We start from the raw sequence: 56,812 nt of genomic DNA on the forward strand, positions 1-56,812 counted from the left end.
CCTCGAGGACGGCGTACGGTTCTACCTGGACCCGGCCTCGGGACAGGTGATCCGCCGGATCGACGGGGCGCGGCGGGGCTATCGCTGGCTGTTCGAGGCGCCCCACCGCCTGGACTTCATCCGCGGGTTCGACCGTGGACCGGCCTGGGCGACGGCCATGGTGGTCCTGTTGATCGGCGCGGCGGCCGGCGTAGCCACCGGCGTCTGGCTGGGCTGGCGCCGGCTCCAGGCGGACGTGGGACGAACGCTGCGACGGTGAGGCGAAGTGCGGCCCCCGGTCCTCCGATCGCCCAAACCGAAGCTCAGATAGACAAAACCCCCGGCGCGGGACGCGCCGGGGGTTCGTTCAGGAAGGATCCAGGCCTTACTTCGGCGCCGGCGGCGTCGCCGGGGCGTCCTTGGCCGCGTCGCGGATGGCGTCGGCCTTGGTGTCCGCGGCGTCCTTGACGGCGTCGGCCTGCTTGTCGAGGGCGTCGGCCGTGGCCGGCATGCCGGCCTGATTGGCGGCGTCAGCCTGGTTTTCCAGCTGGGTGGCCGTCACGTCGGCCTGCGCCTCGACGGCGTCGGCCTTGGCGTCGGCGGTCTTTTCGGCAGGCGAACCGCACGCGGCCAGGCTGAGGGCGCCGAGGGCGGCCGTAGCCGCGATGATCATACGCATGTCCGTCTCTCCAGAATGAGGTGGCTGGACGAAAACACACGAACCCGTGATCGGTTCACGCGAGCCCGCGGATTTTTCCGCCGGCTCCGCCGCCTCACGTCTTCACGAACGGCTGGCTCAGCGTGGGCTGGCCCGTGATCGCCAGGAGCGCGTTGGCCACGGCAGGCCCGATGACCGGCGTTCCAGGTTCGCCTACGCCCGACGGCGGATTGGCCGACGGCAGAATATAGGTCTCCACCGTCGGCGCTTCGGAATGACGCAGCACGCGGTAGGCATCGAAATTACCCTGGTCCACCACCCCATCGGTCAGCGTGATCTCACCGAACAGCGCGCCCGAGAGGCCATAGCAGGTCCCGCCCTCCATCTGGGCCGCCACCTGATCGGGGGCGATGGCGACACCGCAGTCGATGGCCGTGACGACGCGACCGACCTTGGGAACGCCGCCCTCGAGCTTCACCTCGGCCACCTGCGCCACCACCGATCCGAAACACTCGTGGACCGCCACGCCACGGGTCCAGCCGGCCGGCGCCGGCGTGGTCCAGCCGGCCTTCTCGGCGGCGAGATCCAGCACGGCCAGATGCCGGTTGGCCCCAGCCTTCCGATAGAGGGCGCGGCGGTAGTCGATCGGGTCCCGGCCTGCCCGCCGGGCGAGCTGGTCGATGGTGTGCTCCATCACATAGGCGGTGTGGGTGGCGCCCACCGAGCGCCACCAAAGCACGGGCACGCCGACGTCGGGGGTGAGAAGCTGGGCGTCCACCACGGGCGTGGCCTTGAGGTACGGGGAATCGACGACACCTTCGACGGCCGTCATGTCCACGTCGCCGCCCACCGGCGCGCCCGGCGGCGCGTCCTTCAGGATCGACTGGGTGACGATGCGGTGACGCCAGGTGGCCGGGAAGCCCTCGGCGTCGACGGTCACGCGAACCGTATGATGCACGAGCGGCCGGAAATAGCCGGCGCGCATGTCGTCCTCGCGGGTCCAGACCAGCTTCACCGGACGCCGCTTCATCTTCTTGGCGATCTGGACGCACTCGACCACATAGTCCGACCCGAAGGTCGTGCGTCGGCCGAACGAGCCGCCGGCGAACAGCGTCTCGATCTCGATGGATCCCGGCAGGGCGGGCGTCACCATGGCTACGTTGATCTGATCCAGCGTCGGCGCCTGGGAGCCGAAGACCAGACGCGTGGGCCCGTCGCCCACCGTGGCCACGCAGTTCATCGGCTCCATGGCGGCGTGCGCCAGGTAGGGGAAATCGTAGGCCAGTTCGAGCGCGGCCGTCCCGCCGCCGGCCTGGGATATCTGGGAGGCCTGGCCGGCCTCCCCGCGTGTGACGAACGGCGCCCACTTCGCCTTGTCGGGCGCGGCGCGCTTGCCCAAAGCGTAGTCGTGGAACTCGCTCAGGATCCGGTCCGAACCGCGCGTCTCGGCCTTGGTGTCGTCCCACTCCACCTCGAGCGCGTCGCGGCCCAGTCTCGCCGCCCAGGTGTTTTCGGCCACCACGGCGACGCCGCTCGGGATCTGGTGGACCGCCACTACGCCGGGGATCTTCTTCGCCCCGGTGGCGTCGAACCTCTTCACCTTCGCGCCGAACTTCGGCGGGTGGGCGACCATCGCCGTCAGCATCTCGGGCAGGCGGACATCCTGGGTGTAGCGGGCCGTGCCGTCGCTCTTGGCGCGGCTGTCCTTGCGGCGCACCCGGTCGCTGCCGATCAGGGTGAAGGTCTTCGCATCCTTCAGGACGGGTTGCGCCGGCGGCGTGACCTTGGCTGCGGCCTCCAGAAGTTCGCCGAAACCGGCCTGCTTGCCCGACGGGTGCGACAGTACGCCGTCCTTCACCACCACCTCGGCGGCGGGGACGCCCCAGGCAGAAGCCGCCGCCTGGACGAACATGGCCCGCGCCGCCGCGCCCGCCGCGCGCATCTTCGGCCAGGAATCCGAGATGGCCGACGATCCGCCCGTGCCCTGGGTTCCGCCCATCAGGGCGTTGCCATACAGCTTGGCGTTGGCGGGCGCCTGTTCGACCTTCACCTTCGTCCAGTCGGCGTCCAGCTCCTCGGCGACGATGGCCGCGAGGCCCGCGTGATTGCCCTGGCCGAACTCGATGTGCTTCGACACCACCGTGACCACGCCGTCGGGGGCGATCTTGATGAACGCTCCGAAAGCGCCGGGCTCGACCTTGGAGCCGGCCGACAGCATGTCGGGCAGCGAGCAGCCCACCAGAAGGGATCCCCCGGCCAGCGTGGCGCCGACGACCAGCACCTCGCGTCGCGAAGGAGGCGGACGCACCATCCGGTTCATGCCGCGTCTCCTCCGATCGCCGTTCTGGGAATCGCCGTCGCCGGGGCCGTCGCGGCCGCCTTGATCGCGGCATGAATGCGCTGGTAGGCGCCGCAGCGGCAGATATGGCCGTCCATGGCCGCGGAGATCGCCGCATCGTCGGGCCGCGGGTCGTTGTTGAGCAGGCCCAGCGCGCCCATGATCTGGCCAGACTGGCAGTAGCCGCACTGGGGTACGTCCAGGTCCACCCAGGCCTGCTGCAGCGGATGATTTCCGCCGAGCCCCTCGATGGTGGTGATCTTCGCCCCGTTCAGCGCCGAGACCGGCGTGAGGCAGGACCGGATGGGCTGGCCGTCGGCCAGGACCGTACAGGCGCCGCATTGCGCGACACCGCAGCCATATTTCGTACCAGTCAGCCCCAGTTCATCTCGGAGCACCCACAGGAGGGGTGTGTCCGGTGGCGAGTTGACGTTCACCTGCCGTCCGTTCACATCGACCGTCGTCGCCATGAGGCCAAGTCCCTGTTTGCTCGCGCCGATCCTAACGCTGTTCAGACCGCCGCGTAAATCCAGCCTTGGCCGCCCTTGACGCCGCGAGCGTATTGCGTACCGGATTTAGGAAAACAGGAGTTGTCATGCTTCGCGCCGTCGCCGCCGCCCTTGCCCTGGCGGCCACGCCCGCCGTCGCCCAGGACGGCGCTCAGCTCTTCAACATGCAATGCCGCATGTGCCACAACGGCTCGCCGATGGGGCCCTCCCTGGCCGGCGTGGCGGGCGGAGACATCGCGGCGAAGAGCTTCGCCTATTCGCCCGGGCTGAAAGCCAAGGACGGCGTCTGGACCGACGAGAATCTCGACGCCTATCTGAAGGCTCCGACGACCTTCGCGCCCGGGACGAAGATGCTCGTGTCTGTGCCCAACGCCACGCAGCGGGCGGCCATCGTGGCTTATCTGAAGACCCTGAAATAGGCCGATGGACGTATTCCCCGCCTTTTTCCCGCTGGCCGGCCGCAGGGTGGTCGTCGCGGGCGAGGGCGAGGCGGCCGAGGCCAAGGCCCGCCTGTTCGAGGGCTCTCCCGCCGAGGTGTCGCGGCTGAACGGACCCGACGCGCTGGACCCGCGCGCCTACATCGGCGCGACCCTGGCCTTCGTGGCGGCCCGCGACGACAACTGGGCGCTGGCAGCCGCCGACGCGGCGCGCGCGGCCAACGTGCCGGTGAACGTCGTGGACCGTCCCACCCTCTGCGACTTCACGACACCCGCCGTGATCGACCGGGGCGAGGTGGTGGCGGCCATCGGTACGGGCGGCGCCTCGCCCATGCTGGCGACGATGCTGCGCCACGACATCGAGGCGCGTCTGCCCGAGGGGACGGGCCAGGTGGCCGCGCTGTTTCGCAGCCTGCAGGCCGAAATCCGCGACGCGCTGCCCGAGGCCGCCGCCCGTCGTCGCTTCCTGCGCGCCGCCCTCAACGGGCCGCCCGCCGACGCGGCGCGAAACGGCGACATGGAAGCGGCCAAGACACAGCTCCGCGCCGCCCTGTCCGAGGGCGCGGCCACGCAGGGACAGGTTCGCTATCTGGACGCTCGCGGGCCGGCCGATCTCCTGAGTCTTCGCGCCGTCCGCGCCCTGGCGGCGGCCGACGTGCTGGTGGCGGATGCGGACACCCATCCCGATGTGATGGCCCTGGCCCGACGCGACGCCGAGCGACGATCGTCGTGCAGCGCCGCCGAACTGGCCGAGCTCGTCGCCGAGGGACTCTCCGTCGTGCGGCTGGTGACGACGCCGGCGTGGCGCGCCGAACAGACCGCCCTGGACGCCGCCGGCGTGAGCGTCGATGTGCTTCCGGTCGCGTCCCAAAGCCCCACGGCTTGACTTCGGCCGACAGGGCGGATCGCATTCCGTCAGGGTCTCAAGGGAGTTCCGGATGCGCGCGATTTTGGCCGTCGGCGTGACGCTCTCCATCCTGGGAGGCGCCGCAGCCCAGGCGCAGACCCAGACCCAACCCCAGGCGATCGATCCAAAGATCGCCGCGCGGGTCGATCGGGTGCTGGCCAGAACGCCACTGATCGACGGCCACAACGACGTGCCGTGGACCTTGCGGCAGCATGTGGGCGTCCACCCCGAACGGCTCGACTTCGGATCCGACACCTCCGCGATCCGCTCGCCGGGCGGGCCCGGCATGATGACGGACATCCCGCGCCTGCGCGCGGGCAAGGTGGGCGGGCAGTTCTGGTCGGTCTACATCCCCTCCAGCATCGACGGGCCGGCGGCGGTGCAGACCACGCTGGAGCAGATCGACATCGTGAAGGGCCTTTCCGCCCGATATCCCGACGTCTTCGAGATGGCGTATTCCGCCGACGACGTGGTGCGCATCCACAAGTCCGGGAAGATCGCCTCGCTGGTCGGGATCGAAGGCGGCCACCAGATCAACGACAGCCTGCCGGTGCTGCGCCAGATGTACGACGCCGGCGCGCGCTACATGACCCTCACGCACGCGCTCAACACCCGCTGGGCCGACAGCGCCACCGCCAATCCCCAGCACGGCGGACTGACCGCGTTCGGCCGCGCGGTGATCGCCGAGATGAACCGGCTGGGCATGCTGGTCGACCTCAGCCATGTGTCGGAAGACACGATGAAGGATACGCTGGAGATCGCGAAGGCGCCCGTGATCTTCTCGCACTCGGGCGCATCGGCGGTGGCCGAACACGCCCGCAACGTGCCGGACGAGGTGCTGGCGCTGGCGAAGCGGAACCGCGGCGTGGTGATGGTCAACTTCATGCCCACCTATGTCTCGCGCGAGCGGACGGTCTGGGCGGCGAACCGCTCGGCCGAGCTGGCGCGCTACAATTCCCCGCCCTTCGGCGGCCTCTACATCGGCTATCCGGACAAGGCCCGCGCCGCCCTGGCGGAATGGGAGAAGGCCAATCCCCGGCCCCCGGTGACGCTGGCGATGGTGGCCGACCATGTGGAGCACCTGGCCCGGGTGTGCGGCGTCGACTGCGTGGGAATCGGCTCGGATTTCGACGGCATCGGCGACACGCCCGAGGGCCTCGAGGGCGTCGACAAATTCCCCGCCCTGCTCGCCGAGATGGCCCGCCGCGGCTGGAATGACGCCGACCTGGCGAAGCTGGCGGGCGGCAACGTGCTGCGAGCGATGCGTGAGGCCGACGCCGTCGCGAAGCGGCTCCAGGCCGAAACGCCGGCCTCGTACGCGACGATCGCCGAGACCGACGAACCGAAGAAGTAGGCGCCTTCAGGCCGTCTTCCGTGGCCGGCCGCGACCGGCCTTTCGCACGGGTTTCGCCGCCGCCTTGGGCGCGGTCGCCGGGGCCCGACGTCGCCGGGCGCCGCGCTGGCCTTCGAGCGCCTCCAACCGTTGGATGACGATGTCGCGCATCGGCTGCGCCCCGGCGAAATAGTGGGTGATCAGGTCGTGCAGCCGTTCGCCGTCACGCGCGATCAGGGCGTCGACGATCTCGCGGTGCTCGGCGTGGTGGTCGCGCTCGCGGTCGGTCTCGAAGTCGGCGTAGAGGTTGAGGTAGCGTTCGGCCCGGTCGCCCAGGTTGGCGAAGATGCGCTCCAGAACCGGCGAGCCCGAGCCCGACAACAACTCGCGGTGCAAGGCCTTGTAGGCGCGCTGCCACAACTCGCGGGCCAGCGGATCCCCGTCGGGCAGCACCTTGCGCACCTTCATCGTGCGGTGGAGCATCACGACGACCCGCTCCTCCCAGGCCTGGTCGCCCCGCTCGACGCTCTTGAACAGCACGAGCTGGTAGACGGCCTTGTAGGCGTCGACCACGTCGATGTAGTCGGCCACCGAAACGGGCGCGACGCGATAGCCCTTCTGATGTTCGTGCACCACGAGGCCGGTGGACGACAGCAGCAGGATCGCCTCGCGGATCGGGCTGTGGCCCACCTTGTAGAATTTGGTGAGCTGCTCGACCTTGAGCCGTTCGTCCGGCTGGAAGACGCCGCGGACGATGTCGCGCTGCAACCAGAACGCGGCCTTGTCGGTGGGGCCCGGAAGCTCGGGCGTGAGCGCCTCCAGCTCGGGGCTGGTGAAGGCGGCGACAGAAGGTTGCGAGGTCGGCATTCGATTCCCGGTGGCGGCGATTCTCAGATCCGCGTGCCGGAACCCTAGAGTCTATCGGCTCTGCTTGAAAGCAGACGCGATATGCAGGCATGCGCCAGCTTCATCCGAAGCGGCGCCGCCGGACAGAATCGATCCATTCCGACGACGATCCCCTCTCGAAGCCCGTCCGGCACGTCACGTCAGCCGCAGCGTTCCCTTCACCCGGATGTCGCCCGCCGAGCGCCCCACAAGGATGTCGTACGGACCAGGGTCGATGGGCCAGGCCCCCGTCTCCGGGTCGTACGGCGCGAAGGCTCGGGGTTCGAGCGTCAGCATCACCCGCTGCGCTTCGCCCGGTTCGAGGCGGACCTTGGCGAAAGCCTTCAGTTCCTTCGGCGGTCGCGGCAGGCGCGGTTCGAGCTGGGACACATAGACCTGCACCACCTCGGCCCCGGCGCGGTCGCCGGTGTTCTCCACCAGGACCGACAGGGTCACGGGCGCGCCGGCCGCCGCCGTCCCGGCCATGTCGAGGTCGCGGATCTTGAATCTGGTGTAGGCGAGGCCGTGGCCGAACGGGAACAGCGGTCTGACGCCCGCCCGATCGAACCCCCGATAGCCCATCGCCAGGCCCTCGGCGTAATCGCAGACGGCGGGGTCCGGGCCGGGCGCGTGCGCCGGATGGTCGCCGAAGGCCCGCGGCCATGTGATCGGCAGCCTGCCGCCGGGGTCGCGGTCGCCGAACAGCACGGCGGCGAGGGCGTCCGGTCCGGTCTCGCCGGGCAACCACATCTGGAGCACCGCGCGCGCCTCGTCGATCCAGGGCGCCTCGAAGGGCGAGCCCGCGTTGAGGACGATCACGGTGTTCGGGTTGATGTCCAGGATGCGGCGGGCGAGGTCGTCCTGGCCGCCGGGCAGGCGCATGTCGGGCCGATCGTAGCCCTCGGCCTCTGTCACGATCCCCGATCCCAACACCAGCACCACCGCGTCCGCGTCGCGGGCGGCCTCCAGGGCGCGCTCGACCGGCTCGGGCGGCGGGCGAACGCCCAGCCCGAAGTATTCGTAGCCCGCGGCCTTCGGGACGTAGTCGATCTCGACGCGATAGCCGCGTCCGGCCGTCAACTCGGCGATGGCGAGACGACGCGGCACGGTCTGGCCGATGACGTCGAAATGATCCTCGGCCGCCGCCGTTTCGGGCGTCACGAGCGGACGGCCGTCCAGCGCGACGCGGGCGACGCCGGTCGCGCGAACCCCGAACTCGTAGGTCCCGGTCTCGTTCGGCCAGAACCAGCCGCTCCAGCGATAGGAGCCCACAGGCGCGCGGGTGGCGGCGGCCATGTTGGGGCTGGACCAGCGGACGAAGTTGCGTTCCAGCGTCGTCCGCGCCGGCGCGCCCGAGAAGTCGACGGAGTCGAAGTATTCGGCGTGCAGGCCCTCGGCGTCGCGGGCCTCGGTCGGGCTGAACGCCCAGGGATCGGGGTTGACGGGGAACGGGTCGTTGTCGACGCCCCGCGCCTCCAGCACGGCGACCCCCTGGCCCAGGAAATCCCGCAGCCCCTCCGCCGGGGTCTTCACACGGTCGGTCACCACCCGCGAACTGCCGCCGCCCTGGAGCAGGCAGCGCGCGGCGTTGGGACCGATCAGGGCGACCGACTTCAGTTCGCGCGACAGCGGCAGCAGGCCGTCGTTCTTCAGCAGCGTCATGGCCTCGCAGGCCGCGTCGAGGGCGATGGCCTTGTGGCGGGCCGTGCGCAGCTCTCCCTTCGGCCGTTCCGCGCCGTCCAGCAATCCGCAGCGGAGGATCAGGCGGACCACGCGGGCGGCGTTGTCGTCGATCTGGGCCTCGGGAACGTCTCCCGCCCTGACCGCGGCCAGCAGCTTGTCGCCGAACCACTTCGGCGGCCCGGGCATCTCGAGGTCGAGGCCGGCGTTGGCCGCGGCGGCGGTGGAATGGGTGGCGGCCCAGTCCGAGACCACCATGCCCCTATAGCCCCACTCTTCCTTGAGGATGTCGGTCAGCAGGCGGCGGTGTTCGGAGGCGTAGGTTCCGTTGAGCTTGTTGTAGGAGGCCATGACCGTCCAGGGGTCGGCCTCCGCCACGACCCGCTCGAAGGCGGCGAGATAGAGTTCCCGCAGGGTCCGCTCGTCGACGCGGGCGTCGACGACGAAACGCTCCAGCTCCTGATTGTTGGCGGCGTAGTGCTTGAGCGACGCGCCGATCCCCTCGCCCTGGAGCCCCTGCACATAGGCCGCGCCCATGACGCCGGCCAGGTAAGGGTCCTCGGAATAGGTCTCGAAGTTCCGGCCCCAGGTGGGGATGCGCATCATGTTGATCGTGGGCGCCAGCACCACATGATCGCCCAGCGCATGAGCCTCACGGGCGATGGCCGCGGCGACGGCGCGGGCCGTCTCCGGGTTCCAGGTCGCGGCGACGGCGACACCCACGGGAAAGACCGTCGCGGGGACGCCGCGGATCGATCGTACGCCGGTGGGCCCGTCGGTCATCTGGAGCGACGGCACGCCCAGGCGCTCGACAGGATAGAGATTGAAAGCGCTGGCGCCCGCCAGCAGCGTGACCTTCTCCTCCAGGGTGAGACGGGCCATCAAGTCGTCGACGCGGTCGTCGAGGGTGGCCGCGGGATCGAGGTAGATCTCTGTCATGGAGACTCCACTAGGCCGTGACGCCGGCATGTAAAAGGCCCGGCGCCCCTCGTGGGAAAGACGCCGGGCCGTTGGGCGGCTGAGGAGGGAGCGCCGCCGAACGTCAGTATTTCAGGTCCAGGGACACGCCGACGATCCGGCGGGCCTCGTAGGGATGATAGTCGGAATAGGCGCCGACGCCGGCCACGGTCGGTGTCGAGAACTTGCGGGTGTAGTAGTACTTGTCGGTCAGGTTCCGGCCGAAGACCGAGAGCTTCCAGGCCCCGTCCGTGGGGCCGATCCCGACCGCGCCGTTCACCAGCGCGAAGCCCGGGTGCTGGGTCGCCGGATCGTTCGGCGTGTTCGAAGGATAGTCGGTCCGGTAGTTCACGTTACCGTCGAGGAACAGCGTGTATCCTTCGGCGACTTCGGTCCGGTAGTTGGCGTCGAGGTTGAAGCTCCACTTGGGCGCATAGGGAAGCTGGGCCCCCGAGAGGTCCTGCACCGCGCCGACGCAGCCCTGCGCCACGGTCTGCCCGCGATAGCAGGGCGCCCGCAGGAAGCTCTTGTACTTGCCGTCGGTGTAGGCGGCCGAGCCCGACAGCGTCAGATCGATGTCAGACATCGGGCGCCAGTAGACCTCGGCCTCCACGCCCTTCGACAACGCTTCGGCCGCGTTCAGCAGCAGGAAGAGACCGATGTCGCCCGGCTCGCGCGCCGTGACCTGGAGATCCTCCACCTCGAGCCGGAAGGCGGTGACGTTCAGCAGCAGCCGCTGATCGGGGAACGACGCGCGCAGGCCGATCTCGTAATTGGTGGGCTTCTCGGGCCGCACGTCGAGCAGCGCGGTGGTGCCGATGCCCACGTCGTAGCCCCCGCCCTTGTATCCCCGGGTCAGGGTGGCGAAGACGTTGGAGTTGTCGCTGAGATCGTACTGGAGGCCGAGGCGCCACAGGAACGCATGATCGGTCTTGCCGGCCTGACGGCTTTCGGTCGCGTTGTTGACGGGGTCGAAGCGGACCTTCTCGGCCTCGGCCAATTCCTGCAGGTAGCGCCCTCCGACGATGGCGCGGAAATCGTCGGTGAAGTTGAGGTTGGCTTGGCCGAAGACGGCCATGTTCTCGCCGTTGGTGTAGTTGTCGACGATCCGGTTCGTAAACCGGGTCGGCGCCGCCAGCGGCTGAAGCTGGGTCGATTCCGAATGGACGTCGGAGTTGAAGTAGAAGAGCCCCACCACATAATCGAGGAACGGCCCCTTGGGCGAGGTCAGGCGCAACTCCTGGGTGAACTGCTTCTGGGTGAATTCGGCGAAGTTCACGTTGAACCGGTTGATCGGGGAACTGTCGGTGTCGAGGCCGTCGATCGTCTCCCAGTAGCGGTACGAGGTGATCGACGTCAGGGTGTGGCCGCCGGCGAAGTCGTAGTCCGCCTGGGCCGAGAGGCCCCACGACTTCACGTCCGAGAAGACGTCGCCATCGATGTTCTGGGTGTCGTTACCGGGGCGCAGCGCCACGCCCCGGTCGAGGAACGCCTGCTCGGTGACGCTCAGCGGCGTCCCGGGCGACACCAGGGTCCAGATGCAGCAATCGGCGTTGCGCCGCCACCAGTCGCCGATGATCCCGAGCCGGAAGTTGTCGGACGGGTCCACCTGGAGCCGGCCGCGGACGCCGTACTCGTTGCGGTCGTTCAGCCTGCGGCCGTCGAACAGGTTCTTCACGAAGCCGTCACGCTTGGCCAGACGCGCCGAAAGCAGGAAGCCGACGTCCTCCGAGATCGGGCCGGAGACATAGGCCTGAGCCTTGCGGTCGTCATGCGGCCATGCCCAGCTCAGCTTGCCCGCCGCCTCGAATTCCTTGGACGGGGCCTTGGTGACCACGCTGATGACGCCGGCCGAAGCGTTCTTGCCGAACAACGTGCCCTGTGGACCGCGCAGGACCTCGATCCGTTCCACGTCCGGAAGGTCGGTGAGCGAGGCGCCCGCCTGGCCCATAACCACCCCGTCGACCACGAAGGCCGAGCTGCTTTCGATCGATTCCGACGCGAACGAGGTGGTGCCGATCCCGCGGATGAAGAACCCGAAGCTGCGGGGACCGGCGCTGTTGGAGACGCCGAGGTTCGGAACCCGGTAGGCCAGATCCACCGCCTCGTTGGAGCCAAAGGCCTCCAGCGTCTCGGCGCGAACGACCGCGACCGAGACGGGGACGTCCAGCAGGCGCTCCTCGCGCTTCTGGGCCGTGACGACGAGTTCGCCGATCTCGCTGGCGGTCTGGGCGCCGGCGACGCCCGGCGAAAGGATCGCCGTCAGGACGACGCATGTGGTGAGGCAGCTCGAAAGGCTGAGCCGCGACTTCAAGCCGGACATCGGTTTCCCCCTGTTGCGTTCTTGTCGGCCCCGGGCGGGCTCTCTGCGTTGGGCAAACCCTGATCTAGGTTGATATTAGTGTCAATATTTCATCGAAAATTGTTTCGGAGACATTTTTGTGTGTAGAAATGCCGGTGCAGGCGCGAATCCGTGGCCACGACCGTCCGCACGCGCGGTCGCGCCGTCCTCGTAGGGGCAAGAGACGCCTCAGCGGCCGGGAATGACGCCCGATGCGCGGTTGCGCAGGAACCGCTCGTCCTGGCTCTCGGGCCACGGCTCAGGCTCTGGGATCCGGCCATCGACCAGCGGCCAGACCACCGGCGTCGCGCCGCCGGCGATCCTCGCGCCCTGGGGAATGCGGTCGCGGTCCACCGAGGGATGGGCCCGCTCGCCCCCGCGGGTGCAGCCGTCCTTGAAGTAGATGGCCGTGTAGACGCGCCGCATGTGGTCGGAATGGTTGGCCTTGGCCATGTGGACCGTACGCCCGGCGTGGAACAACACGTCGCCCGGCTGGGCCGGACAGAACACCGGCTCGGCCGCCTGGCGGGCCAGCAGCGCCTCGCCCTGGCCTTCGGCCCGGAAGATGTCGACGAATTCAAGATCGGCTTCGTGGGAACCGGGGACGTAGCCCATGCATCCGGTCACCTCGTCGACCGGGATCAGCGGAATCCAGGCCGTGATGGTGTCGGGCTCGGCGATGGGCCAGTAGGCGTGATCCTGATGGGCTTCGGTCTCGCGACCGCCCGATTCCTTGTAGAGCGCCTGGTCGTGCCAGAGGCGGACCTTCTCGGCGCCGAGCAACGCGCCCAGGGCTTCGCCCAGTCGCGGATGGAACGTCAGGCCCCGGACATCGGGGAAGTCTTCCCAGATGTACTGGCACTGGATGAACGACTGCTCGTAGGGAGTCTTCTCGTCGAGGCCGCGGGTGTCGTGCCCCTTGCGCCGCGCCACGGCCATGTCGACCGCCGGCGCAAGGGCGGCAATGTCCTCGTGTGGGATCAGGCCCCTGGCGTGGACGAAGCCGTCGCGGCGATAGCGTTCGGCGAGGTCCTTCAGCTCCTGCGGCGTCATCGGCGAAACCTCCCTAGCGGCCGCCCTCGAGGATCCTGAACTGCCGGACGGGGTCATTCTGCTCGATGACCTGACCGTCGGGCAGGGTCGTCTTCGCCCCATCGGGCGCATACTGGAGGATATAGGCCTTTCGCACCGTGTCCGGCTTCAGGTTCGGACCCGTCCGGTGCGGCGCCAGGGACGAGAAGACCACGATGTCCCCGGCTCTGGCCGGCGCGGCCACGGCCTCGTCGGCCTCGGTGAGGCACACCTTGCCGATCTCGGTGATCCAGTGCTCGAAGGTTCCCATCCTGTGCAGCTTGGGGGCGATCCACGCACAGCCGTTCTCCTCGTCCACGTCCACCAGCGGGATCCAGAGCGTCAGATATTGCTGCGGCTCGATGTACGTGTAGCCGTTGTCCTGGTGCCAAGGAAATTCCTGAACCTTTTCCGTCTTCTTGTAGACGGATTGATCCCAGTAGAGCCGCACGTCGGGGCCGATCAGGTCGTGGCAGATGTCCTTGATCGCCGGATGGGCGGCGAAGGCCTGGAGCACCGGCGACTTGCCGACGATGTGGGCGGTGAAGGTGATGGCCCCCACATCGGTCAGGCGGAAACGGCCGCCCATGTTCTCGCGCACGCCCTGCTCGTGCGCCTTCTCCAGCGGATCGATCGCGGCGGTGACGGCGGCGATCTCCTCGGGCGTGAAGGCGTTCCGGAAGACGAAGAAGCCGTCCTGGTTGAACTGATCCACCTGCTCGGGCGTCAGGGCGCGCATCCCTGTGCGCGGCGCGTCCTGCCAGGTGAAGTCCCGATTGAGGGGATGAAGGCGTGGGGCGGCGTTCATGGCGTACCTACTCGTCGATCCTGACCGGACCATAAATTGATCGAAAACATCAAGTCAATCGTATTTAAATATAATACATGAATTAGATCGAATTTGTCGCCCCGAAACTCGAACGCGCGGCGGCAGATGCACGGCACGGGATGAGGTCACTCGGGACAGACAAGCCCCCCCCGCCGCTGGCAAAGCCCCCAGGGAACGCTGACACACGCTGGATCCGGGTGGCCCGGGCGCTACGCGGCCCTGCGAATGGGGATCCAGCGGTTGACCCGAGCGAGCGAGACGGCGCTCTCGGGGTTCAGCGCCTTCGTCCCGGCGCGGCCGTAGTGATAGACCATCGCCGAACGACGATAGTCGGCCACGTTGTCGGTCGACATGTGCATCAGGTAGCTGTGGAAGAAGAGCACGTCGCCCGGCTCCATCACCGCCGAGGTGCGGCTCGCCGTGTCCTGCGAGACGATCTCGAGATAGCCGCGATTGGCCGCCGGCCGCAGGTCGGGGACATGCTCGTAGATCTCCTGCGCGGCGTGACTTCCCGGCACGACCCAAAGGCAGCCGTTCTCGATTGTCGCGCGGGTGAGCGCCACCCAGACGCCCACCTGCGGCTGCTTGTCGAACTTGAAGTAGTAGCTGTCCTGGTGCCACGGCTGGCCGATGACGCCGGGGTTCTTGAAGATGAACTGGCTCTGGAAGCAATCCACGTCGGGCCCCAGAAGACCCGCCACGCGATCGGCGATCTGGGGCGATTCCGACATTCGCCGGGTCGCGCCTTCGGCGTGGCAGTTGAAGACCTTGGAGACCAGGTCCTCGGGGTTCGCCGCACCGGGCGACGGGCCGGTCTCGGGATAGATGAGATAATTCTCACCCGACATGTAGGCGACCTCTCCGACGTGACTCGCGGGCGGGTCCGCACGGATGCGGGCGACCACCTCGGCCTCGACCTCGGCCGCGAGCCTGGGATCGATCGCGCCGCGTGCGAAGAAATAGCCGTCTCGATCCCAGGCGGTGCGTTCGGCATCGGTGATCATGGCGTGGCTCCTCCCTGACTCCTCGGGATTTTGTTTTGAAGATCATATTCTGATCAATTGCGATATAATCAATCTAAAATAGGTAATTTCTGCATTTATATCGTTATTTTTGCCATCTCTCGCGTTTTCCGATTGAGAGGCCGGGAAGGGGCCGCCATAGTCGCCCCAGCCGCGCGGAGACGCGGCAGGCCGGGGGAGACGATGTTCAAGGCCAAGGCGGGATTCCAGTTGAGCTTCGCCCGCAAGGCCGGGTTCTCGCTGGGCGACTACGCCTGCAATCTGTACTGGCAGAGCGTCAGCCTGTTCCTGATGTTCTACTACACGGACGCGCTCGGGCTGCCGGGTGCGACGGCCGGGCTGATCTACATGGTCGCCTCGATCTTCGACGGCATCACCGACCCGTTGATGGGCGCCATCGCGGACCGCACCCGCACCCGATGGGGGCGCTTCCGGCCCTACATCCTGATCGGCGCGATCCCGGTCGGCCTGTCGTTCTGCTTCCTCTACTGGGCGCCCGCGGCCACGGGTCTCGGCCTGACCGCCGTGGTCCTGGCGTCGCACCTCGTGTTCCGGACGGCCTACACCTTCGTGTCGGTGCCCTACAGTTCGCTCACCGCCCGGATGACGCGCAACTCGACCGAACGGTCGTCGCTGGCCGGCTTCCGCATGGTGGCGGCCACCCTGGCCGGGATGACGGTGTCGTTCCTCACCAAGCCGATGGTGGACCAGTTCGGCGGCGGCGACCTCGCCACGGGCTTCTTCTACGCGGCGGTCGTCCTTGCCCTCGTCGCCACGGCGATCTTCCCGATCGTCTTCCTGGTCACACGAGAGCCCCCCGAGCCGCCGGGCGAGCCCGTGCGGCTCCGCCTCGCCGACTACTGGCGCGCCACGGCGAGGAACAAGGCGTTCTGGATCGTGATGATCGCCATCAGCCTGGGCGCCATGTCGTCGACGGCGCTGTCCAAGTCGCTGCTCTACTACATGAAGTACATCGCCGAGGACGAGGAGGCCGCCCGCTACGCGCTCTCCATCAAGGCCGCCCTGGGCGTGGCGATCATTCCGGCCTGGGTGTTCGCGACCCGCTTCATCGGCAAGCAGGTCGCCTGGCTGACGGCCGCGGGCTGGGGCCTCGCCTGCGCGGCGGCGCTGCTGGTCTTCGACGTGCAGACGGCGCTCGCGGTCACGGTCTTCTACATGGCGATCCACGTCGCCTCGCTGGGCGTCTCCACCACCTACTGGTCGATGGTGCCCGACACGGTCGAGTACGGCGAGTGGGCGTCCGGGGCGCGGACCGAGTCCTTCGTCTTCGGCCTGGCGATGTTCTTCCAGAAGGTGGCGCTGGGCCTGGCGGCCGCCTTCTTCGGGTGGGCGCTGGATCTCGTGGGCTACGTCCCCAACGTGCAGCAGGCTCCCGAGACCCTGGAGGGGCTGAAGCTGATCGTCGTGGTCTTCCCGGTGATCGGCCTGGGCGGCTCGGCGATCGCGATGCTGTTCTATCCGCTGCGGCGCGGCGTCCACGAGAAGATCGTCGACGAACTGGCCCAGCGGAATCCCACACCCGCGTCCTGAGGAGGTCAGTATGGCCCGCTTGCTCGTCTACCAGGCCATCTGGGGCATGGAGAACCTGCCCGGCGTCGACATGGAGGCCGACATGCCGGGCGTCCTGGCCAGGATCTTCGCCGCCGGCTTCGACGGGGTGGGCGTCAGCCTCATGCGCGCCGATCGCGCCGAGGCGGTGGCCCGCGGCGTCCACGATCACGGCAAGAGCTTCGAGGCTATCGGCTTCGTCTTCACCGCCGCCGACGTGGCCCGCTACGTCGACCGGGCTCAGGCGCTGGGCGCCCATCACCTGAACGTCCAGATCATGGCCCGGCCCGACAAGGTGGACGACGCCGTCGCCCTTCTGACCGAATTCGAAGCCGAGGCGGCGAAAGCCTCGATCCCGGTGAACTACGAGACCCACCGCGGTCGGCTGACCAACGACGCCCTGTTCACCTGCCGCATCCTCGACCGGATGCCGAACCTGCGGCTCACCGGCGACCTGTCGCACTATCCGCTGGTGCACGAGATGCCGCTGCCCGTGCCCGACGCCGACATGGCGCGGATGAAGAAGGTGCTGAAGCACTGCTGGGCGTTCCACGGCCGCGTCCCCGGTTCGCACCAGATCCAGGTCTCGATCAAGGCGCCGCAGCACCATGGCTGGGTCGATCAGATGAGCGCGTGGTGGCGCGAGGGTTTCGCCGACTGGCTGACCCGCGCCGGTCCCGGCGGGGAACTGACCTTCATGCCCGAGTTGGGCCCGCCCAACTACGCCATCACCGGCCTCGACGGCCGCGAACTGAGCGACCGGTGGGAAGAGGCCCTGATGCTCAAGGACATGGCCCGCGCGCTGTGGACCCAGGTCGCCGAGCCCGTCGCCGCCTAGCCTGAAATCCGGTCCGGCCGGGTGAACACCTCGAACCCGTCGTCGCGGGCGACGGCGACCAGGGTGATCCCGGCGGCGTCGGCCGTGCGGACGGCCAGCGCGGTGGGGGCCGAGACGGCGACGACGATCTGGGCGCCCAGGGCTGCGGCCTTCTGCACCATTTCCACCGACACTCGGCTCGTCAGCGCCAGCAGGCCGTCGTCCATCGACGTTCGCATCCTGGCCTCGCTGCGGGCGAGGGCGCCGACCAGCTTGTCGAGCGCGTTGTGGCGGCCCACGTCCTCCCGGGCGGCGACCAGGCCCAGGTCCCGCGTCCACCATCCCGCCGCGTGCGCCGCGCGCGTGGCGCGCCCCAGCTCCTGAGCCGGCGCCAGGGCGGCCAGGGCCGCGTGGATGTCGCGGGCCGCAGCGACGGCGCCCTCGCCGACACGGCGCGGCGGCCGGACGGCCTCGGCCAGGCTATCCACCCCGCACAGCCCACAGCCCGTCGGCCCGGCCAGCCGTCGCCGGCGTGTGGCGAGCGCGGCCGACGCCGGCTGCCTCAGCCACATGCGGACCTCGATCCCCACGAGATCGGCCCCCAGATCGCCCGTAGACACCTCCAGCGCGGCGATTTCGTCCGGGACCGCGATCAGGCCTTCGGTGAGGCTGAAGCCCACGCCGAAGTCCTCCAGGTCGGCGGGCGTCGCCATCATCACCGCCGTCGTCGTCGCGTCGTGGACCAGCGCGACGGGCGTCTCCTCGGGCAGGTCGCGCGATCCCGCCTCCGGCCCGGCGGCGGTCCAGCGCGTGCGGGGGAAGGCGGCGCGGGTCATCGCGCGGGCGCATCCTTCAGGCGCCCCACGGCCTCCAGCGCCACGGGACTGAGGCCCTCGCCGCCGCTCGTTCCCCAGGCCCGGATCTCGGTGCGCATCCCCGGGTCCCAGAAGCTCCTGATGTGGGCGGCGACGCCCTCGGCGGCGTCGCCCGGCTGGGCGGCGAAGAAGCTCGCGATCTGGTTGGCCATGTAGATCAGCCGGTCCGGCCGGGTCATTCCGCCGGCTCCGCCTGGGCTTCGGACGAAGCGATCCGGCGGCTGCGTTCGCTCATGGCCTCGTAGCGCGCCTGCCAGTCGCTGGGGCCGTTGGACGGCGCGACCTGCACCGCCGTCACCTTGTACTCGGGGCAGTTCGTGGCCCAGTCGCTGTAGTCGGTGGTGACGACGTTCGCCTGTGTCCCGGGGTGGTGGAAGGTGGTGTAGACCACCCCTGGCGCGACCCGGTCGGTGATCCTGGCCCGCAGCGTCGTGTCGCCGGCCCGGCTGACGAGCCGCACCCAGTCGCCGTCGCGCAATCCCCGATCCTCTGCGTCCTGCGGATGGACCTCCAGCACGTCCTCCTCGTGCCAGAGGACGTTGTCGGTCCGCCGGGTCTGCGCGCCCACATTGTACTGGGACAGGATCCGGCCGGTGGTGAGGAGCAGGGGAAAACGCGGCCCCACCTTCTCGTCGGTGGGGACGTAGTCGGTCAGCACGAACTTGCCAGCCCCGCGGACGAACCGCTCCAGGTGCATGACCGGCGTGCCCGTCGACGCGGCGTCGTTGCAGGGCCACTGGACCGAGCCCTCGCGCTCCAGCAGATCGTACGACACGCCGGCGAACGTGGGGGTCAGACGCGCGATCTCGTCCATGATCTGCGAGGGGTGATCGTAGGCCATCGGATAGCCCAGGGCGTTCGAGAGCTTCTGGGTGATCTCCCAGTCCTCCAGCCCGTTGCGAGGGCTCATCACCTTGCGCACCCGCTGGATGCGCCGCTCGGCGTTGGTGAAGGTGCCGTTCTTCTCCAGGAAGGTGGAACCCGGCAGGAACACGTGGGCGTAGTTGGCGGTCTCGTTCAGGAAAAGGTCGTGGACGATCACGCACTCCATGGCCGCCAGCCCGGCGGCCACGTGGCGGGTGTTGGGATCGGACTGCAGGATGTCCTCGCCCTGGACGTAGAGCCCTTTGAACCGGCCGGCGACGGCGGCGTCCAGCATGTTGGGGATGCGCAGTCCCGGCTCGGGATCGAGGGGGGCGCCCCAGGCGGCCTCGAACAGGGCGCGGGTCGCGTCGTCCGACACGTGGCGGTAGCCGGCCAGTTCGTGCGGGAACGAGCCCATGTCGCAGGCGCCCTGGACGTTGTTCTGGCCTCGCAGGGGGTTCACGCCCACGCCCGGCCTTCCGATGTTCCCCGTGGCCATCGCCAGGTTGGCGATGGCCATCACCGAGGTCGAGCCCTGGCTGTGCTCGGTCACGCCCAGGCCGTAGTAGATGGCCGCGTTTCCGCCGGTGGCGTACAGCCGGGCTGCGGCCCGCACCTCCGCCGCCGGGACGCCCGTCGTCGCCTCGAGCGCCTCGGGCGAGTGCTCGGGTCGGGCCACATGCTCGGCCCAGGCGGCGAAATCCTCGGGGTCGCAGCGCTCGCGGACGAACGCCTCGTCGAACAGCCCCTCGGCGACGATCACATGGGCCAGCGCCGTCAGGATCGCGACGTTCGTCCCCGGACGCAGGGCCAGGTGGTGCGCGGCCTCCACATGCGGCGTCCGCACGAGGTCGATCCGGCGCGGGTCGATGACGATGAGCCTGGCGCCCTGCCGGAGCCGCCGCTTCATGCGCGACGCGAACACCGGATGGCCGTCGGTGGGGTTGGCGCCGATCACCAGGATGACGTCGGCGTGTTCGACCGAGTCGAAATCCTGCGTGCCGGCCGAGGTCCCGAACGCGGTCTTCAGGCCATAGCCCGTGGGCGAGTGGCAGACGCGGGCGCACGTGTCGACGTTGTTCACCCCGAACCGCGCGCGGATCATCTTCTGGACGAGGTAGGTCTCCTCGTTGGTGCAGCGCGACGAGGTGATGCCGCCCAGCGCATGGGGGCCGTGCGCCGCCTCGATGCGGGCGAACTCGGACGCCGCGTAGGCGATCGCCTCGTCCCAGGAGACGGTGCGCCAGGGCTCGGCCGTCGAGGCGCGGATCATCGGCTCCAGGATGCGTTCGCGATGGGTGGCGTAGCCCCAGGCGAACCGCCCCTTCACGCACGAATGGCCGTGGTTCGCCTTCCCGTCCTTCCACGGGACCATGCGCACCAGCGCCTCGCCGCGCATCTCGGCCTTGAAGGCGCAGCCCACGCCGCAGTAGGCGCAGGTGGTGACTTCGGCGCGCTCGGGCTGGCCGATCTCGATGACCGCCTTCTCGGTCAGCGCCGCCGTGGGACAGGCCTGGACGCAGGCGCCGCACGACACGCACTCGGACGACAGGAACAGCTCGCCCTGGCCGGCGGCGATACGCGAGCCGAAGCCGCGGTCCTCGACGGTCAGCGCCAGGGTCCCCTGCACCTCGTCGCAGGCGCGCACGCAGCGCGAGCAGACGATGCACTTGGCCGGGTCGAAGGTGAAATAGGGGTTGGACTCGTCGCAGGGCAGGCCGAGATGGCTCTCGCCCTCGTAGCCGTAGCGCACCTCGCGCAGCCCGACCGCCCCGGCCATGTCCTGCAACTCGCAGTCGCCGTTGGCCGCGCAGGTGAGGCAGTCCAGCGGGTGGTCCGAGATGTAGAGCTCCATCACCCCGCGGCGCAGCGTCGCCAGCTTCGGCGTCTGGGTGCGGACCGCCATGCCTTCGGCCACGGGGGTGGTGCAGGACGCGGGCGTTCCGGCGCGGCCCTCGATCTCCACCAGGCACAGCCGGCACGAGCCGAACGCCTCCAGGCTGTCGGTGGCGCACAGCTTGGGAATCTGCGTCCCCGCCTCGGCCGCCGCGCGGAGGATCGAGGTCCCGGCGGGCACGGTCACGGGACGGCCGTCGATGGTCAGCGTCACCGGGGCGCCCGAGGCCTGTGGCGTGCCGAGGTCGAACTCGAGAAGGCGGGCCATGGGGATCACTCCGCCGCGGCGCGGGCGGACGCCCGCGCGAAGTCTTCGGGAAAGTGCCGGATCGCGCTCATCACCGGATAGGGCGTGAACCCGCCCAGCGCGCAGAGCGAACCATATTTCAGGGTCTCGCAGAGGTCCTCGACCAGCGCGAGGTTGGCCTCGGGCTCGATCCCGGCGGTGATCCGATCGATCGTCTCGACGCCGCGCTTCGAGCCCAGGCGGCAGGGCGTGCACTTGCCGCAGCTCTCGATGCCGCAGAACTCCAGGGCGAACCGGGCCTGGGCCGCCATGTCCACCGTGTCGTCGAAGACCACGATCCCGCCGTGACCGATCAGGCCGCCCTGGGCGGCGAACGCCTCGTAATCGTAGGGCGTGTCGAGTAGCGCGGGCGGGAAGTAGGCGCCCAGCGGGCCGCCGCACTGTACGGCGCGCACCGGGCGCCCCGAGGCCGTGCCGCCGCCGATGTCCTCCACGATCTGGCGCAGCGTGAGGCCGAACGGCGTCTCGTACAGGCCCGGCCGCGCGACATTGCCCGCGATCTGGATCGGCTTGGTCCCGCGGGAGCGCCCGTGGCCCAGCGCCTCGTAGGCCGGCCCCCCGTTCAGGACGATCCACGGGACCGCGGCCAGGGACAGGACGTTGTTGATCGCCGTCGGCCGGCCGAACAGGCCGCTGTGGGCGGGCAGCGGCGGCTTGGGCCGCACCTGGCCCCGCTTGCCTTCCAGGCTCTCCAGCAGCGCCGTCTCCTCGCCGCAGACATAGGCCCCGGCGCCGATCCGCAGCTGCAGGTCGAAGCCGGGGGTGAGGTCCCGAGCCCGGGCGATCCCGAGCGCCGCCGCCATCGTCGCGTTGGCGTGCGGATACTCCGAGCGCGAATAGATGAAGCCGCGCGCCGCCCCCACGGCCAGGGCGGCGATGGCCATGCCCTCGATGAGGAGGAACGGATCGCCTTCCATCAGCATGCGGTCGGCGAACGTGCCGCTGTCGCCCTCGTCGGCGTTGCAGACCAAGTACTTGAGCCCGCCCGGCGCGTCGCGGACGGTCTTCCACTTCACGCCCACCGGAAAGCCGGCGCCGCCGCGGCCGCGCAGGCCCGACTCGGCGATCGCGGCGATCACGCCGTCGGCGCCCAGGTCGCGGGCCCGCGCCAGGGCCTCGAACGGCGGCGGGTCCAGGGGATCGCCCAAGCCGCAGCGCGCGAAGGTCAGGCGGGTCTGACCCGCCATCCAGGGATGGGCCGCGATGTCCCCCAGCGCCAGCGGGCTGTCGCCCGAGAGGATCGCGGAGACGTCGCCCGGCGTGGCGGGTCCGAAGGCGCGGCGGCCCTCCGGCGTCTCCACCTCGACCAGCGGCTCCAGCCAGAAGAAGCCGCGCGAACCCGTGCGCACTACCTCGCAGCCGGCGTCGGCGAAGGCGCGGGCCACGGCCTCGGCGCCGACGGCCAGGGCCGCGGAGTCCTTCGGGACGAAGACGCGGGTCATCCAAGCACCGCTTCGGAAAGCCGCGACGCCGTCAGCCGGCCGACAGGCTCGCCGTCCACCAGGGCGGCGGGAGCGACCGCGCAAAGGCCCAGGCAGTAGACGGCCTCCACGGTGATCCCGCCGTCGGGCGTGGTGTCGCCCCAGTCGGTCTCCAGGTTGGCGAGCAGGGCCGCCGCCACCGCTTCGCCACCCGTGGCCTGGCACGCCTCGGCGCGGCAGATCTTCACCACCCGTCGCCCGGCCGGAGCCTCGCGGAAGTCGTGATAGAAGGTGATCACCCCATGCACCTCGGCGCGGGTGAGATTGAGCGCCTCGGCCACGATCGGGGTCGCCGCGTGCGGCACGTGCCCGAACGCCGCCTGCAGCGCATGCAGCACCGGCAGCAGGGGTCCTTCCAGCCCGGCGTGCGCGGCCACGATCTCGCGGGCGCGCTCGGGATTCCAGGGCGGGTGTCGGGATGAAATCATGTCACCACATTAAATCGAATGTCGCCATTTTCGACAATATTTCGCAATAATCTGGGGGGCTCGCCTTCCCTTCGCAAACCGCATAGGGAAAGCTGACACCCGGAAGAGTCGAGGAGCAAGAGATGAAGACGCGCGCCGCTGTCGCGTTCGAGGCGAAGACGCCGCTGGAAGTGGTGGAGGTTGATCTCGAAGGCCCGCGCGCGGGCGAGGTTCTGGTCGAGATCAAGGCGACGGGGGTGTGCCACACCGACGCTTACACCCTGGACGGCCTCGACTCCGAAGGGATCTTCCCCTCCATCCTGGGCCACGAGGGCGCGGGCGTCGTGGTGGAGGTGGGGCCGGGCGTGACGTCGGTGGCCGTGGGCGACCACGTGATCCCGCTCTACACGCCGGAATGCCGGCAGTGCAAAAGCTGCCTCAGCCGCAAGACCAACCTGTGCACCGCCATCCGCGCGACCCAGGGGAAGGGCCTGATGCCGGACGGGACCAGCCGGTTCTCGTACAAGGGCCAGCCGATCTTCCACTACATGGGCTGCTCCACCTTCTCGAACTACACGGTCCTGCCCGAGATCGCGGTGGCCAAGATCCGCAAGGACGCGCCGTTCGAGACCGCCTGCTATGTGGGCTGCGGCGTGACCACGGGCGTCGGCGCGGTGGTGAACACCGCGCAGGTGGAGCCGGGCGCCAACTGCGTGGTGTTCGGCCTGGGCGGCATCGGCCTCAACGTGATCCAGGGCCTGAAGCTGGTCGGCGCGAACATGATCGTCGGCGTGGACATCAACCCCGACCGCGAGGAATGGGGCCGCAGGTTCGGCATGACCCACTTCGTGAATCCCAAGGCCATCGACGGCGACATCGTCGCCCACCTGGTCGGCCTGACCGACGGGGGCGCGGACTACACCTTCGACGCCACCGGCAACACCACCGTCATGCGCCAGGCGCTGGAGGCGTGCCACCGGGGCTGGGGCGAGAGCATCGTCATCGGCGTGGCCGAGGCGGGCAAGGAGATCGCCACGCGGCCGTTCCAGCTCGTCACCGGCCGGGTGTGGAAGGGCACGGCCTTCGGCGGCGCGCGCGGGCGCACCGACACCCCGAAGATCGTGGACTGGTACATGCAGGGCAAGATCGAGATCGACCCCATGATCACCCACAAGCTGCCGCTGGAGGACATCAACAAGGCCTTCGACCTGATGCACGCCGGCGAGAGCATCCGCTCGGTCGTCGTCTTCTGATGATCGAGACCGTCTCCGAGACCCGCTGCTTCGGCGGGACCCAGGGCGTCTACCGCCACGCGAGCCGCGAGACGAAGACGCCGATGACCTTCAGCGTCTTCACGCCCCCTCAGGCCCTGGAACAGGGGGCCGGGCCGCGACCGGTGGTCTGGTACCTGTCGGGACTGACCTGCACCCACGCCAATGTGACCCAGAAGGGCCAGTTCCAGCGCGTCTGCGCCGAGCTGGGCCTGGTGTTCGTCGCGCCGGATACGAGCCCCAGAAACGCTTCGGGCGGCGAGGGCGTGCCGGACGATCCGGACGGGGCGTACGACTTCGGCCTGGGCGCCGGCTTCTATGTGGACGCCATCCAGGCGCCCTGGGCCACGAACTACCGGATGGAGAGCTACATCGTCTCGGAATTGCCCGAGGTGATCGCCGCGAACTTCCCGGTCGATATGAACCGCCAGGGGCTGACCGGCCACTCCATGGGCGGCCACGGCGCGCTGACCCTCGCCCTCAAGACTCCCGGCCGCTGGAAGAGCGTCTCGGCCTTCGCGCCGATCGCCTCGCCCATGCGCTGCCCGTGGGGCGAGAAGGCGCTGGGCGGATACCTGGGGCCGGACCGCGACGCCTGGCGCCGCCATGACGCCACGGCCCTGCTGGACGATGGCGCGCGTATTCCTGAGTTGCTGGTCGATCAGGGCGAGGCCGACGACTTCCTCGAAGGCCAGCTCAAACCGGAGCTGTTGGAGGCGGCCTGCGCCAAGGCCGAGGTCCCACTGACGCTCCGCCGCCAGCCCGGCTACGACCACAGCTATTACTTCATCGCCAGCTTCATGGAGGATCATCTCCGATGGCACGCGCAAAGGTTGGCCGGATAGGCCTCGCAGCGGCCTCCGTCGTTCTGCTGGCGGCCGCGTCCGCCACCGCCCAGGCGCCGGCGCCCAAGGCCACCACCCGGGACGGCGTGGTGGTGGGCGAGGCCGCGCCGGGCCTCTCGATCTTCCGCGGCATACCCTATGCCGCCCCGCCGGTGGGGCCGCTGCGCTGGCGGCCGCCCCAGCCGCATCCCGGTTGGAAGGGCGAGCGGCCGGCCCGGACGTTCGGTTTCGACTGCGTCCAGACGCCGTTCCCGGGCGACAGCACGCCCTCGATACACACCCAGTCCGAGGACTGCCTGGCGCTGAACGTCTGGCGCCCCGAAGGCGCGAAGGGTGGCGCGCCGGTGATGGTCTGGATCCACGGCGGCGGCTTCACCAACGGCCTGGGGTCGTCGCCGGTCTTCGACGGCGCCGCCCTGGCGCGGGCCGGCGTGGTGGTTGTGACGTTCAACTACCGGCTGGGCCGCTTCGGCTTCTTCGCCCATCCCGCCCTGACGGCCGACCGCCCGGACGAGCCCAAGGGCAACTACGGCTTCATGGACCAGATCGCGGCGCTGCGCTGGGTGCAGGCGAACATCGCCGCGTTCGGCGGCGACCCGGCCCGGGTGACGGTCTTCGGCGAGTCGGCCGGCGGCGCCTCGGTGAACATGCTGATGGCCTCACCGATGGCGCGCGGCCTGTTCGCGCAGGCGATCGTCCAGTCCGGCGGCCTGGGCGACACCTGGCCGTGCCTGGACGAGGCCGAGCGGAAGGGCGTCGCGCTCGCGGAGGCGCGCGGGCTCCGGAGCGCGGAAGCCGCGACGCTCCGGGCGCTGCCGCTGGAGGTGGTGAAGGGCGACGTCAACCTGTTCCAGGGGCGGCCCGAGACCTATTCGGGGCCGATGGTGGACGGCAAGGTGGTCCCCCGCGCTCTGCCGGCCCTGTTCGCCGCCGGCCAGGTGGCCGTGGTCCCCTATCTGGCGGGCGCCAACACCCAGGAGTTCGGGCCCGCCTCGCCGTTCATCGCCGCCCGCACCGAGGCGGCGCTGAAGCGCCTCCCGGACGAGACCCAAGGAGCCTTGCGGGCGGCCTATGGCGACGACCTCGCCGCCAGCCTGGGCGCGGATGCGGCGTTCGTCGCTCCGGCGCGCCTGTTCGCCGGCCATCAGGCCAGGGTCGCGCCCACCTACCTCTATCGCTTCGACGTGGTCCCGGCCGGACAGCGCAGGCCCGGGGTCGGCGCGCGGCACGCCACCGACCTGCCCTATGTGTTCGGGACCCTGCCGGCGTCGCTCGGCAGGACGGACGAGGCCGACGCTCGGGCTTCCGAGACCATCCGCGCCTACTGGACCAACTTCGCGAAGACCGGCGATCCGAACGGCCCCGGCCTGCCGGCCTGGCCCTCGTACGACACCGGCGACCGGGCCATGACCTTGAGCGCGGACGGCGCGACGACCGGACCGCACCCCCAAGCCGCGCGGCTGGACGCCATCGCCGGGGCGATCCAGCTCACCTGCCCGGCGGATAGGGCCTAGGGAACCTCGGCCACCGCCTCGGGCGGCACGCGACGGCGGGCGGCCAGTTGCTCGACGATGTCCTCGTGGACGCCCTTCTTCAGCGGGTACATCAGCATCGCGAGGCCGCCCAGGGCGAGGCCGGCCATCGGCAGGACGACCATGATGGCCTTGAGCCCGGCCAGGGTCTCGGGCGTCTGTTCCACGTTCGGGTGGAATCCCACGAGATCCAGGCTCCAGCCGAAGATGCCGGCGCCCAGGCCCAGCGCCACCTTCAGGAAGAACTGGCCCAGGCCGAAGATGAAGGATTCGGCCCGCATCCCGGTCTTCCATTCCCCATATTCGACGGTGTCGGGCAGCATCGACCAGAACGTCATGGCCGCGCCCAGCGAACTGATCTGCATCGCCAGCAGAATGGCCATCATCAGCGGCGGGCTGCGGACGTCCATGAAGGCGAAGGCGGTCAGGCAGACGAGGCCCCAGAGGACGCAGACGAACCAGGCGGAGCGCTTGCTGATGAACTTGCTCGCGAAGATCCAGGCCGGGATGATGAGCAGGCCCGAGGCGGCGTTCAGCGAGAGCGCGATCCGGCCGCCTGCCTCGTCGTGCAGGTAGTACTTGAAGTAGTAGAGCACCGACTTGCCCACCGCCGTGGAACAGATCACCGCGGTGCAGATCGCCGCCATGACCGCCCAGAACGCGCGGTTGCTCCGTACGGCGCCCCAGTACTGGCTCATCCGCATGGTCGGTTCGGCCGCGCCCGGATCTTCGGGCGGTTCCTTCGTGGTCAGATAGACGAACGGGAAGATCACCGTGGCGATCGTGGCGTAGACGGCCGCGGTCAGGGTGTACCCCCAGGCCGTGTCGCCGCCGCCCAGGTGGGCCGCCAGGGGCTGGGTGGTGGAGGCGATGGTCAGGCCGGCGAGCGTGGCGAAGATCATCCGGAAGCCGGCCAGGGTCGAACGTTCGGCCGAGCTGTCGGTGATGCGGGCGTTGAGCGACGTATAGGGGATCGACAGCGCGGTGTAGGCCACGCGGAAGATCAGGTGCGCCACCAGGATCCAGGCCACCAGCGCCACCCCTTCCAGCGGCGGCTTGTAGTAGAGCAGGACGAAGGCCAGCCCGAGCGGGACGCCGCCCCAGAGCACATAGGGCCGGTAGCGTCCCTGTTTGGTCCGCGTACGGTCGGCGACGGCGCCCATCACCGGGTCGATCGCACCATCGAAGATCGAGGCGACCATGTAGATCAGACCGGCGGTGGCCGCAGAAAGCCCGACGACGTCGGTGTAGAAGAACAGCAGGTAGAGGGAGACGCTCTGCCAATAGAGGTTGCAGGCGAAGTCGCCCGACGTGAACGAGGCCTTGCGCGCCGGCGAGAGCCGGTGCCCGGGCGGCGGCGTGAAGATGAAGCTCACCGGGCCTCCCCGCGGTTCAGGGCGCCGAGCGCCGCCCTGATGGAATCGTGCACGGGTGTCGTGGTCATGAAGAAGCTGTCGAGCAACTGATGGAGCCGTTTGGCGTCGCGGTCCATGAGCGCATCGACGATGGCGCGGTGTTCGGCGTGATGGTCGCGGTGCCTGTCGCTCTCGAGGTCTGCATAGAGGTTGATGTACCGCTCGAGCCGGGCGCCGACGCTGGCGAACTGATCGAGGAGGATCGGGGACCGGCAGCCCTCCAGCAGGGCGCCGTGAAGGCTAATGTAGGCGATCTGCCACATCTCGCGCCGCTCGGGATCGCCGTCGGGCAGCACCTTGCGGACCCGTTGCGAGCGGTGGAGCTGCACGACCACCTGTTCCTCCCAGGCGTCGTCGCCGCGCTCGAACGCCATGCCCAGGGCCAGGCGATACAGACGCTGATAGATATCGGCCAGGTCGGCATGATCCGCCAGCGACGTCGGCGCCACGCGATAGCCCTTGAGGTGCTCGTGAACCAGCAGCCCGCTGGTCGACAGGATCAGGATGGCTTCCCGGACGGGGCTCAGCCCGACGCCGTAGAACTGCGACAGACGCTCGACCTTCAGGCGCTCCCACGGCCGGAACACGCCCCGCACGATGTCGCGTTGCAGCCAGTAGGCCGTCGCCTGACTGGGGTGGCGGCTGGGGTCCACCGGCGACGTCACGAGAGGATCGGAGAACTGCGAGACCGACACCAGCCGCGGAGCCGAAGCCGCCTCGTCTCCCGACGAAGGGCGGCGCGGGTCGGGCTGACCCGCGCCGGTTCGGGGAAGAAACCAGGTCACGTCAGAAGTCGAAGTCGAGGCCGACGCCCACCACCCGCTGACTCTCGTAGACCTGATACTGGCTGAGACTGCGCGCGTTGCCGAAAGGCGTAGAGAACATGGCCGCGCGGTAGTCCTGGTCGAACAGGTTCTTCGCGAACAGCGACGCCTTCCAGCGCCGGCTGGACGGGCCGACGCCGATCGACGCGTCGACCAGCATGTAGCCCTCCTGCTCGGTGCGGGGATTGTTCGGGAAGGCGATCAGCATCTTCGAGCGATAGCTGGCGTTGGCGTCGAGCGTGAGCCGCCAGTCGGTCGCGACCTCGGTGGCGTAGCGCACGGCGACGTTGCCCTGCCACATCGGCGAGAACGGCAGGCGTGCGCCGGTGAGATCCTGCTGCACCCCGCCGATGCACCCTTCCGCTAGGGTCTGCCCGCCGAAGCACGGCGCGTTCGCGAACGATCCCCATTCGCTGTCCACATAGGCCGCCCCGGCCATGACGGCGAGATCGGCGTCGGCCAGCGGTCGCCACATCACCTCGAACTCGACGCCACGGGTCTTCGCCTCGCCGTTGGCGATGGGATAGGTGGCGGTCAGCGGGTCACGGCCGGCGGACTGGTAGTCCTTCACTTTCGACCAGAACGCCGTGGCGTTGGCGGTCAGCCGTATCGCGGGCCAACTCGTCCGCAGGCCGAGTTCGTAGGTGGTGGGTTTCTCGGGCCGCACATCGCGCAGGGTGCCCACTCCGATATTGGTGTCGTACCCGCCACCCTTGTACCCACGGGTCACCGTGGCGAAGGCCATGATGTCGTCGTTGACGTCGTACTGCGCGCCCAGCCGCCAGACGAAGGCGTCGTCGTCCTTGCCGGCGGTGGCGGAATCGCTCAGGCCCATCCGGGCGTCCTGGCGATACTTTTCGGCGTCCACCTTCTCGTTCAACACCCGCGCGCCGGCGATCAGGCGCAGATCCTCGGAGATGTTGAAATTGGCCTGGCCGAAGGCGGCGATGTTGCGCGTCTCGGCGTCGATCACCGCCAGCCGGTAGAAAAACGGCAGCGGCACCGCCGGGAAGATCTGGGTCGAGGCCGAGTGGACGCCCGACTTGAAGAAATAGACACCGGCCACGTAGTCGAGGAAGCCTCCCGTCGGCGAGGTTATGCGCAGTTCCTGGCTGACCTGGCTCTGCTTCAGGATGCCGAAGTTGATGTCCAGGAGGTTGGCCGGCGACGAGTCGGAATCGAGACCATCCTTCGTGAACCAGCGGCGATAGGCGCTGATGGAGGTCAGTGTGAACTCGCCCAGCTCGTAGTCCACCTGAACCGAGGTTCCGTACGAGCGGGACTTGGCGAAGACGTCGCCGTTCAGGTTCTGCTTGAAGTTGCCGGGACCTGCGACGATGCCCACCGCCGCCGCCGCCACCTCGGGCGCGCCGGGGACAGGTCCGACCTCGGCCGAGGTCCAGACGCAGCAATCGGCGTCGCGGCGGTAGTAGTCGGCGGTGGCCGTGACCAGAAGCCGGTCGTTCGGCTCCCACTCCAGCTTACCGCGCACGCCGCCGTCGTTGCGGTCGTTCAGCTTGCGACCGTCGAAGACGTTGTCGATGATCCCGTCACGCTTGTTGCGCCGGCCCGAGAGCGAGAACGCCAGAGTGTCGGTGATCGGCCCCGAGATGTAGGCGCTGAGCTTCCGCTCGTCGTCGGGCCAGGCCCAGCTCCCGCTCGCCCGGAACTCGAACGTCTTGGACGGGCGCCGCGTGACGATGTTGATGACGCCGGCCGAGGCGTTCTTGCCGAACAGGGTGCCCTGCGGCCCCCGCAGCACCTCGAGGCGCTCGATGTCCGGAAGGTCGGTCAGGGCCGACCCCGCCTGTCCGAGCACCACGCCGTCGAGCACGAAGGCCGTCGAACCCTCGATGGTCTCGGCCGCGAAGGTGGAGGTGCCGATGCCGCGGACGAAGAAGCCGAAGTTCCGCGGGCCGGCGGCGTTCAGGAAGGTGACGCTGGGCGCGACCTTGCTGATGTCGGTGGCTTCGTTGAGGCGGAGCGCTTCCAGCGCCTCGCCTTGAATCACGGCGACCGACAGCGGGACGTCCTGGAGGTTCTCTTCGCGCTTCTGCGCGGTGACGGTGATTTCCGCCACCTCGTTGCCGGTGGAGTCCGCGGCCACGGCCGGCGCGCCGGCGGTCAGGGCCATCCCGGCGGCGGCCAGAAGCGCCGCGCGGCGAAACGCGACCTGCAGGATCGGGGCGGATTCGCCCTTGGACGCCAGCATCATCTTCGATTCCCTCCCGATAAGCGGCTCTATGATAAATATGGCCACTGATGCCGAATTCGATCAAAAATTGATCTGTGTCAATGATCCGATTGCGGAAGCTCCCGCGCGCGGCCCCTCTCGGGCGCCGCGTTTCACCCGACACCCGACGAGGGTATCGGCGCCGTCGGCATCATGTGCATGATGGGCTTCGGCTCGATTCCCGGCGCTGGAGCGCAAGCGGCGTCGGGCCGGCGGGCCGCCTCCGGCCTCGCTCCCGCCCCACGCCGTCCCACCCGAAGCCCGGAGGGTCCCCTGTCGATCCGCGCCCTGCTCATCGCCAACCGCGGCGAGATCGCGATCCGCGTCGCCCGCGCCGCCGCAGACCTGGGAATCCGCACGGTCGCCGTCTGGTCCGAGGACGACGCCTCGGCCCTGCATCGGCGCCGCACGGACGCCGACGCGCCGCTGAAAGGTGTCGGGCCGGCCGCCTACCTCAACGCCGCCGCGCTCGTGGAGGCGGCCCGGCTGAGCGGATGCGATGCGATCCACCCCGGCTATGGCTTCCTGTCCGAGAGCGCCGACTTCCAGAGGGCCTGTGCGGCCGCAGGTGTCGCCTTCGTCGGACCGGACGCAGAGGCCCTCGACCTCTTCGGCGACAAGGCCCGCGCCCGCGCCTTCGCTGAGAGCCAGGGCGTGCCGGTGATCCCAGGCGTTGCGGGCGGCGCCGCACTGGACGAGATCCGGGCGTTCCAGACCAGCCTTCCGGCCGGACGGGGCATGATGATCAAGGCCGTCTCCGGCGGCGGCGGCCGGGGCATGCGGCTGGTGGCGGCGGGCGAGGACCCGGCCGAAGCCTACGGCGCCTGCGAGCAGGAGGCCCGGATCGCGTTCGGCGACGCCCGCCTCTACGCCGAGGCCTATGTGGCGAGCGCGCGCCACATCGAGGTGCAGATCGCCGCCGACGGCGTCCGCGCCGTGGCGATCCACGACCGCGAGTGCTCCGTCCAGCGGCGACGCCAGAAGCTGATCGAGTTCGCCCCGGCCATCGGGCTTCCAGCCGCAGTGCGCGAGCAGCTCCAGGCCTGGTCCGTGCGCATGGCCGAGGCGGCGAAGCTGCGTGGGCTGGCCACGTTCGAGTTCCTGCTCGACGCCGTCGACGGCCGCACCGCCGTCTTCATCGAGGCCAACGCCCGGCTGCAGGTCGAGCACACCGTCACCGAGGCCGTGACGGGACTCGACCTGGTTCAGGTCCAGCTCCGGTTGGCGGGCGGCGCCAGCCTCACCGAACTCGGCCTCGCAGACGGACCGCCCCCGGTCCGTGGCCATGCGGTTCAGCTGCGGGTCAATCTGGAACGGCTGGCGGCGGATGGCTCGGTCTCGCGCGCCGGCGCCGCCATCCGCCGCTATGAGCCGCCGGGCGGCCCCGGCGTGCGCGTGGACGACGCGGGTTTCGTCGGCTACCGGCCCAGTCCCGCCTTCGACAGCCTGATCGCCAAGGTCGTGGTCCACAGTCCTGCGGACGACATCGCCGTGACCCTGGCCAAGGCCGCGCGCGCCGCCACCGAGTTCCGGCTGGAGGGGGTGGAGAACAACCTGCCCCTGTTGCGCGCCATCCTGGAGGCGCCCGAGGTTGGAGCCGGGTCCGCCGACACCGGCTTCGTCGAGGCGCGGCTGCCCCAGCTTCTCGCCCGCGCCGAAGAGCTGACGCCCGAGGACACCGGCGTCGACGAGAGCGAACGCCAATGGGCTCGCGCGCCGGAAGGCGGCGTCAGCGTCGAAGCGCCGCTGCGCGGCACGCTCGTGGCGTTCGAGGTCGCCGTAGGAGATGTGGTCCGCGCCGGCCAGACCGTGGCCGTGCTGGAATCGATGAAGATGCAGCACGTGGTGGCCGCCGCCGCTTCGGGCGTCGTGCTGGAACTGCCGGTCGCCATCGGCGCCACCGTGGACGAGCACGAACCCCTGGCCTTCCTCGCGCCCGACGGCGCCGGCCAGGCCGAGGCGGTCGTCGAAGCGATCGACCTGGACGCCCCGCGCCGCGATCTGGAAGAAGTGCGCGCCCGCCATGCGCTGATCTTCGACGCCGCCCGGCCCGACGCCGTCGAACGGCGGCACAAGTCCGGCGGCCGGACGGCGCGCGAGAACCTGGACGACCTGTTCGACCCGGGCACCTTCCGCGAATTCGCCGGGCTGGCCATCGCCGCCCAGCGCCGCCGGCGTACGATCGAGGACCTCCAGGCCCGCACGCCGGCCGACGGGATCGTCACAGGCGTCGGCGAAGTGAACGGCGCGGATTTCGGCCCCGACGTCGCCCGCTGCGCGGCCCTGGCCTACGACTACACCGTCCTGGCCGGCACCCAGGGCCACTTCGGCCACAAGAAGACCGACCAGATCCTGGAGTTCGCCGAGCACTGGAAACTGCCCGTGATTTGGTACACCGAGGGTGGCGGCGGCCGGCCGGGCGACGTGGACGCCGGCGGCCTCTCGGCCTCGTCCCTCGACACGACCAGCTTCACCACCTGGGCCCGCATGTCCGGCGCGGCGCCCCGGATCGCGGTCAACTTCGGGCGCTGCTTCGCCGGCAATGCGGTCTTCTTCGGCTGCGCCGACATCACCATCGCCACGCGCAATTCCAGCATCGGCCTGGGTGGGCCGGCGATGATCGAGGGTGGCGGCCTGGGCGTCTTCGGTCCGGACGAAGTGGGACCGGCCCAGGTCCACTGGGAGAACGGCGCCCTGGACCTTCTGGTCGAGGACGAGGCCGAGGCCACCGTCGCGGCCAAGAGCCTGCTCGGCATGTTCCAGGGCCGGATCCACGATTGGAACTGCGCCGACCAGCGCCTCCTGCGCCATCTCGTGCCCGAGAACCGCGTGCGCGCCTACGACATCCGCCGCGTGATCCAGACGCTGGCCGACGAGGGCACGTTCGTCGAGCTGCGCGGCGGCTACGGCCGCGGCATGATCACCGGCTTCCTCAGGATCGAGGGCCGTCCCTTCGGCCTGATCGCCAACGATCCGCACCACCTGGGCGGCGCCATCGACTCGGAAGGCGCCGAGAAGGGCGGCCGCTTCCTCCAGCTCTGCGACGGGTTCGGCGTCCCGATCGTGTCCCTCTGCGACACCCCGGGATTCATGGTCGGTCCGGACAGCGAGAAGACCGGCGCCATCCGGCGCGGCTCGCGACTGTTCGTCACCTCGGCCGCCCTCTCCGTCCCGCTGTTCGCGGTGGTGCTGCGCAAGGGCTACGGCCTGGGCGCCCAGGCCATGACCGGCGGCGACTTCTCGGCCGCGGCGTTTACGGTCGCCTGGCCGACGGCCGAGTTCGGTCCGATGGGGCTCGAGGGGGCCGTCCGCCTCGGCTACCGCAAGGAACTGGAGGCCGAGTCCGATCCCGCGGCGCGCCAGGCGCTGTTCGAGAAGCTGGTGGGACGCATGTATCAGGCCGGCAAGGCGATCTCGGTGGCTCAGGTCTGCGAGATCAACGCGGTGATCGATCCGTCCGAAACCCGCGACTGGCTGCTGAGGGGCCTGGCCGCGACCGGCGCACCTCGGCGGGCCGCCCGCAACTTCATCGACGTCTGGTAGGCGTCACCAGCCCACGAGGCGACGCTGATAGTCGTTCAGAACCGGCGGATCGGGTCTCCGGAAGCGTTCCGGGTTCGGTTCGGCCAGGATCTGTGGAAAGCGGTCGGCGTTGATGAACCGGTCGGTCCAGTTGGTGGTGGACGTCACGCGCTCGACGGCCTTCCTGCGCTTTTCGAGCACCTCGGGCGACGACAGGCGGCGCGGCATCATGCAGATCAGGCTGACGGCCCGCAGCAGGGCAGCCTCGGCCGCAGGCGCCTCAAGGCTCCCGCTGCTGCAATGGATGGTGCGCGAATCCCACAGCAGCAGATCGCCGGCCTCCAGGTGGCACATGATCGGCGGCGTTCCGGTCAGCAGCGGATCGTCGGCCGGAAAGCGGAAGTGATCCACCTCCAGCGGAACCCGCCCCAGGCGCTCGGGGTATGCCTCGGCGATCTTCTCGAACGTCCGGTGAGAGCCGGGGATAAGGACGTTTCCTCCGGTGGCGGGCGACGTCGGCAGCAGGCTAATCAGGCCCTGCACGCATTGCAGGCCGGGGCGTGTGATCGGATGCTGGTCGATGTGCAGCCAAGAGCCGCCGCGATTGGTGCGCCAGGCCTCGTTCAGCGCCCAAGGCCGCCAAAGGGCCATGCCGTCGAAACTGACCAGAAGGTCGTCGTCCTGCCAGATGGCCGCGAAGGCGGCCTTCACGGCAGGGACGCTGCGGATGAACCATTGAGCGGCGCAGTGGCCGATGCCATGTCCCGGCAGGATACCGCCGTGGACCGAGGTGGGCCAGCGGTCGTCGCCCCAGGTGGTCCAGTCGCTGCGGTCTATGCCGGTGCCGAGTTCCTCCAGGTAGTCCCAGGCGAGGTCCAGCCCGCGCGCCGCTTCCTGTGGAGACAAGGCGTTGGCGATGACGACGTAGCCGTGCTCTTGCAGGTAGGCCACGCTCTCGACGGAACCGGGGGCGAAGCGCTCCACATGCACATAGACCGGCTCGATCACGCCCGGACCAGCGGGTTCGGCTGCGGCCGACCCGCGTGCATCATGGGCTCGCCGGACGTCTGCCTGCTCTGACATTTGCCGCTCTCCCCTTCTGACGGTATCGCCGCGCGGCCTTCAGGCCATGAAGTCGACCAGCCACTGAAGGACAAGCGCAATGCCGGTGAGACCCGCCAAGGCGCATGCGAAACAGACGGCGCCCTCCGCCAAAGTCTTGCGCTCGACCAGAGTCTTGCGCGGATGGAGGACAGGTTCCCGAAAGGCCATGGCGTCTTCTCCCAGCGCCGGGCCGCTCTCGAGGGCGTCCCGTTCGCAGAACAAGGATCATGCACCCTTCCCGGCAGCTTGGCCAGGGTTTCAAACGGACCCCCCGGAGCCTCGAACTAAAGCGGGCCTTCGAGCAGTCGGCGGACCACCGCCTTCAGCACCCGGGTGATCGCCTCGCGGTCGCCGTGGGGATTGCTCACGCCACGAACCGTCATGCCCTCGAACAGCATATTGAGGATCTCGCCCCGGGCGCGGCGCTCGCAGTCCGAGTGACCCTCGGGGAGCGTGCGACGCAGCAGGACTTCGCCCAATGCGCGCTTCTCGATGTCCGCCGCCTCGACGATCCCGGCGACGGCCGGGTTCCGCGCCGCCTCGGCGACCACTTCAAGATCCAGCGCCGCGCGCTCGCGGTCGTAATGCTCCTCCACGGCGGTCGAGCATTTCGCGATGATGGCGTCGGTCGGCCCGCCGTCACGCGTCTGGACCTCGGTCATCCAGGCCTGCATCTCGGCGATGTCGCGGGCCACGATGGCCGAGATGATCGCCTCCTTGTTCTCGAAGTAGCGATAGATCTGCCCCACGGAGAGCCCCGCCGCCTGAGCGATCTCGGCCATGCTGGCGCCGTGGAACCCGGAGCGCCGCGCGCACGCCGCCGCAGCGTCCACGATGATCTGTCGGCGCGCCTCCGCCGTGGCGCGCCTCACGCCTTCGCTCATGCAAAATCCCTTGTGCGCCGCAAAAAATTCCTCAGGTGGCGGGTTGACTTCACGAGGTCATGGACCCACATGCCTGAACCGAGAATGAACGTTCATTCTCATACAACAACGTCTTGTCAAGCGGAGCGCAAGCGCGCGGTCCGCCGCATCCGGTGCTCGCATGCGCATTTCGCTCCTCAGCGGCCTCGTGGCCGCCGCCTTCCTGTCCGCTTGCAGCGCCCAGGTGCCTTCGGGCCCCGATCCCAACGCCCCCGTCCCCGTGGGGGTCATCGCCGTGCGCACGGAACCGGTCAACCTCACAACGGAACTCAGCGGCCGGACTTCGGCGTCGCTGGTGTCCGAGGTCCGCCCCCAGGTGAATGGCGTCATCAAGGCGCGCCTGTTCCAGGAGGGCGCGATCGTTCGCGCAGGCCAACCCCTCTATCAGATCGACCCGGCCACCTATCGCGCCAGCCTGGACAGCGCCGTCGCGGCGCTGGCCCAAGCCGAGGCGGCGGCCACCGCGGCCAGGCTCAAGGCCGAACGGTTCAGCGAACTGGTCAAGGTCAACGCCGTCAGCCGGCAGGACGACGACGACGCCCAGGCCGCCGCCAAATCGGCCGCGGCGAATGTCCAGGCTCAGCGCGCCGCGGTGCAGCAAGCCCGTATCAATGTGGACTACGCCCGCGTCCACGCCCCGATTTCGGGTCGGATCAGCCGCTCGTCCGTGACGCCCGGCGCCCTGGTGACGGCGAACCAGGCTACCCCTCTGGCGACCATCCAGAATCTCGAAACCATCTATGTGGACGTCACCCAATCGGCCGCCGACCTGCTGAAGCTGCGCCAGGCGATGGCCGCGGGAGACCTCGAGGCGCCGGGAACGGCGCAGGTGCGCCTGATCCTGGAGGATGGTTCGATCTACCCCCACCCAGGACGCCTCGCCTTTTCCGACATCACCGTCGATCCCGGCACCGGCTCGATCGGCCTGCGGGCCATCTTCCCGAACCCCGAGGGCGCGCTGCTTCCGGGACTGTACGTGCGCGCCCGGCTTGCAGAGGGTGTGGCCACCCAGGCGATCCTGGCGCCCCAGGCGGCGGTCAGCCGCGATCCCAAGGGCGGGGCGACCGTCTTCGTCGTCGACTCCGCCGGCAAGGCCCAGGTCCGGCCGATCACGGTCAGCCGCACCGTCGGGGACAAGTGGCTGGTGACCGGCGGCCTCAAGCCCGGAGAGCGGATCATCGTCGAAGGCTTGCAGGGTGTGCGCCCCGGCTCGGCCGTGAAGCCCGCACCGGCCACCGCCGCCGCCCCCGCGACCGCGCGCTGAGGGCCCGGTCATGCTGTCGCGCTTCTTCATCGATCGTCCGATCTTCGCCTGGGTGATCGCCATCGTGATCATGCTGGCGGGCGGCCTGGCCATCCGCACCCTGCCGATCGCCCAGTACCCCGACATCGCCCCGCCTCAGGTCGAGATCCTCGCCGTCTATCCAGGCGCCTCGGCCAAGACGGTCGAGGACAGCGTCACCCAGGTCATCGAACAGAAGATGAAGGGCCTGGACGGCTTGCAGTACATCACCTCGGCCAGCGACGGCTCGGGCGCAGCGACGGTCACCCTGACCTTCCGTGCGGGGACGGACATCGACATCGCCCAGGTGCAGGTCCAGAACAAGCTTCAGACCGCCGTCGCGCTCCTGCCCCAGGAGGTGCAGCAGCAGGGTCTGAGCGTGGTGAAGTCCACGCGCAACTTCCTGATGGTGGTGGGACTCTACGCCACCGACAGCAAGACGACGACCGCCGACCTTTCGGACTATCTCGCCTCGAATCTCCAGGACCAGCTCAGCCGGGTGGAGGGCGTAGGCGACGTCCAGCTCTTCGGCGCGCAGTACGCCATGCGGATCTGGCTCGATCCCGACAAGCTCGCGTCGCGCAGCCTGACGCCTGCCGACGTGATCGCCGCGATCCGCGCCCAGAACGCCCAGGTCTCGGCCGGGCAACTCGGCGCGACCCCGTCTCTGCCCGGCACGGTCCTGAACGCAACCATCAGCGCCCAGGCGCGGCTCGAGACGCCCGCGCAGTTCGAGAACATCATCCTCAAGGACACCGGCGGCGGAACGCACGTCTACCTGCGCGACGTGGCCCGCGTGGAACTGGGCGCCGAGAACTACAACGCCCTGTCAAAGTACAACGGCAAGCCCGCCGCGGGCCTGGCGATCCGGCTGGCGCCCGGCGGTAACGCGCTTGAAACCGCCGACGCCGTCAAGGCGCGAATGGCCGAGCTGTCCGCGAACTTCCCCGCCGGGATCGCCTACGTCATCCCGGTCGACACCACCCCCTTCGTGAAGCAGTCGATCCATGAGGTGGTGAAGACCCTGGGGGAGGCCGTCGTGCTGGTCTTCCTGGTGATGTTCCTGTTCCTCCAGAACTGGCGGGCCACGATCATCCCCACGATCGCCGTGCCCGTGGTGCTGCTCGGCACGTTCGGGGTCCTGGCCGTCTTCGGCTACTCGATCAACACGCTCACCATGTTCGGCCTTGTGCTGGCGATCGGCCTGCTGGTCGACGACGCCATCGTGGTCGTCGAGAACGTCGAGCGCGTCATGCGTGAGCAGGGGCTCTCGCCGAAGGAAGCCGCCCGCCGCTCGATGGACGAGATCACGGGCGCGCTGATCGGCATCGCCCTGGTGTTGGCCGCCGTCTTCGTGCCGATGGCCTTCTTCGGAGGCTCGCAGGGAGTCATCTACCGCCAGTTCTCGATCACGCTGGTGTCGGCGATGGGACTGTCGGTGGTGGTGGCGCTTGTCCTGACGCCGGCGCTCTGCGCCACGCTGCTGAAGCCGGTCGATGCGGCCCATGCGATGGAGAGGCGCGGCTTCTTCGGCTGGTTCAACCGCAACTTCGACCACGCCAGCCATCGCTACCAGGAGCAGGTGGGCCGCATCCTTGGCAAGGGCGGACGCTGGATGGCCGTCTACGGCGCGATCGTCGTGGTCCTCGCCCTGCTGTTCATGCGCCTGCCCGGCGCCTTCCTGCCCGAGGAGGACCAGGGGAACATGTTCGCCCTTGTCCAGCTTCCCCCCGGCGCCACCGAGGAACGGACCCAGGCGGTGCTCAAGAAGGTCGCCGACCATCTGCTGACCGAAGAGGCGGACGCCGTGAAGTCGGTGTTCACCGTCTCGGGCTTCAGCTTCGCCGGCGCGGGCCAGAACGCCGGCATCGCCTTCATCACCCTGAAGCCCTTCGAAGAGCGCAAGGCTGCAGCCCTGAAGGTTGGCGCGTTGGCTCAGCGCGCGCAGACGGAATTCTCCAAGATCAACAACGCCATGGTCTTCGCGGTGGTCCCGCCCGCGGTGCCGGAGCTGGGAAACTCCGCCGGCTTCGACTTCCAGCTCCAGGATGTCGGGGGCGTGGGTCACGAGGCCCTGATGGCCGCCCGCAACCAGCTTCTGGGCATGGCCGGCGGCGAACGCCGCCTGGTCGGCGTGCGGCCCAACGGCCAGGACGACACCGCCCAGTTCGCCATCGACGTCGACCATGCCAAGGCCGGCGCCATGGGCCTGAACGTGGCCGACATCAACGCGACGCTCTCCACCGCCCTGGGCGGGACCTACGTCAACGACTTCGTCGACCGCGGCCGGGTGAAGAAGGTGTTCGTCCAGGCGGACGCACAGTTCCGCATGGCGCCCGAGGATCTCGAGCGCTGGTACGTGCGCAACGGCGCGGGCCAGATGGCGCCCTTCTCGTCCTTCGCCTCGACGCACTGGACGGTCGGGTCGCCGCGCCTCGAACGCTACAACGGCGTCCCTTCGGTCAACATCCAGGGGTCTCCAGCCCCAGGGCTCAGCTCGGGCCAGGCGATGAAGGCGATGGAGGAGCTCGCGACCAAACTCCCCGCGGGCGTCGGCTACGAATGGACGGGCCTGTCGCTTCAGGAACGCGAGGCGGGCGCCCAGGCGCCGGCGCTCTACGCCCTGTCGATCCTCGTCGTCTTCCTGCTGCTGGCCGCGCTGTACGAGAGCTGGACCATTCCGCTCGCGGTGATCCTGGTGATCCCCCTGGGCGTGCTGGGGGCGGTGCTGGCCACCAGCCTGCGCGGCCTCTCCAACGACATCTACTTCCAGGTGGGCCTGCTCACGACGATGGGCCTGTCGGCGAAGAACGCCATCCTCATCGTGGAGTTCGCCAAGGACCGCTTCGAAGCGGGGGCCTCGCTTGTGGAAGCCACGCTCGAGGCGGTTCGGATCCGCCTGCGGCCGATCATCATGACCTCGCTCGCCTTCATCTTTGGGGTTTTGCCCTTGGCGATTTCCAACGGACCGGGATCGGGCAGCCAGCACGCCATCGGCACGGGCGTCATCGGCGGCATGATTTCGGCGGTGCTGCTGGCGATCTTCTTCGTGCCGCTCTTCTTCGTGCTGGTGCAGCGGCATCTGGGTCGCAAGCCCGAGGGGGGCGTGGCCGCACCGGCGCCCCAGGAGGCGAACTGATGGCTCTCCGCGTCATGAGAATCCCCCTGGTGACCGCCCTGGTCGCATCGACGGCGCTGGCCGGCTGTACGATGGCCCCCCGCTACGAGCGCCCGGCCGCGCCGATCCCGCAGTCCTGGCCGAGCCCCGCCGACACCACCGCCGCGGGGATCGACGCCCCCTGGCGCGACGTCTTCACCGATCCGCGCCTGCAAGGGGTCATTCAGCTCGCCCTTGAGCAGAACCGCGATCTGCGGGCGGCGACCGCCAATATCGAACGCGCGCGTGCGGCCTACCGCATACAGCGCGCCGATCTGCTGCCCGGGATCGACGCCACCGGCCAAGTGCAGCGCGGCCGCACGCCCGCCGGCGCGACGGGTCAGGGACAGGCGCTGGAGACCGAACTCTACAGCGTCTCGGCGGGTTTCGCGGCCTATGAGCTGGACCTCTTCGGGCGCGTGCGCAGCCTCGGCGACGCGGCGCTGCAGTCCTTCTTCGCCGCCGCGGAGAATCGTCGCGCGGTGCAGGTCAGCCTGGTGGCCGAGGTGGCCGCCGCCTACCTCACCCTGGCTGCGGATCAGGATCTGGTGGGCCTTACCCGGGACACCCTGGCGAGCCGCGACGCGGCCTTCGATATCGCCCGCAAGCGGTTCGACGCCGGCGCCGCCTCCGAGCTCGACCTGAGACAGGCGCAGACCCTGGCCGAGCAGGCGCGCAGCGACCTCGCCACGGCCGAGGCCCAGGTGGTGCGCGATCGCAACGCCCTGCGGCTTCTGACCGGCGCCGATCTTCCCGTCGAACTGGCGCCACAGGGCGGACTGGCCGGCGTCGACGCCGTGACCGATGCGCCGGCGGGCCTGCCCTCCGAGGCGCTGACCCGGCGACCCGACGTGCTGGCCGCGGAACACGCGCTCCGCGCCCAGAACGCCAACATCGGCGCCGCGCGCGCGGCCTTCTTTCCGCGCATCAGCCTCACCGGGGCGCTGGGCACGATCAGCCCCGAACTGAACGGGCTGTTCGAGGGCGGTACGCGGACGTGGAGCTTCACGCCGCAGGTCACGCTTCCCATCTTCGCCGGCGGAGCCAACCTGGCGAACCTGCGCGGGACCGAGGCCGCCCGCGACGCCGCGCTCGCCCAGTACGAGAAGGCGGTGCAGACGGCGTTCCGGGAGGTGGCCGACGCCCTGGCGACCCGATCCACCATCGGCGACCGGGTGGCGGCCCAGGCTCGGCTGGTCGACGCCGCCCAGACGGCGCAACGCCTGAGCCAGGCCCGCTACGACGCCGGCCTCGACGGTTACCTCACCCTCCTGGACGCCCAGCGTACGCTCTACGCGGCCCGCCAGTCGCAGCTCGCCGCCGATCTGGCCCGCGCGACAAACCGTGTGGAACTCTATCGGGCCCTGGGCGGCGGAGCCGGGGCCGACACGCCGTAGGCGGAGCGGTCACGCGGCGTCGGGTGGCGTGTCGAGGCAGCGGCGGCGAACCAGCGCTTCGGCGCCGCCAGGGCCGAGCGCCGTCAGCGACCGCCCCTCGTCGTCGAGCCGAAAGCGGTGCTCGACCCTCCGGACCTCGCCCTCGCCGGTGAGTTCGACCGTGAACGCCGCCTCGTCCGGCGCTGGCCGAGCGACCGCCAGGATCGGCCCCGAGCTTTCGTGAAACGACAGCCGGCCGGCGCCCACCACCAGGCGGGTTTCGCGACCGGGCGCACAGTCCGTCGAAGTCGCGGCCCAGACTCCCCGGAAATCCTTGGGCGCCTCCGGTGGCGCCACGGGCTGTTCCGGCGATGCGGGTTCGGGCGGCGGCGCGGGCCTGACCGCGGGCTTTGGCGTCAGCAGCGTGATCGCTCCGACGACGGCGACGCCCACCGCGGCGGCGGGAAACAGATGTCGACGCATCCTTCTTGAAGACCCGCGCCGACGCGGGGTTCCCGGAGTACAGCCCCGGGGGGCGTCTGAAACGAAAAGGGCCCCGTCACCGGGGCCCTGGGGTCGGCGGCCGATGGGGTGCGGCCGCCTCGGGAGGGGCGGATCAGGCCGCCACGCCCGACATCCCGAGCGTCGCAAAGCCCACGATCAGGGCCAGCATGGCGGTCATCAGGAGGGGCGGAGCGGCGGTGCGGATCAGGTTCGTCATGGCGAGAGAGCGTTTCAATGCGGTCTTGGGTTCCTGGGACCCCGTGGGGAGCGGGGGTGTCCGTGTGGACGACCCAGGGAATAGCACTGCTTCGGTTTATGAATGATCAGCGATTTCGCACGGTCGCTATGCGTTTTTTGTGCAGACTGCGCGCATCCGGCGCCGCCGCGCTTTCGTGGCGTGCGGAGCTTGCGCTCCCGCGACGGTGGAAACGCCGGGCGAGCACAGCGGGGCCGGCTCTTGGTCAGTCGCCGCGGGCCGCGGCGATACGCGCCTCGATCGCCTCGCGCTCGGCCTCGGTCTTGCCCGCCCACCAGTCGCGGACCGCGTCTCCGGTCAGCGGCGTGACCCAGTCGCGATAGGCCTCCATCTGCCCCTGCGGGAAGCCGTTGGCGAGTCCGCGCAGATGGCGATCGAAGAACCCCATCACGAAGTCGTTCTGGGCGCCGATCGTCACGCGGGCCGGCGTCGATCCGAACAGCGCGTCGCGGGCCGGCCTTCGCACGAACAGCGAGAAGTCCGACAGCCCCAGGTGCTTCGACTCGCGGAGCTGCACACGATAGAGGTCGGACTTGGCGCCCGCCCCACCGAAGCTCTCGTAGGAGAATTCGTTGAAGCTGTGCGCCGGACCTTCGACCTCGGCGCCGAGCTGCCGGGACAGGCCCGTCAGGTCCGAATGGAACATCAGGAACGGGACCGGCATGTCCCGGCCGAACGCCTGGAACGGGAAATCGCCGCCATCCAGGTTGACGCCCGCCCCGCAGCGCGGGTCGAGGATGCAGACCGTGCCCGACGTGGCGCCGCCGAACGACATGCCCATCTCGCCCACCCTATCCAGCCGGGCGGCGGCGGCGATCTCGCGGATCGGGGCCGGGACGTCCCCGCCCTGGAGCCTGTCGTGGACGAGCATCCGGTCGGCGGCCCAGATCACGCCGCTCTTGAGCAGGCGGTCCCCCCGGCCCGCCAGCGCGGCCTCGCGCAGCCGGAGATAGCCATCCAGCCGGTCGTCCAGCGTGGCCCCGCCGATGGCCCGGCGTTGCAGCGCGGCGGTCTCCTGGGCGTCCGGGGATTCCTCGCGGGCCAGCCGGAACAGCTCGGGATCGGCGGGCGCCACGTCGCCGTCGGGGAACACCGTGGTCGATGAATCGTAGGTGTGCTGCACCGAGACGACCACGTAGCCGTGGCTGGCCAAGTGCTCCATCAGCGCCGTGTTCTGGGCCAGGAACGAGGTGTAGCCGTGGCTGTAGAAGACGGTCGGCAGTCCCTTCGCGCCGGCGAGCAGCGGCGCATCCTCGTAGCTGTGGGTCCGGACGTGCTTCACATAGGTGAAGAACGGCGGGAAGCCCACGAGCGCGCCGAGCGTACGGGCCGTATGCCGGGCCTCCGTGTCGGAGAAATAGGCCCTGGGCCGCGCGCCCTTGACCGGACTCGCCGGATACCACACCCGCACCAGCAGGCGCCGGGGCTCATCGGGCCGCGCGGCGATCAATCCGGGACGGCCGGGGTCGGTCACCTCGAAGCTGCGGACGCCCACCGGATGCGGTCCCGCCGGCTTCGGCAGCGGCCAGACGGGGAACAGCACCAGAGCCATCACGGCCGCGGCGGCGAGCAACGTGACCAGCGGTCCCGAAACCCACGGCAGGCCGGTCCTCGGCGGCGTCCTGCGAAGCCGGCTGGCGAGCAGCCCCAGCAGCAGAACCGCGGCGGCGACCACACCCGCGCCCGCCTGCCACCGATCGTCCCAGATCCCGGCCAGGCCCACGACGAGAGCGGCGCCCGCCAGGACGGTCAGCCAACGTCCGCGATGCGGCGTCCGCCGGATCCACCAGACCGCCACGAACGCCGCCAGCGCGGCGATGAGCAGGATATCCAGTATGGTCATGCGCCCCTCCGCCACCACATCCGACACGAGTTGCGAAAGGCCCGCAACCATGCGCCGCGCGCGTTCAGTCGCGCAGGCTGCGGAACGTGACGGAGTAGCGGTGAGCCTTGGCCTCGGGAAGGCTGTGTTCCCAGTCCATGCGCGCCGATCCGGCCAGGACATAGGCCGACCGCGGGGCCAGCGGCGCCTGCATCCGCTCGAAGCCGTCGGCGGCCCGCCGACGGAACCGCATCATCGCCGGCGAAAGCAGCGAGACGCCGACGATGCGGTCGAACACCGGCCGGTCGCGATGCCACCCGATCGGCGCGCCGGGCCGGTACTCGTTGATCAGAACATGGACGAGTTCGGCCGGTCGCAGACCCGCGAAGGCGGCGGCGCGGGCGCGGAGGGGTTCCAGCCAGTCCGGGATCGGGCCTCCATCGGCAAGTCGCCCGGACGCGCCGTCATAGCGTCGGCCGAAGTTCACGACCCGGCGGCGCGCCGAGACGCCCCGGAAGCGGAAGGGTTCGAACGGAAGTTCGGCGAACCGGACCGCAAGCGCCGCCTCCTCGGGCGCCGAGATGAAGTCGGCCCGGTAGGAGAAGCCATCGGGGCCGCACGGTAGGTCGTCGAAGAGATTCATCCCGCGCATGTGGGCGTGCGCCGGGGCGGCGGGAAGACACCCCGCGCCTGGATCCTCAGGCGACGAGTCGGCCGACGCGCGGGAGCGCCGCCGAGGGGCGACGCCCTTGCGGGGTCACGCAGCCGTGATCTTGACCCAGCGACGGGACGGCCGTTGCGGCGTTGACCTTCCGCGGCCCTCGACCGCCAATCGGAACAGCGGCCTGTCCGCGAGCGAGGTTGCGTATGGACAAGGCCGCACCGCCCGGTCCCGGGGCAGCGCCCGGCATCACGCTAGGAGCGCGCGACGCCATCGCCATCACCGTGGGGATCGTGGTCGGGGCCGGGATCTTCCGCACCCCGTCGCTGGTGGCCGGCGCGGCGTCCAGCGAGGCCATGGTCTATGTCGCGTGGATCGCCGGCGGCCTGATCTCCATCGTCGGCGCGCTCTGCTACGCGGAACTGGCCTCGGCCTTTCCCAGCGCTGGCGGCGACTATCATTTCCTGAAGCGGGCGTTCGGCGGGCGGCTGGCCTTTCTCTATGGCTGGGCGCGGCTGTCGGTGATCCAGACCGGCTCGGTGGCGCTGCTGGCCTTCGTGTTCGGCGACTACGCGAGCCAGATTCTGTCGCTGGGGCCCTATTCCTCGGCGCTCTACGCCGCCGGCGCCGTCATCGCGATCACGGCCGTCCAGTGGGTGGGAGTGCGTGCGGGGGCCCAGGCCCAGTTCTGGCTGACCCTGGCCGAGATCGCCGGGCTGACTGCGGTGATCGTCGCGGGTCTGCTGATCGCGCCGGCGGCGGCGCCCCAGATCGTGACGAGCGAAGGCGGCGCCTTCGGCCTGATGATGGTGTTCGTCCTGCTGACCTTCGGCGGCTGGAACGAGGCGGCCTATGTCTCGGCCGAGCTCAAGGATGCGCGCCGACGCATGGCGCCGGTGCTGATGTTCAGCCTGGGCTTCATCACGATCCTCTACCTCCTCGTCAACGCCGCCTACCTGCGGGCCCTGGGCCTGGCCGGGGTGGCGGGGTCGCAGGCCGTGGCCGCCGATGTCATGCAACTCGCGTTCGGTCCCCTGGGCGCCGGCCTGATCAGCGCCTTCGTGGCGGTCGCCGCCCTCACCTCGGCCAACGCCACCGTGTTCACCGGCGCGCGCACCGCCTGGGCCCTGGGGCGAGACCATCCGCGGCTGGCGATCTTCGGCCGCTGGGACGAGACCTCGGGCTCACCCCGCAACGGACTGATCGTCCAGGGCGCCGCCGCCCTGGCCCTGGTGGGCCTGGGCGCCTTCGCTCGGGACGGCTTCCAGCTCGCAGTGGACTACACTGCGCCGGTCTTCTGGAGCTTCTTCCTGCTCGTCGGCGTGGCCCTGTTCCGACTGCGCCGCACCGAGCCACACGCCGAGCGGCCCTTCCGCGTGCCGCTCTACCCCGTCCTGCCGGCGCTGTTCGTGCTGACCAACGCATATCTGCTGTATTCCAGCCTGGCCTACACCGGGCGCGGGGCCCTCCTGGGTCTCGCCATCCTGGCTCTGGGCGGGCTGCTCATGATCCCCCTGCACAACAAGGAGACGCCCCGTTGAAAGCGTATGCGCTCGCCGCCGCGGCCCTGACCCTCATCGCCTGCCAGGCGCCCCCCAGCATCGTCGAGGCGCAGGCCCAGCCGCAGGGTTCAGCGCCGCTGCGGACGCCGGACGTCATCTATGTGCCGACACCGCACAACACCGTCGAGGCCATGCTGGCGCTGGGTGAGGTGAAGTCGGGCGACGTGCTCTACGACCTCGGTTCGGGCGACGGGCGCATCCCGATCGCCGCAGCCAAGAAGTTCGGCGTCCGGGGCGTGGGGATCGACATCAACCCCGAGCGCATCGCCGAGGCCAACGCGAACGCCAAGACCGAGGGCGTCGCCCAGCTCGTCCAGTTCCGCAACGAGGACCTGTTCACCGCCGACTTCAAGGACGCGACGGTCATCACCCTCTACCTGCTGCCCAGCCTGAACGTGAAGCTGATGCCGCGACTGCTGGAGCTCAAGCCCGGCACCCGGATCGTCAGCCACGCCTTCGACATGGGCGACTGGGAGCCCGAAAAGACCGTCGATGTCGAGGACGGCGGCCGCATCTATCTGTGGCGCGTGCCCGGCAAGGTTGGGCGCGACTGAGACACGCCGGGAATGGCCGCTCGAGCCGGTACTCGACTAACCTCTCACGCGCCGCAAGCCTATCCCAGACGACTGATCGCCTCGGCCACCGCCTTCGGCCGCTCCAGACCGACCATGTGGCCGGCCTCGGGGATCGAGACCAGTTCGGCGCCCGCGATCCCCTTCTTGAAGCCGTGGGCGTAGACCGGCGGAATCAGGCGGTCGGAGTCGCCCCAGACGATCACCGTCTTCGCCCGGATGCGGTACAGCCGCTGCGCCAGGCCCCGCTCGGGGATGGGGAACAGGATGCGGCCGGCCATACCGAGCTGGCGTGCGTTCGTCACCAGGTAGGTCTGGAGAAATCCCGGATCGGTCACATTGCGCCCCGCGGTGAGCATGGCCGCCCCCGCCTCGGCGTCGTGGAACAGGAGCGCCGGCATCTCGTAGGGCAGGGTCGCGAAGAGGTCCGGGATCGGATGGTCGTCGTCCCATAGTCCCGCCGGCGCGATCAGCGCGAGGCGCGAGACGTCGTTCGGCTGCACCGCCGCCATCTCGGCCGCGATCATGCCGCCCATCGAATGGCCGACGAGGATCGGGTCCTTCAGGCCCAGGGCAGCGACCACGTCCCAGGTGTGGAGCGTGAAGTCCAGCATGTCGCGGATCTCGGGCGCCTCGTCCGAGTCGCCGTAGCCGGGGACGAGGGGCGCGTGGACGCGATGGGTCTTCGCGAGCTCGGCCAGCAGGGGGTCGTCGGCCGTGACGCCGCCCGCGCCGTGCAGGAACACGAGATCAGGTCCCGCGCCGCCCACCAGGCAGCGAACGGGGACCTGATGGGTCTGGATGGTCTTCGCTTCGAACATCGGACGTCCTCCTCACTCGGCCGGGATCGGGGCGCGGGCCGGCTCGGCCGGCAGCGAACCGGCCTTGGCCAGCTTCGGCAGCGGCTTGCACCAGAACCGGTCGTCGTCGGCGTAGTCGGGGAACATGTTCCGCAGATGCGGCATCACCTTCTCGGCGAAGAGTCGGGTGGAATACATGCACTTGTCGGCCGGCATGTCGCCCACGTGCATCAGGCAGAAGATGTTGCCGACGTGCAGGCCCTTGATCAGGTCCTCCATGCGCTGACGCACCGTCTCGGGCGAGCCGGCGATGACGTGGCCCTGTTCGGTGAGCTCCTCCCAGGAGAGCTGCGAATAGCCGCCCACCGGCGGCGCGTACTGGGAGAGCGCCCCGCTCTGGATGGTCTTGATCGTCCGGTAGCCCGGCGCATCCGCGAAGCCCGGATGGACGTGCAGGCAGCGGTTGTAGAAGTAGCTGACGTGCTGCTCGTAGAGCTTCTTCGCCTCGGCGTCGGTCTCGGCCACGCAGATGGTCTGGGCGAAGCCGGCGCGATAGGGGCTCTTGTCCGGCGCGCCCCGCTCCTCCACCCGGTTCCAGTAGCCCTGCATGAGCGCCTTGGCCCGCAGGTAGCCCGAGAAGCTGAGGTAGGAGTAGCTGTAGGTGTTGTCGATGCAGAAGTCGTAGGTCTCGACCGAGCCGCCGCCCGGGATGTGGATCGGCGGATGCGGCTGCTGGATGGGCCGCGGCCAGATGTTCACATGGCGCAGCTTGTTGTAGCGGCCGTTGAAGGCGAACGGGTCGCGCTCGGTCCAGGCCTTGATGATCAGGTCGTGGGCCTCCTGGTACTTCTCGCGGGTCAGGCTCGGGATCTGGCCGTAGCAGTAGTTGGTGTCCATCGAGGTGCCGACGGGGAACCCCGCGACCAGCCGCCCGCCCGAGATGCAGTCCAGCATGGCGAACTCCTCGGCCACGCGGACGGGCGGGTTGTAGAGGGCGATGGAGTTGCCCAGCACGACCAGCGCCGCATCGGTCGTCCGCCGGGCCAGGCCCGCGGCGATGATGTTGGGGCTGGGCATGATGCCGTAGCCGTTCTGGTGGTGCTCGTTCACCCCGATGCCGTCGAACCCCAGAGTCCCGGCGTATTCGAGGAGATCCATGTAGGTGTTGTAGACCTCGTGGCTCCGGGCCGGGTCGAACAGGCGCTGGTCGATGTCGACCCAGACCGAACGGTTCTTCTCCCGGAAATCTTCCGGGAGATAGGGCCACGGCATCAGGTTGAACCAGGTGAACTTCATGGGCCGATCCTCCGTCAGCGTCCCGTCTGTCGCGAGATCGCTGAACGACGATAACCCATCTGGCCCCCGCGCCAACCCGTCACGGGCGCCGCCGAAAGGTTCATAGTAATTGTCGATGTTGTTTTCTGGAAAGATCGATTTGTTTTGTTCCTCTTCGCGTCCTACCTCTGAGACGCCATCCAAAGGAGGACGACATGCAGATCGCCATGAAGACCGCGAGCTGGTCGGTGGTTCACATGACCGTCGCCATCGCCGTAGCCTATGCGCTCACCCGCAACTGGCAGGCCGCCCTGGCGGTAGGCCTCATCGAACCGATATTCCAGACCGTCGCATTCGTTCTGCATGAACGCGCCTGGAACCACGCCCGGACCCGCCGCGCGCCGGTGACGGTCCGGGCGAACGCCCGTTGAACCCGAAGGAGACGATCATGGCCGACGCCAAACAGGAAAAGGTGGCCGCGGGCCTCTCGAAGCTGCTCGCCGACACCTACGCGGTCTATCTGAAGACCCACGGCTATCACTGGAACGTCCGCGGCCCGAACTTCTCGTCGCTGCACAGCCTGTTCATGACGCACTACACCGAGATGTGGGCGGCCATCGACGTGATCGCCGAGCGCATCCGGGCGCTGGGCGCCCTGGCGCCTCAGGGCTACGCCGCCTTCGGCAAGCTCTCCGACATCAAGGACGGCGATCCGACCAAGTCGGCCGACGCCATGCTGAAGGAGCTGCTCGCCGACCATGAGGCTCTGATCGCCTCGGCCAAGGCGGCGCGCGAGGACGCGGACGACGTGACGGCCGCCGTCATCGACGACCGCGTCGACGCCCACCAGAAGCACGCCTGGATGATCCGCGCGACGCTGGGATGAGTCGCCGGAGGGCCGCAGGCGAACTGCGGCCCTCCAAGGGGAGGGCTGGCAGCAGCGCTTCCGGATGAGTGCTAATTATCTGTATTCATAGAACTTTCACGGCGACTCAGCTCTAGTGTGCCGAAGGCCGCGGCCGGAGCCCGGCCACGCGTCGGAACACGAGATCTCACATGAAGGCGTCGCCCCAATTCCGCAGGCAACTGGAAGGCTACGGCCTCACCACCGCCGAAATACTCTACCGGATGCCGGACCACCCCAGCCTGCTGCAGAGCTATGTCTGGCAGGACTACGACCTGTTCCCCGAGTTCCCCACGCTGCGGAAATTCCTGGGCTTCTGGGCGCGTACGCTGGACGGGCCGCTGTTTCGGGTGACGGTGGGCCACAACCGCCTGATCCGGCCGGCCGAACTCAAGGCGATCGGCGCCGAGTTCCGCCTGAACTGAGCACCGCGCTCGACAAGCGCCGAATCCGCATGGAGTGATGGCGCCGTGAAGTTTCCCGTCGCCCTCGCGCCCCCCCAGGCCTCCGCAGCGCCGCTCCTCGCCGCGCCACTCCTCGCCGCGCTCTGCGCCGCATTGCTGCTCGCCGGCTGCGACACCGCCCCCCAGCGCGTAGACTGTCCGACGGGCCAGATCTGCCTGGAGTACGGCAACAATTCCGAGCCCCAGACGCTCGACCCGCACAAGGCCAACCTGGTCGACGAGGCCTCCATCATCAGCGACCTGATGATGGGCCTGACCACCGACGCGCCGGACGCGTCGCCCATGCCGGGAGCGGCCACCCACTGGGAGACGACGCCCGACGGCCTGGTGTGGACGTTCCACCTGCGCGAGGCGAAGTGGTCGGACGGCGTTCCCGTGACGGCGGACGACTTCGTCTTCGGTCTCCAGCGGGCGCTCGATCCCAAGACCGCGTCGATCTACGCCTACCTGTTGTACCTCCTGAAGAACGGCCAGGCGGTGAACGAAGGCAAGGCGCCGCTCGGCGCCCTGGGCGTGCGCGCGCTCGATCCGCGCACCGTCGAGATCACCCTCGAACATCCCGCGCCCTACCTGCCGGAAATGCTCAAGCACCAGAGTTTCTATCCTGCGCCCAAACACGTGGTGGAGAAGTACGGCGACGACTGGGTGCGTCCGGGCCGCTACGTCTCCAACGGCCCGTACCGGCTGGTGACCTGGCGCCTGGGCGACCACATCTCGGTCGAGAAGAACCCTCACTTCTGGGAGGCCGACAAGGTCTGCCTCGACCGGGTGAACTACTACCCGACGCCTGACGTCGTGACGGCGGAACGGCGGGTCGCCCGCGGCGAACTGGACCTGAACACCCGTTTCCAGTCGAACCGCTATCCGAGGCTGCAACAGACCATGCCGGGTTACGCCCGCACCGGCGTGGCCCTGGCCGTGTCCTACCTGTCGTTCAACACCCGCGACGTGGCGGCCTTCAAGGACGTGCGGGTCCGCCGTGCGCTGTCGATGGCGGTTGACCGCGAGTTCATCACCGAGAAGCTGCTGCGGGCGGGCCAGGAGCCGGCCTATTCGTTCGTGCCGCCGATCACGGCGGGCCATGTGCAGACGGACGGGCCGCGCCTCAGGTGGGCGGGAATGCCCTACGCCGAGCGACAGGCCGAGGCGCGGCGCCTGCTGGCCGAGGCCGGGTTCACCGCGCAGCGGCCGCTGCGCATCACCATCACCTCCGCCAACAACACCGACACCCTTCTGCTGATGGAGGCCGTACAGGCCGACTGGCGGGCCGTGGGCGTGGAGGTGAAGCTGGAGCAGAACGAGGCGGGCGTGGCCTTCGCCGCCTATCGCAACCGCGCCTTCCAGGTCGGCTCGATGAGCTGGTTCGCCGACTTCAACGACCCCACCACCTTCCTGGGACTCTTCAAGTCCGACACGGGCGCCCAGAACTACGGCGACTACAAGAATCCCGCCTACGACGCGCTGCTCCTGGCCGCTGACAACGAACCCGATCTCGAGCGCCGCGCCCGGATCCTGGCGGAGGCGGAGCAGCTCGTCCTGGATGACGAGGCCACCATCCCGATCTTCTTCGTGGTGAACCGCAACCTCGTCAGTCCCCGTGTGACCGGCTGGGTGGACAACCCGCCCAACTATCACCGCACGCGCTGGCTCTGCCTCGATCGTTGAGGCCCGCATCCGCGGCCACAGGGTTTCCGGCGCGTCCTGCGTAATCCCGAAGGACGGATTGGGATGACAGAGGTCTGCGCGCCGACCATGGTGCGCACGGTCTGAGCCCGAGGGCTGAGCACAGGGGGCGCCGAGGTGGTGAAGGGGTCTGCGGCCGGCGCGAGTCTGGTCGTCTTCGTCTGTTTCCTGATCGCGGCCATCGAAGGCTACGACATCCAGGCCTTCGGCGTGGCCGCGCCGAAGATGGCGCCCGAGCTTGGGCTCGATCCCTCGCAGCTCGGGTGGGGCGGCAGCGCGGCCATGATCGGCCTGGTGATCGGCGCCTTCGCCGGCGGCTGGTTGGCCGACCGCTTCGGACGCAAGCCTGTGCTCGTGGGCTCGGTCGCCCTGTTCGGCGTGTTCTCGATCGTCACCGCGACCGCCGGCTCGTACGAGACCCTGCTGTGGGCGCGGCTGGCCACGGGCCTCGGATTCGGCGGCGCCATGCCCAACCTCATCGCCGTGGCGGTCGAGATCGCCCGACCCGAGCGACGCGCCGCGACGGTGGCGGCCATGTTCTGCGGGATGCCGGTCGGCGGCGCGATCGCCGCCCTGGTGGCGCGCCTCGCGGGCGAGGAACTGGACTGGCGGATGATCTTCGTCGCGGGCGGGCTCGCGCCCCTGCTGCTGATCCCGGTGATCCTCAGGTTCCTGCCCGAGACGCGTCCCGCCCACGACCCGGACGCCGATCGCAACCTGGCCCGCGCCCTCTTCACGGACGGCCGCGCGGCGCCCACGGTCCTGGTCTGGCTGGCGTTCATGCTGACCCTGGTGGTCCTTTATCTGGCGCTGAACTGGCTCCCGACATTGGTCATCGACAAGGGCCTGCCCGCGTCGGAAGGATTCGCCGCCGCCATGGCCTTCAACGCCGCCGGGGTCGTGGGCTCGCTGGCGATGGGTGCGATCACCGACCGGTGGGGCTGGCGCTGGCCGCTCGCAGCGTCCTACCTCGCGCTGGCGGCGGCGATGGCGGGGCTGGCCTGGGCGAACTCACCGGCCAGCATCCTTTCGCTGTCGGCCGCCGCGGGGTTCCTGGTCCTGGGCGCCCAGTTCGCGCTCTACGCCGTCGCCCCCATGCTCTATCCCGCCCATCTGCGCGCGGCCGGCGCGGGTGCGGCTGTCGGGGTCGGCCGCCTCGGATCGATCTTCGGGCCGCTCATCGCCGGCGAACTGCGCGGGGCCGGCGCCTCGCCGGGCGACGTCTTCATGTCGATGGCGCCCGTGGGACTCGGCGCAGCCCTGGTCCTGCTGCTCCTGGCCCGGGCGGCGAGGAACGGCGCCGACTGATCGACCCGTCCTGCGAACAAGAATGCGAATGACTCGCATATAACTGCGCGCTATAGCCGCCCCTCGAAATCCATCGGGGATCGCATGCGCACGACCACATCTCTCACCGCCCTGATCGGCGCCGCCTTCGCGACTCCCGTCCTGGTCACGCCCGCGCTGGCGGAAGAGGCCTCGCCGGGGCGCGAGATCAGCGAGGTTGTGGTCACCGCGGCGCGGACCATCCTGCCCGCCAACGCCCTGCCGCTGACCATCGAGGTGATCGACAAGTCGGCGCTCGATCAGCAGGTGACGATCTCGGGTTCGGTCGTCGATGCGGTCGCGGCCCTCACGCCGTCGTTCTCGCCGACGCGGCAGAAGATGTCGGGCGCCGGCGAAACCCTGCGCGGCCGCTCGCCGCTGTACGCCATCAACGGCATCCCGCAATCGACGCCGCTGCGCGACGGCTCGCGCGACGGCTTCACCATCGACCCGTTCTTCGTGGATCGGGTGGAGGTGATCTACGGCTCCAACGCCCTCCAGGGCATCGGCGGCGCCGGCGGGATCGTGAACCAGGTGACGGTCGGGGCGCCGCGCGACGAGGGCTTCTCCGGTCGGGCGCTCGTCCAGGCCCTCGCCGACAATGGCTTCCACGGCGACGGCTATGGCCACAAGGCGGCGGGTCTCGCGAGCTGGAAGGGCGGCGCCTTCGACGCCACCTTCGGCGCCGCCTTCGAAAGCCGCGGCGCCTACTACGACGGCAAGGGCCGCCGCGTCGGCTTCGATGCCGCACAGGGTGAGACCCAGGACAGCGACAGCTGGTCGCTTTTCGGCCGTCTCGGCTACGTCCCGCGCGAAACCGGCCGGGTCGACCTGATCCTCAGCCGCTTCCAGATCGCGGGCGACGGCGATTATGTGAGCGTCGCGGGGAACCGCGCGACGGGCGTTCCCTCCACCTCGGTCCGCGGGGTCCAGCCCACGAAGGCGGCCCGGAGCCGCACCGAGAGCGCGGCGCTGTCGTATGTGGACGACGACGTCTGGGGCGGCCACCTGTCGACGCAGGCGTTCTGGAACCGCACGCACGACCTCTTCGGCGGTGACGTCAACGCCACCTTCCAGGACCCCCGCTTCGCGCCCTTGGGCACGCTGCTGGATCAGTCCGAGAACCGTTCGCGCAAGCTGGGCGCCAAGTTCAGCTACGAGCGCGAGGTCCCCGGCCTGGAGGCGCTGACCGCCACTCTGGGGCTGGACCTGCTGAAGGACCGCACCGTCCAGGCCCTGGTCCTCACCGACCGCGCCTGGGTGCCGCCCACCGACTATCGCAGCATCGCGCCCTTCGTGCAGGGCAACCTCGCGCTGTTCGACCGCAAGCTGCGTCTGGCCGGCGGCCTGCGGCACGAGAAGGTCCGCATCAAGGTGGACGACTTCACGACCCTGGCCTCCTACGGCTCGCGCTTCGTCTCGGGAGGCGCGCCCGAATTCTCCGACCCCCTGTTCAACGCCGGGGTGATCGTCGAGCCGGTCAGGGGCGTCCGGGCCTATGTCAGCTACGCCGAGGGCTACACCGTTCCCGACGTCGGCCGCATCACGCGCTCGATCAACGTCAATGGGATCGACATCGACGACTATCTCGATATCAGCCCGATCGTCTCGAACAACCGGGAGGTGGGGCTGGAGTTCAACCGCGGCGGAATCAGCGCCAGCGCCGGCTACTTCTGGTCCACCAGCACCAGGGGCCAACTCCTGGTCCTGGTCGGCACGGTCTTCGAGGTCCAGCGCCAGCGGGTCGAGATCGAAGGGCTGGAACTGAACGTGACCGCACGCACCCCCATAGAGGGCCTGACGGTCCAGGCCGGCTACGCCGACCTGAAGGGTCGCGCCGACTCCAACGGCGACGGCCGCGTCGACATCGACCTGGACGGCGCGAACATCAGCCCCGACCGGTTCACGGCGTCGGCCAACTATGTCCGCGGCGACTGGACCACCCGGCTTCAGGTGGGCCGCTACATTCCGCGCAGCTTCGACGGCTCGGACCCGCGCAACGACTTCGAAGGCTACACCCTGGTCGACGCCTCGGTGCGCTATGACGGCGGAGCCTGGGGGGCGGTGACGCTGGCTGTCGCCAACCTGCTGGACGAGTACTACATCGACTACAACACCGACACGACGCAGCCGACCAACAACGCCCGCTTCTTCTCGGGCCGCGGCCGCACGCTCACCCTGTCGTGGGACCGCCGCTTCTGATGCGGCTTGTCGACCTCCTGCACCGTTGGACCGGCGGCCTGATCGGCCTCCTGCTGGCGGTGCTGGGGCTGAGCGGCGCGGTCCTGGCCCACAAGGACGCCTGGATCGGCGTGCCCGGCGTGCGCGACGCCCAGG

The 56,812-nt window shown here is 69.4% G+C and carries 48 protein-coding genes (2 of these 48 cut by a window edge); 22 read left to right on the forward strand and 26 right to left on the reverse strand.

Annotated elements, in window-relative coordinates:
- Nucleotides 1–259: the 3' portion of a PepSY domain-containing protein gene (locus ABS78_RS04845; RefSeq protein WP_293375792.1), read on the forward strand. The gene continues 1,127 nt to the left of window position 1, outside the view; the window shows 259 of its 1,386 coding nt (coding positions 1,128–1,386); its start codon lies off the left edge, out of view; it ends in the stop codon at nt 257–259.
- Nucleotides 260–364: 105 nt separating this feature from the next.
- Here the strand turns inward: ABS78_RS04845 and ABS78_RS04850 are convergent, their stop codons facing one another.
- The 3 genes from ABS78_RS04850 to ABS78_RS04860 form a co-directional block, all read right to left on the reverse strand.
- Complete coding sequence (locus ABS78_RS04850; protein ID WP_293375598.1) at nt 365–658, reverse strand: hypothetical protein; 294 nt, start codon at nt 656–658, stop codon at nt 365–367.
- Between the two features lie 94 nt (nt 659–752).
- Nucleotides 753–2,957 carry a xanthine dehydrogenase family protein molybdopterin-binding subunit gene (locus ABS78_RS04855; RefSeq protein ID WP_293375600.1) on the reverse strand — a complete coding sequence of 735 codons (2,205 nt, stop codon included), beginning with the start codon at nt 2,955–2,957 and terminating at the stop codon, nt 753–755.
- Nucleotides 2,954–3,445 carry a (2Fe-2S)-binding protein gene (locus tag ABS78_RS04860; RefSeq protein ID WP_293375602.1) on the reverse strand — a complete coding sequence of 164 codons (492 nt, stop codon included), beginning with the start codon at nt 3,443–3,445 and terminating at the stop codon, nt 2,954–2,956. Before ABS78_RS04860 ends, ABS78_RS04855 begins: the two co-directional genes overlap by 4 nt.
- A 125-nt stretch (nt 3,446–3,570) precedes the next feature.
- On the opposite strand from ABS78_RS04860, the gene ABS78_RS04865 reads away from it, so the two are divergent.
- The 3 genes from ABS78_RS04865 to ABS78_RS04875 are packed head-to-tail and all read left to right on the forward strand — an operon-like array spanning nt 3,571 to nt 6,182.
- Nucleotides 3,571–3,903, forward strand: coding sequence for a c-type cytochrome (locus tag ABS78_RS04865; RefSeq protein WP_293375604.1), 333 nt, complete (start codon nt 3,571–3,573; stop codon nt 3,901–3,903).
- Nucleotides 3,904–3,907: 4 nt separating this feature from the next.
- Nucleotides 3,908–4,807: a bifunctional precorrin-2 dehydrogenase/sirohydrochlorin ferrochelatase gene (locus ABS78_RS04870; protein WP_293375606.1), complete on the forward strand. Its 900-nt coding sequence runs from the start codon at nt 3,908–3,910 to the stop codon at nt 4,805–4,807.
- A 52-nt stretch (nt 4,808–4,859) separates the two neighbouring features.
- Nucleotides 4,860–6,182, forward strand: a complete 1,323-nt coding sequence (locus ABS78_RS04875) for a dipeptidase (RefSeq protein WP_293375608.1) — start codon at nt 4,860–4,862, stop codon at nt 6,180–6,182.
- Nucleotides 6,183–6,188: 6 nt separating this feature from the next.
- Here ABS78_RS04875 and ABS78_RS04880 read toward each other — a convergent pair whose 3' ends face one another.
- From ABS78_RS04880 to ABS78_RS04905, 6 genes are all read right to left on the reverse strand, one after another.
- A complete protein-coding gene (locus tag ABS78_RS04880; RefSeq protein WP_293375610.1) occupies nt 6,189–7,028 on the reverse strand; it encodes an FCD domain-containing protein in 840 nt (279 codons plus the stop codon).
- A 174-nt stretch (nt 7,029–7,202) separates the two neighbouring features.
- A complete protein-coding gene (locus ABS78_RS04885) occupies nt 7,203–9,665 on the reverse strand; it encodes a glycoside hydrolase family 3 C-terminal domain-containing protein (protein ID WP_293375612.1) in 2,463 nt (820 codons plus the stop codon).
- Nucleotides 9,666–9,768: 103 nt separating this feature from the next.
- A complete protein-coding gene (locus tag ABS78_RS04890) occupies nt 9,769–12,006 on the reverse strand; it encodes a TonB-dependent receptor (protein ID WP_293375614.1) in 2,238 nt (745 codons plus the stop codon).
- 207 nt (nt 12,007–12,213) lie between these two features.
- Nucleotides 12,214–13,077, reverse strand: a complete 864-nt coding sequence (locus ABS78_RS04895; protein ID WP_293375616.1) for a phytanoyl-CoA dioxygenase family protein — start codon at nt 13,075–13,077, stop codon at nt 12,214–12,216.
- 13 nt (nt 13,078–13,090) lie between these two features.
- The gene (locus ABS78_RS04900; protein ID WP_293375618.1) at nt 13,091–13,903 is read right to left on the reverse strand and encodes a phytanoyl-CoA dioxygenase family protein; all 813 of its coding nucleotides are present in this window, start codon (nt 13,901–13,903) and stop codon (nt 13,091–13,093) included.
- A 230-nt stretch (nt 13,904–14,133) separates the two neighbouring features.
- Nucleotides 14,134–14,928, reverse strand: a complete 795-nt coding sequence (locus ABS78_RS04905; RefSeq protein WP_293375620.1) for a phytanoyl-CoA dioxygenase family protein — start codon at nt 14,926–14,928, stop codon at nt 14,134–14,136.
- Between the two features lie 201 nt (nt 14,929–15,129).
- On the opposite strand from ABS78_RS04905, the gene ABS78_RS04910 reads away from it, so the two are divergent.
- The gene (locus ABS78_RS04910; protein ID WP_293375622.1) at nt 15,130–16,497 is read left to right on the forward strand and encodes a glycoside-pentoside-hexuronide (GPH):cation symporter; all 1,368 of its coding nucleotides are present in this window, start codon (nt 15,130–15,132) and stop codon (nt 16,495–16,497) included.
- 10 nt (nt 16,498–16,507) lie between these two features.
- Nucleotides 16,508–17,353 (forward strand): hypothetical protein, encoded by an 846-nt coding sequence (locus ABS78_RS04915; RefSeq protein ID WP_293375624.1) that lies wholly within the window; start codon nt 16,508–16,510, stop codon nt 17,351–17,353.
- On the opposite strand, the gene fdhD is transcribed toward ABS78_RS04915, so the two are convergent.
- Genes fdhD through ABS78_RS04940 form a run of 5 tightly spaced genes read right to left on the reverse strand, consistent with a single transcriptional unit; the run spans nt 17,350 to nt 23,183 of the window.
- Entirely contained in the window at nt 17,350–18,168 is an 819-nt protein-coding gene (gene fdhD / locus ABS78_RS04920) for a formate dehydrogenase accessory sulfurtransferase FdhD (RefSeq protein WP_293375626.1), read from the reverse strand. The two genes, ABS78_RS04915 and fdhD, sit on opposite strands and share 4 nt — an antisense overlap.
- Entirely contained in the window at nt 18,165–18,386 is a 222-nt protein-coding gene (locus ABS78_RS04925; protein ID WP_293375628.1) for a formate dehydrogenase subunit delta, read from the reverse strand. Before ABS78_RS04925 ends, fdhD begins: the two co-directional genes overlap by 4 nt.
- A complete protein-coding gene (gene fdhF, locus ABS78_RS04930; protein ID WP_293375630.1) occupies nt 18,383–21,235 on the reverse strand; it encodes a formate dehydrogenase subunit alpha in 2,853 nt (950 codons plus the stop codon). The genes ABS78_RS04925 and fdhF overlap by 4 nt, the downstream gene beginning before the upstream one ends.
- Nucleotides 21,236–21,240: 5 nt before the next feature.
- Nucleotides 21,241–22,716, reverse strand: a complete 1,476-nt coding sequence (locus ABS78_RS04935; RefSeq protein WP_293375632.1) for a formate dehydrogenase beta subunit — start codon at nt 22,714–22,716, stop codon at nt 21,241–21,243.
- Nucleotides 22,713–23,183 carry a formate dehydrogenase subunit gamma gene (locus ABS78_RS04940; RefSeq protein ID WP_293375634.1) on the reverse strand — a complete coding sequence of 157 codons (471 nt, stop codon included), beginning with the start codon at nt 23,181–23,183 and terminating at the stop codon, nt 22,713–22,715. Before ABS78_RS04940 ends, ABS78_RS04935 begins: the two co-directional genes overlap by 4 nt.
- Nucleotides 23,184–23,305: 122 nt before the next feature.
- On the opposite strand from ABS78_RS04940, the gene ABS78_RS04945 reads away from it, so the two are divergent.
- The 3 genes from ABS78_RS04945 to ABS78_RS04955 are packed head-to-tail and all read left to right on the forward strand — an operon-like array spanning nt 23,306 to nt 26,792.
- Complete coding sequence (locus ABS78_RS04945; RefSeq protein ID WP_293375636.1) at nt 23,306–24,415, forward strand: S-(hydroxymethyl)glutathione dehydrogenase/class III alcohol dehydrogenase; 1,110 nt, start codon at nt 23,306–23,308, stop codon at nt 24,413–24,415.
- Entirely contained in the window at nt 24,412–25,278 is an 867-nt protein-coding gene (gene fghA / locus ABS78_RS04950) for an S-formylglutathione hydrolase (RefSeq protein WP_293375794.1), read from the forward strand. The genes ABS78_RS04945 and fghA overlap by 4 nt, the downstream gene beginning before the upstream one ends.
- Nucleotides 25,251–26,792 (forward strand): carboxylesterase family protein, encoded by a 1,542-nt coding sequence (locus ABS78_RS04955; RefSeq protein WP_293375638.1) that lies wholly within the window; start codon nt 25,251–25,253, stop codon nt 26,790–26,792. The genes fghA and ABS78_RS04955 overlap by 28 nt, the downstream gene beginning before the upstream one ends.
- On the opposite strand, the gene ABS78_RS04960 is transcribed toward ABS78_RS04955, so the two are convergent.
- From ABS78_RS04960 to ABS78_RS04970, 3 genes are read right to left on the reverse strand one after another with little or no spacing between them, the layout of a single operon-like run.
- Nucleotides 26,789–28,186 carry an MFS transporter gene (locus tag ABS78_RS04960; protein WP_293375640.1) on the reverse strand — a complete coding sequence of 466 codons (1,398 nt, stop codon included), beginning with the start codon at nt 28,184–28,186 and terminating at the stop codon, nt 26,789–26,791. The two genes, ABS78_RS04955 and ABS78_RS04960, sit on opposite strands and share 4 nt — an antisense overlap.
- A complete protein-coding gene (locus ABS78_RS04965) occupies nt 28,183–29,010 on the reverse strand; it encodes an FCD domain-containing protein (protein ID WP_293375642.1) in 828 nt (275 codons plus the stop codon). Before ABS78_RS04965 ends, ABS78_RS04960 begins: the two co-directional genes overlap by 4 nt.
- A 1-nt stretch (nt 29,011) precedes the next feature.
- Nucleotides 29,012–31,264, reverse strand: coding sequence for a TonB-dependent receptor (locus ABS78_RS04970; RefSeq protein WP_293375644.1), 2,253 nt, complete (start codon nt 31,262–31,264; stop codon nt 29,012–29,014).
- A gap of 171 nt (nt 31,265–31,435) precedes the next feature.
- Here ABS78_RS04970 and ABS78_RS04975 point away from each other — a divergent pair, with 171 nt between their 5' ends.
- Nucleotides 31,436–34,825, forward strand: a complete 3,390-nt coding sequence (locus ABS78_RS04975) for a carboxyl transferase domain-containing protein (protein WP_293375646.1) — start codon at nt 31,436–31,438, stop codon at nt 34,823–34,825.
- A 3-nt stretch (nt 34,826–34,828) separates the two neighbouring features.
- Here the strand turns inward: ABS78_RS04975 and ABS78_RS04980 are convergent, their stop codons facing one another.
- The 3 genes from ABS78_RS04980 to ABS78_RS04990 all read right to left on the reverse strand — a co-directional run bounded on the left by ABS78_RS04980 (nt 34,829) and on the right by ABS78_RS04990 (nt 36,792).
- Entirely contained in the window at nt 34,829–35,887 is a 1,059-nt protein-coding gene (locus ABS78_RS04980; protein WP_293375648.1) for a phytanoyl-CoA dioxygenase family protein, read from the reverse strand.
- A 39-nt stretch (nt 35,888–35,926) separates the two neighbouring features.
- On the reverse strand, nt 35,927–36,076 hold the full coding sequence (locus ABS78_RS04985) for a hypothetical protein (RefSeq protein WP_293375650.1): 150 nt from the start codon (nt 36,074–36,076) through the stop codon (nt 35,927–35,929).
- A 116-nt stretch (nt 36,077–36,192) separates the two neighbouring features.
- Nucleotides 36,193–36,792, reverse strand: a complete 600-nt coding sequence (locus tag ABS78_RS04990) for a TetR/AcrR family transcriptional regulator (protein WP_293375652.1) — start codon at nt 36,790–36,792, stop codon at nt 36,193–36,195.
- A gap of 160 nt (nt 36,793–36,952) precedes the next feature.
- Here ABS78_RS04990 and ABS78_RS04995 point away from each other — a divergent pair, with 160 nt between their 5' ends.
- From ABS78_RS04995 to ABS78_RS05005, 3 genes are read left to right on the forward strand one after another with little or no spacing between them, the layout of a single operon-like run.
- Entirely contained in the window at nt 36,953–38,095 is a 1,143-nt protein-coding gene (locus tag ABS78_RS04995) for an efflux RND transporter periplasmic adaptor subunit (protein ID WP_293375654.1), read from the forward strand.
- A 10-nt stretch (nt 38,096–38,105) separates the two neighbouring features.
- Nucleotides 38,106–41,252 (forward strand): efflux RND transporter permease subunit, encoded by a 3,147-nt coding sequence (locus tag ABS78_RS05000; protein ID WP_293375656.1) that lies wholly within the window; start codon nt 38,106–38,108, stop codon nt 41,250–41,252.
- Nucleotides 41,252–42,667 (forward strand): efflux transporter outer membrane subunit, encoded by a 1,416-nt coding sequence (locus tag ABS78_RS05005; protein WP_293375658.1) that lies wholly within the window; start codon nt 41,252–41,254, stop codon nt 42,665–42,667. The genes ABS78_RS05000 and ABS78_RS05005 overlap by 1 nt, the downstream gene beginning before the upstream one ends.
- A 9-nt stretch (nt 42,668–42,676) precedes the next feature.
- Here ABS78_RS05005 and ABS78_RS05010 read toward each other — a convergent pair whose 3' ends face one another.
- The 4 genes from ABS78_RS05010 to ABS78_RS05025 all read right to left on the reverse strand — a co-directional run bounded on the left by ABS78_RS05010 (nt 42,677) and on the right by ABS78_RS05025 (nt 45,880).
- Complete coding sequence (locus ABS78_RS05010; RefSeq protein ID WP_293375660.1) at nt 42,677–43,129, reverse strand: hypothetical protein; 453 nt, start codon at nt 43,127–43,129, stop codon at nt 42,677–42,679.
- Between the two features lie 133 nt (nt 43,130–43,262).
- Nucleotides 43,263–43,385 carry a hypothetical protein gene (locus tag ABS78_RS05015; RefSeq protein ID WP_293375662.1) on the reverse strand — a complete coding sequence of 41 codons (123 nt, stop codon included), beginning with the start codon at nt 43,383–43,385 and terminating at the stop codon, nt 43,263–43,265.
- A gap of 226 nt (nt 43,386–43,611) precedes the next feature.
- Nucleotides 43,612–45,249, reverse strand: coding sequence for a hypothetical protein (locus tag ABS78_RS05020; protein WP_293375664.1), 1,638 nt, complete (start codon nt 45,247–45,249; stop codon nt 43,612–43,614).
- Nucleotides 45,250–45,313: 64 nt separating this feature from the next.
- Entirely contained in the window at nt 45,314–45,880 is a 567-nt protein-coding gene (locus tag ABS78_RS05025) for an alpha-ketoglutarate-dependent dioxygenase AlkB (RefSeq protein WP_293375666.1), read from the reverse strand.
- A gap of 215 nt (nt 45,881–46,095) precedes the next feature.
- On the opposite strand from ABS78_RS05025, the gene ABS78_RS05030 reads away from it, so the two are divergent.
- Both ABS78_RS05030 and ABS78_RS05035 read left to right on the forward strand, forming a co-directional pair.
- Nucleotides 46,096–47,430: an amino acid permease gene (locus tag ABS78_RS05030; RefSeq protein ID WP_293375668.1), complete on the forward strand. Its 1,335-nt coding sequence runs from the start codon at nt 46,096–46,098 to the stop codon at nt 47,428–47,430.
- Nucleotides 47,427–48,005, forward strand: coding sequence for a class I SAM-dependent methyltransferase (locus ABS78_RS05035; RefSeq protein WP_293375670.1), 579 nt, complete (start codon nt 47,427–47,429; stop codon nt 48,003–48,005). Before ABS78_RS05030 ends, ABS78_RS05035 begins: the two co-directional genes overlap by 4 nt.
- Nucleotides 48,006–48,064: 59 nt before the next feature.
- On the opposite strand, the gene ABS78_RS05040 is transcribed toward ABS78_RS05035, so the two are convergent.
- Entirely contained in the window at nt 48,065–48,844 is a 780-nt protein-coding gene (locus ABS78_RS05040; RefSeq protein WP_293375672.1) for an alpha/beta hydrolase, read from the reverse strand.
- A gap of 12 nt (nt 48,845–48,856) precedes the next feature.
- Nucleotides 48,857–50,119: an LLM class flavin-dependent oxidoreductase gene (locus ABS78_RS05045; protein ID WP_293375674.1), complete on the reverse strand. Its 1,263-nt coding sequence runs from the start codon at nt 50,117–50,119 to the stop codon at nt 48,857–48,859.
- A 194-nt stretch (nt 50,120–50,313) separates the two neighbouring features.
- Between ABS78_RS05045 and ABS78_RS05050 the strand changes: the two genes are divergently transcribed.
- From ABS78_RS05050 to ABS78_RS05080, 7 genes are all read left to right on the forward strand, one after another.
- Nucleotides 50,314–50,529, forward strand: a complete 216-nt coding sequence (locus tag ABS78_RS05050; RefSeq protein ID WP_293375676.1) for a DUF2061 domain-containing protein — start codon at nt 50,314–50,316, stop codon at nt 50,527–50,529.
- 17 nt (nt 50,530–50,546) lie between these two features.
- Complete coding sequence (locus tag ABS78_RS05055) at nt 50,547–50,984, forward strand: Dps family protein (protein WP_293375678.1); 438 nt, start codon at nt 50,547–50,549, stop codon at nt 50,982–50,984.
- 170 nt (nt 50,985–51,154) lie between these two features.
- A complete protein-coding gene (locus ABS78_RS05060; protein WP_293375680.1) occupies nt 51,155–51,427 on the forward strand; it encodes an usg protein in 273 nt (90 codons plus the stop codon).
- Nucleotides 51,428–51,472: 45 nt separating this feature from the next.
- Complete coding sequence (locus ABS78_RS05065) at nt 51,473–53,131, forward strand: peptide ABC transporter substrate-binding protein (protein WP_293375682.1); 1,659 nt, start codon at nt 51,473–51,475, stop codon at nt 53,129–53,131.
- Between the two features lie 135 nt (nt 53,132–53,266).
- Entirely contained in the window at nt 53,267–54,457 is a 1,191-nt protein-coding gene (mhpT, locus tag ABS78_RS05070) for a 3-(3-hydroxy-phenyl)propionate transporter MhpT (RefSeq protein WP_293375684.1), read from the forward strand.
- An 84-nt stretch (nt 54,458–54,541) separates the two neighbouring features.
- Entirely contained in the window at nt 54,542–56,677 is a 2,136-nt protein-coding gene (locus tag ABS78_RS05075; RefSeq protein WP_293375686.1) for a TonB-dependent receptor, read from the forward strand.
- On the forward strand, nt 56,677–56,812 hold the start of the coding sequence (locus ABS78_RS05080) for a PepSY-associated TM helix domain-containing protein (protein ID WP_293375688.1). It continues 935 nt past the right edge of the window; the window shows 136 of its 1,071 coding nt (coding positions 1–136); the start codon lies at nt 56,677–56,679; its stop codon lies off the right edge, out of view. The genes ABS78_RS05075 and ABS78_RS05080 overlap by 1 nt, the downstream gene beginning before the upstream one ends.

This window comes from Phenylobacterium sp. SCN 70-31 (genome assembly GCF_001724605.1).
GTDB lineage: Bacteria > Pseudomonadota > Alphaproteobacteria > Caulobacterales > Caulobacteraceae > Phenylobacterium.

What these genes read in the sequence shown, in the direction of transcription:
- ABS78_RS04850 (WP_293375598.1), bottom strand. Translation starts at nt 658, where the DNA reads ATGCGTATGATCATCGCGGCTACGGCCGCCCTCGGCGCCCTCAGCCTG.
- ABS78_RS04855 (WP_293375600.1), bottom strand. Translation starts at nt 2,957, where the DNA reads ATGAACCGGATGGTGCGTCCGCCTCCTTCGCGACGCGAGGTGCTGGTC.
- ABS78_RS04860 (WP_293375602.1), bottom strand. Translation starts at nt 3,445, where the DNA reads ATGGCGACGACGGTCGATGTGAACGGACGGCAGGTGAACGTCAACTCG.
- ABS78_RS04865 (WP_293375604.1), top strand. Translation starts at nt 3,571, where the DNA reads ATGCTTCGCGCCGTCGCCGCCGCCCTTGCCCTGGCGGCCACGCCCGCC.
- ABS78_RS04870 (WP_293375606.1), top strand. Translation starts at nt 3,908, where the DNA reads ATGGACGTATTCCCCGCCTTTTTCCCGCTGGCCGGCCGCAGGGTGGTC.
- ABS78_RS04875 (WP_293375608.1), top strand. Translation starts at nt 4,860, where the DNA reads ATGCGCGCGATTTTGGCCGTCGGCGTGACGCTCTCCATCCTGGGAGGC.
- ABS78_RS04880 (WP_293375610.1), bottom strand. Translation starts at nt 7,028, where the DNA reads ATGCCGACCTCGCAACCTTCTGTCGCCGCCTTCACCAGCCCCGAGCTG.
- ABS78_RS04885 (WP_293375612.1), bottom strand. Translation starts at nt 9,665, where the DNA reads ATGACAGAGATCTACCTCGATCCCGCGGCCACCCTCGACGACCGCGTC.
- ABS78_RS04890 (WP_293375614.1), bottom strand. Translation starts at nt 12,006, where the DNA reads ATGTCCGGCTTGAAGTCGCGGCTCAGCCTTTCGAGCTGCCTCACCACA.
- ABS78_RS04895 (WP_293375616.1), bottom strand. Translation starts at nt 13,077, where the DNA reads ATGACGCCGCAGGAGCTGAAGGACCTCGCCGAACGCTATCGCCGCGAC.
- ABS78_RS04900 (WP_293375618.1), bottom strand. Translation starts at nt 13,903, where the DNA reads ATGAACGCCGCCCCACGCCTTCATCCCCTCAATCGGGACTTCACCTGG.
- ABS78_RS04905 (WP_293375620.1), bottom strand. Translation starts at nt 14,928, where the DNA reads ATGATCACCGATGCCGAACGCACCGCCTGGGATCGAGACGGCTATTTC.
- ABS78_RS04910 (WP_293375622.1), top strand. Translation starts at nt 15,130, where the DNA reads ATGTTCAAGGCCAAGGCGGGATTCCAGTTGAGCTTCGCCCGCAAGGCC.
- ABS78_RS04915 (WP_293375624.1), top strand. Translation starts at nt 16,508, where the DNA reads ATGGCCCGCTTGCTCGTCTACCAGGCCATCTGGGGCATGGAGAACCTG.
- fdhD (WP_293375626.1), bottom strand. Translation starts at nt 18,168, where the DNA reads ATGACCCGCGCCGCCTTCCCCCGCACGCGCTGGACCGCCGCCGGGCCG.
- ABS78_RS04925 (WP_293375628.1), bottom strand. Translation starts at nt 18,386, where the DNA reads ATGACCCGGCCGGACCGGCTGATCTACATGGCCAACCAGATCGCGAGC.
- fdhF (WP_293375630.1), bottom strand. Translation starts at nt 21,235, where the DNA reads ATGGCCCGCCTTCTCGAGTTCGACCTCGGCACGCCACAGGCCTCGGGC.
- ABS78_RS04935 (WP_293375632.1), bottom strand. Translation starts at nt 22,716, where the DNA reads ATGACCCGCGTCTTCGTCCCGAAGGACTCCGCGGCCCTGGCCGTCGGC.
- ABS78_RS04940 (WP_293375634.1), bottom strand. Translation starts at nt 23,183, where the DNA reads ATGATTTCATCCCGACACCCGCCCTGGAATCCCGAGCGCGCCCGCGAG.
- ABS78_RS04945 (WP_293375636.1), top strand. Translation starts at nt 23,306, where the DNA reads ATGAAGACGCGCGCCGCTGTCGCGTTCGAGGCGAAGACGCCGCTGGAA.
- ABS78_RS04955 (WP_293375638.1), top strand. Translation starts at nt 25,251, where the DNA reads ATGGCACGCGCAAAGGTTGGCCGGATAGGCCTCGCAGCGGCCTCCGTC.
- ABS78_RS04970 (WP_293375644.1), bottom strand. Translation starts at nt 31,264, where the DNA reads ATGATGCTGGCGTCCAAGGGCGAATCCGCCCCGATCCTGCAGGTCGCG.
- ABS78_RS04975 (WP_293375646.1), top strand. Translation starts at nt 31,436, where the DNA reads ATGTGCATGATGGGCTTCGGCTCGATTCCCGGCGCTGGAGCGCAAGCG.
- ABS78_RS04980 (WP_293375648.1), bottom strand. Translation starts at nt 35,887, where the DNA reads ATGTCAGAGCAGGCAGACGTCCGGCGAGCCCATGATGCACGCGGGTCG.
- ABS78_RS04985 (WP_293375650.1), bottom strand. Translation starts at nt 36,076, where the DNA reads ATGGCCTTTCGGGAACCTGTCCTCCATCCGCGCAAGACTCTGGTCGAG.
- ABS78_RS04990 (WP_293375652.1), bottom strand. Translation starts at nt 36,792, where the DNA reads ATGAGCGAAGGCGTGAGGCGCGCCACGGCGGAGGCGCGCCGACAGATC.
- ABS78_RS04995 (WP_293375654.1), top strand. Translation starts at nt 36,953, where the DNA reads ATGCGCATTTCGCTCCTCAGCGGCCTCGTGGCCGCCGCCTTCCTGTCC.
- ABS78_RS05000 (WP_293375656.1), top strand. Translation starts at nt 38,106, where the DNA reads ATGCTGTCGCGCTTCTTCATCGATCGTCCGATCTTCGCCTGGGTGATC.
- ABS78_RS05005 (WP_293375658.1), top strand. Translation starts at nt 41,252, where the DNA reads ATGGCTCTCCGCGTCATGAGAATCCCCCTGGTGACCGCCCTGGTCGCA.
- ABS78_RS05010 (WP_293375660.1), bottom strand. Translation starts at nt 43,129, where the DNA reads ATGCGTCGACATCTGTTTCCCGCCGCCGCGGTGGGCGTCGCCGTCGTC.
- ABS78_RS05020 (WP_293375664.1), bottom strand. Translation starts at nt 45,249, where the DNA reads ATGACCATACTGGATATCCTGCTCATCGCCGCGCTGGCGGCGTTCGTG.
- ABS78_RS05025 (WP_293375666.1), bottom strand. Translation starts at nt 45,880, where the DNA reads ATGCGCGGGATGAATCTCTTCGACGACCTACCGTGCGGCCCCGATGGC.
- ABS78_RS05030 (WP_293375668.1), top strand. Translation starts at nt 46,096, where the DNA reads ATGGACAAGGCCGCACCGCCCGGTCCCGGGGCAGCGCCCGGCATCACG.
- ABS78_RS05040 (WP_293375672.1), bottom strand. Translation starts at nt 48,844, where the DNA reads ATGTTCGAAGCGAAGACCATCCAGACCCATCAGGTCCCCGTTCGCTGC.
- ABS78_RS05045 (WP_293375674.1), bottom strand. Translation starts at nt 50,119, where the DNA reads ATGAAGTTCACCTGGTTCAACCTGATGCCGTGGCCCTATCTCCCGGAA.
- ABS78_RS05050 (WP_293375676.1), top strand. Translation starts at nt 50,314, where the DNA reads ATGCAGATCGCCATGAAGACCGCGAGCTGGTCGGTGGTTCACATGACC.
- ABS78_RS05055 (WP_293375678.1), top strand. Translation starts at nt 50,547, where the DNA reads ATGGCCGACGCCAAACAGGAAAAGGTGGCCGCGGGCCTCTCGAAGCTG.
- ABS78_RS05060 (WP_293375680.1), top strand. Translation starts at nt 51,155, where the DNA reads ATGAAGGCGTCGCCCCAATTCCGCAGGCAACTGGAAGGCTACGGCCTC.
- ABS78_RS05075 (WP_293375686.1), top strand. Translation starts at nt 54,542, where the DNA reads ATGCGCACGACCACATCTCTCACCGCCCTGATCGGCGCCGCCTTCGCG.